Origin of the sequence: Staphylococcus sp. acrmy, assembly GCF_022690565.1 — a bacterium.
Classification (GTDB): domain Bacteria; phylum Bacillota; class Bacilli; order Staphylococcales; family Staphylococcaceae; genus Staphylococcus; species Staphylococcus caledonicus.
This window is the reverse complement of sequence record NZ_JALCVE010000004.1, coordinates 57,672-115,342: the sequence shown is the minus strand read 5'-3', so window position 1 is coordinate 115,342 and position 57,671 is coordinate 57,672. Positions and strand designations below refer to the sequence as shown.

At 33.0% G+C, this 57,671-nt stretch carries 54 protein-coding genes and 3 pseudogenes (2 of these 57 cut by a window edge); 22 read left to right on the top strand and 35 right to left on the bottom strand.

What is annotated here, in order from left to right:
• The 5 genes from FH144_RS05535 to hutG form a co-directional block, all read right to left on the bottom strand.
• A protein-coding gene (locus tag FH144_RS05535) for a Na+/H+ antiporter NhaC family protein (protein WP_242314282.1) crosses the window boundary here: on the bottom strand, positions 1-40 show its 5' end (the start). It extends 1,280 nt beyond the left edge of the window; the window shows 40 of its 1,320 coding nt (coding positions 1-40); it begins with the start codon at positions 38-40; its stop codon lies beyond the left edge, outside the window.
• Between the two features lie 114 nt (positions 41-154).
• The gene (locus tag FH144_RS05530; protein WP_242314280.1) at positions 155-766 is read right to left on the bottom strand and encodes a flavin reductase family protein; all 612 of its coding nucleotides are present in this window, start codon (positions 764-766) and stop codon (positions 155-157) included.
• 75 nt (positions 767-841) lie between these two features.
• Positions 842-1,723 (bottom strand): SDR family oxidoreductase, encoded by an 882-nt coding sequence (locus FH144_RS05525; protein ID WP_242314279.1) that lies wholly within the window; start codon positions 1,721-1,723, stop codon positions 842-844.
• Between the two features lie 128 nt (positions 1,724-1,851).
• Positions 1,852-2,979: an amidohydrolase gene (locus tag FH144_RS05520; protein ID WP_242314277.1), complete on the bottom strand. Its 1,128-nt coding sequence runs from the start codon at positions 2,977-2,979 to the stop codon at positions 1,852-1,854.
• Positions 2,980-3,017: 38 nt separating this feature from the next.
• A complete protein-coding gene (gene hutG, locus FH144_RS05515; protein WP_242314275.1) occupies positions 3,018-3,953 on the bottom strand; it encodes a formimidoylglutamase in 936 nt (311 codons plus the stop codon).
• A 291-nt stretch (positions 3,954-4,244) separates the two neighbouring features.
• Here hutG and sdpC point away from each other — a divergent pair, with 291 nt between their 5' ends.
• Positions 4,245-5,309 carry a peptidoglycan release complex CPBP-like subunit SdpC gene (gene sdpC, locus FH144_RS05510; protein ID WP_242314273.1) on the top strand — a complete coding sequence of 355 codons (1,065 nt, stop codon included), beginning with the start codon at positions 4,245-4,247 and terminating at the stop codon, positions 5,307-5,309.
• 116 nt (positions 5,310-5,425) lie between these two features.
• On the opposite strand, the gene FH144_RS05505 is transcribed toward sdpC, so the two are convergent.
• Positions 5,426-6,112 carry a ribose 5-phosphate isomerase A gene (locus tag FH144_RS05505; RefSeq protein ID WP_242314272.1) on the bottom strand — a complete coding sequence of 229 codons (687 nt, stop codon included), beginning with the start codon at positions 6,110-6,112 and terminating at the stop codon, positions 5,426-5,428.
• Positions 6,113-6,245: 133 nt separating this feature from the next.
• On the opposite strand from FH144_RS05505, the gene FH144_RS05500 reads away from it, so the two are divergent.
• Positions 6,246-6,911 carry an MOSC domain-containing protein gene (locus FH144_RS05500; RefSeq protein WP_242314271.1) on the top strand — a complete coding sequence of 222 codons (666 nt, stop codon included), beginning with the start codon at positions 6,246-6,248 and terminating at the stop codon, positions 6,909-6,911.
• Positions 6,912-7,085: 174 nt separating this feature from the next.
• Here the strand turns inward: FH144_RS05500 and FH144_RS05495 are convergent, their stop codons facing one another.
• The 4 genes from FH144_RS05495 to FH144_RS05480 all read right to left on the bottom strand — a co-directional run bounded on the left by FH144_RS05495 (position 7,086) and on the right by FH144_RS05480 (position 9,712).
• Positions 7,086-8,114: an aldose epimerase family protein gene (locus FH144_RS05495; RefSeq protein ID WP_242314269.1), complete on the bottom strand. Its 1,029-nt coding sequence runs from the start codon at positions 8,112-8,114 to the stop codon at positions 7,086-7,088.
• A 29-nt stretch (positions 8,115-8,143) separates the two neighbouring features.
• On the bottom strand, positions 8,144-8,470 hold the full coding sequence (locus tag FH144_RS05490) for a YnfA family protein (protein WP_103165750.1): 327 nt from the start codon (positions 8,468-8,470) through the stop codon (positions 8,144-8,146).
• A gap of 200 nt (positions 8,471-8,670) precedes the next feature.
• On the bottom strand, positions 8,671-9,417 hold the full coding sequence (locus tag FH144_RS05485) for a hypothetical protein (RefSeq protein ID WP_242314267.1): 747 nt from the start codon (positions 9,415-9,417) through the stop codon (positions 8,671-8,673).
• A 106-nt stretch (positions 9,418-9,523) separates the two neighbouring features.
• Positions 9,524-9,712: a helix-turn-helix transcriptional regulator gene (locus tag FH144_RS05480; RefSeq protein ID WP_107506694.1), complete on the bottom strand. Its 189-nt coding sequence runs from the start codon at positions 9,710-9,712 to the stop codon at positions 9,524-9,526.
• A 210-nt stretch (positions 9,713-9,922) separates the two neighbouring features.
• Here FH144_RS05480 and FH144_RS05475 point away from each other — a divergent pair, with 210 nt between their 5' ends.
• Positions 9,923-10,531, top strand: a complete 609-nt coding sequence (locus FH144_RS05475) for a DNA-3-methyladenine glycosylase (protein ID WP_242314265.1) — start codon at positions 9,923-9,925, stop codon at positions 10,529-10,531.
• 277 nt (positions 10,532-10,808) lie between these two features.
• On the top strand, positions 10,809-12,020 hold the full coding sequence (gene gltS / locus FH144_RS05470; protein WP_107506696.1) for a sodium/glutamate symporter: 1,212 nt from the start codon (positions 10,809-10,811) through the stop codon (positions 12,018-12,020).
• Positions 12,021-12,171: 151 nt separating this feature from the next.
• On the opposite strand, the gene fni is transcribed toward gltS, so the two are convergent.
• Together fni and corA are read right to left on the bottom strand one after the other, a co-directional pair.
• Entirely contained in the window at positions 12,172-13,221 is a 1,050-nt protein-coding gene (gene fni / locus FH144_RS05465) for a type 2 isopentenyl-diphosphate Delta-isomerase (RefSeq protein WP_242314263.1), read from the bottom strand.
• Positions 13,222-13,265: 44 nt separating this feature from the next.
• Positions 13,266-14,203: pseudogene (gene corA / locus FH144_RS05460) on the bottom strand (magnesium/cobalt transporter CorA).
• Positions 14,204-14,324: 121 nt separating this feature from the next.
• Here corA and FH144_RS05455 point away from each other — a divergent pair.
• Entirely contained in the window at positions 14,325-14,804 is a 480-nt protein-coding gene (locus FH144_RS05455) for a thioesterase family protein (protein WP_242314261.1), read from the top strand.
• A gap of 2 nt (positions 14,805-14,806) precedes the next feature.
• Entirely contained in the window at positions 14,807-15,217 is a 411-nt protein-coding gene (locus tag FH144_RS05450) for a hypothetical protein (RefSeq protein WP_242314259.1), read from the top strand.
• Between the two features lie 70 nt (positions 15,218-15,287).
• Here FH144_RS05450 and FH144_RS05445 read toward each other — a convergent pair whose 3' ends face one another.
• On the bottom strand, positions 15,288-16,190 hold the full coding sequence (locus FH144_RS05445; RefSeq protein WP_242314257.1) for an alpha/beta hydrolase fold domain-containing protein: 903 nt from the start codon (positions 16,188-16,190) through the stop codon (positions 15,288-15,290).
• Positions 16,191-16,418: 228 nt separating this feature from the next.
• On the opposite strand from FH144_RS05445, the gene FH144_RS05440 reads away from it, so the two are divergent.
• On the top strand, positions 16,419-17,057 hold the full coding sequence (locus tag FH144_RS05440; RefSeq protein ID WP_242314254.1) for a hypothetical protein: 639 nt from the start codon (positions 16,419-16,421) through the stop codon (positions 17,055-17,057).
• A 143-nt stretch (positions 17,058-17,200) separates the two neighbouring features.
• Here FH144_RS05440 and FH144_RS05435 read toward each other — a convergent pair whose 3' ends face one another.
• Together FH144_RS05435 and FH144_RS05430 are read right to left on the bottom strand one after the other, a co-directional pair.
• Positions 17,201-19,264 (bottom strand): DHA2 family efflux MFS transporter permease subunit, encoded by a 2,064-nt coding sequence (locus FH144_RS05435; protein ID WP_242314252.1) that lies wholly within the window; start codon positions 19,262-19,264, stop codon positions 17,201-17,203.
• A gap of 12 nt (positions 19,265-19,276) precedes the next feature.
• Entirely contained in the window at positions 19,277-19,924 is a 648-nt protein-coding gene (locus tag FH144_RS05430) for an HlyD family secretion protein (RefSeq protein WP_107506703.1), read from the bottom strand.
• A 128-nt stretch (positions 19,925-20,052) separates the two neighbouring features.
• Between FH144_RS05430 and FH144_RS05425 the strand changes: the two genes are divergently transcribed.
• Positions 20,053-20,604, top strand: coding sequence for a TetR/AcrR family transcriptional regulator (locus FH144_RS05425; RefSeq protein ID WP_242314250.1), 552 nt, complete (start codon positions 20,053-20,055; stop codon positions 20,602-20,604).
• A gap of 158 nt (positions 20,605-20,762) precedes the next feature.
• Here the strand turns inward: FH144_RS05425 and FH144_RS05420 are convergent, their stop codons facing one another.
• The 3 genes and pseudogenes from FH144_RS05420 to FH144_RS05410 form a co-directional block, all read right to left on the bottom strand.
• A complete protein-coding gene (locus FH144_RS05420) occupies positions 20,763-22,007 on the bottom strand; it encodes a putative multidrug effflux MFS transporter TcaB (RefSeq protein WP_242314248.1) in 1,245 nt (414 codons plus the stop codon).
• A gap of 69 nt (positions 22,008-22,076) precedes the next feature.
• Positions 22,077-23,453 carry a membrane-associated protein TcaA gene (locus FH144_RS05415; protein ID WP_242314246.1) on the bottom strand — a complete coding sequence of 459 codons (1,377 nt, stop codon included), beginning with the start codon at positions 23,451-23,453 and terminating at the stop codon, positions 22,077-22,079.
• Positions 23,454-23,657: 204 nt separating this feature from the next.
• Positions 23,658-24,116, bottom strand: a pseudogene (locus FH144_RS05410) (MarR family winged helix-turn-helix transcriptional regulator).
• Between the two features lie 163 nt (positions 24,117-24,279).
• Between FH144_RS05410 and FH144_RS05405 the strand changes: the two are divergent.
• Positions 24,280-25,236 carry a YdcF family protein gene (locus tag FH144_RS05405; RefSeq protein WP_242314244.1) on the top strand — a complete coding sequence of 319 codons (957 nt, stop codon included), beginning with the start codon at positions 24,280-24,282 and terminating at the stop codon, positions 25,234-25,236.
• Between the two features lie 83 nt (positions 25,237-25,319).
• Here FH144_RS05405 and FH144_RS05400 read toward each other — a convergent pair whose 3' ends face one another.
• Positions 25,320-25,985 carry an ABC transporter ATP-binding protein gene (locus tag FH144_RS05400; RefSeq protein ID WP_242314242.1) on the bottom strand — a complete coding sequence of 222 codons (666 nt, stop codon included), beginning with the start codon at positions 25,983-25,985 and terminating at the stop codon, positions 25,320-25,322.
• A complete protein-coding gene (locus FH144_RS05395) occupies positions 25,985-27,040 on the bottom strand; it encodes an ABC transporter permease (RefSeq protein ID WP_242314241.1) in 1,056 nt (351 codons plus the stop codon). Before FH144_RS05395 ends, FH144_RS05400 begins: the two co-directional genes overlap by 1 nt.
• A 133-nt stretch (positions 27,041-27,173) precedes the next feature.
• On the opposite strand from FH144_RS05395, the gene FH144_RS05390 reads away from it, so the two are divergent.
• The 4 genes from FH144_RS05390 (at position 27,174) to FH144_RS05375 (ending at position 30,293) form a co-directional block, all read left to right on the top strand.
• Positions 27,174-27,848 (top strand): response regulator transcription factor, encoded by a 675-nt coding sequence (locus FH144_RS05390; RefSeq protein ID WP_242314239.1) that lies wholly within the window; start codon positions 27,174-27,176, stop codon positions 27,846-27,848.
• Positions 27,841-29,220 (top strand): sensor histidine kinase, encoded by a 1,380-nt coding sequence (locus FH144_RS05385; protein ID WP_242314237.1) that lies wholly within the window; start codon positions 27,841-27,843, stop codon positions 29,218-29,220. The genes FH144_RS05390 and FH144_RS05385 overlap by 8 nt, the downstream gene beginning before the upstream one ends.
• Positions 29,221-29,397: 177 nt before the next feature.
• Complete coding sequence (locus FH144_RS05380) at positions 29,398-29,838, top strand: LytTR family DNA-binding domain-containing protein (RefSeq protein ID WP_242314235.1); 441 nt, start codon at positions 29,398-29,400, stop codon at positions 29,836-29,838.
• Complete coding sequence (locus tag FH144_RS05375) at positions 29,835-30,293, top strand: DUF3021 domain-containing protein (RefSeq protein WP_242314233.1); 459 nt, start codon at positions 29,835-29,837, stop codon at positions 30,291-30,293. Before FH144_RS05380 ends, FH144_RS05375 begins: the two co-directional genes overlap by 4 nt.
• 58 nt (positions 30,294-30,351) lie before the next feature.
• Here FH144_RS05375 and mqo read toward each other — a convergent pair whose 3' ends face one another.
• Entirely contained in the window at positions 30,352-31,830 is a 1,479-nt protein-coding gene (gene mqo / locus FH144_RS05370) for a malate dehydrogenase (quinone) (RefSeq protein ID WP_242314231.1), read from the bottom strand.
• Positions 31,831-32,155: 325 nt separating this feature from the next.
• Between mqo and FH144_RS05365 the strand changes: the two genes are divergently transcribed.
• The gene (locus tag FH144_RS05365; protein ID WP_242314228.1) at positions 32,156-33,307 is read left to right on the top strand and encodes a glycosyltransferase family 4 protein; all 1,152 of its coding nucleotides are present in this window, start codon (positions 32,156-32,158) and stop codon (positions 33,305-33,307) included.
• 94 nt (positions 33,308-33,401) lie between these two features.
• On the opposite strand, the gene FH144_RS05360 is transcribed toward FH144_RS05365, so the two are convergent.
• Complete coding sequence (locus tag FH144_RS05360; RefSeq protein WP_107506717.1) at positions 33,402-35,003, bottom strand: L-lactate permease; 1,602 nt, start codon at positions 35,001-35,003, stop codon at positions 33,402-33,404.
• 377 nt (positions 35,004-35,380) lie between these two features.
• On the opposite strand from FH144_RS05360, the gene FH144_RS05355 reads away from it, so the two are divergent.
• A complete protein-coding gene (locus FH144_RS05355) occupies positions 35,381-37,072 on the top strand; it encodes a CDP-glycerol glycerophosphotransferase family protein (protein ID WP_242314226.1) in 1,692 nt (563 codons plus the stop codon).
• A 92-nt stretch (positions 37,073-37,164) separates the two neighbouring features.
• On the opposite strand, the gene FH144_RS05350 is transcribed toward FH144_RS05355, so the two are convergent.
• Complete coding sequence (locus FH144_RS05350) at positions 37,165-37,680, bottom strand: GNAT family N-acetyltransferase (RefSeq protein ID WP_242314224.1); 516 nt, start codon at positions 37,678-37,680, stop codon at positions 37,165-37,167.
• A gap of 171 nt (positions 37,681-37,851) precedes the next feature.
• Between FH144_RS05350 and FH144_RS05345 the strand changes: the two genes are divergently transcribed.
• Both FH144_RS05345 and tatC read left to right on the top strand, forming a co-directional pair.
• Positions 37,852-38,076 carry a twin-arginine translocase TatA/TatE family subunit gene (locus tag FH144_RS05345; RefSeq protein ID WP_242314221.1) on the top strand — a complete coding sequence of 75 codons (225 nt, stop codon included), beginning with the start codon at positions 37,852-37,854 and terminating at the stop codon, positions 38,074-38,076.
• On the top strand, positions 38,027-38,773 hold the full coding sequence (gene tatC / locus FH144_RS05340) for a twin-arginine translocase subunit TatC (protein ID WP_242314219.1): 747 nt from the start codon (positions 38,027-38,029) through the stop codon (positions 38,771-38,773). Before FH144_RS05345 ends, tatC begins: the two co-directional genes overlap by 50 nt.
• Before the next feature lie 87 nt (positions 38,774-38,860).
• Here the strand turns inward: tatC and FH144_RS05335 are convergent, their stop codons facing one another.
• The 3 genes and pseudogenes from FH144_RS05335 to efeO form a co-directional block, all read right to left on the bottom strand.
• Positions 38,861-40,606 carry an FTR1 family iron permease gene (locus FH144_RS05335; protein ID WP_242314217.1) on the bottom strand — a complete coding sequence of 582 codons (1,746 nt, stop codon included), beginning with the start codon at positions 40,604-40,606 and terminating at the stop codon, positions 38,861-38,863.
• Positions 40,587-41,813, bottom strand: a complete 1,227-nt coding sequence (efeB, locus tag FH144_RS05330) for an iron uptake transporter deferrochelatase/peroxidase subunit (RefSeq protein ID WP_242314216.1) — start codon at positions 41,811-41,813, stop codon at positions 40,587-40,589. The genes FH144_RS05335 and efeB overlap by 20 nt, the downstream gene beginning before the upstream one ends.
• Positions 41,810-42,679 (bottom strand): annotated as a pseudogene (efeO, locus tag FH144_RS05325) (iron uptake system protein EfeO). Before efeO ends, efeB begins: the two are co-directional and overlap by 4 nt.
• A 381-nt stretch (positions 42,680-43,060) precedes the next feature.
• Between efeO and FH144_RS05320 the strand changes: the two are divergent.
• Positions 43,061-44,056, top strand: coding sequence for an acrylyl-CoA reductase family protein (locus FH144_RS05320; protein WP_107506725.1), 996 nt, complete (start codon positions 43,061-43,063; stop codon positions 44,054-44,056).
• Positions 44,057-44,203: 147 nt separating this feature from the next.
• On the opposite strand, the gene FH144_RS05315 is transcribed toward FH144_RS05320, so the two are convergent.
• The 8 genes from FH144_RS05315 to FH144_RS05280 all read right to left on the bottom strand — a co-directional run bounded on the left by FH144_RS05315 (position 44,204) and on the right by FH144_RS05280 (position 52,389).
• The gene (locus FH144_RS05315) at positions 44,204-44,605 is read right to left on the bottom strand and encodes a GNAT family N-acetyltransferase (protein WP_242314214.1); all 402 of its coding nucleotides are present in this window, start codon (positions 44,603-44,605) and stop codon (positions 44,204-44,206) included.
• A gap of 28 nt (positions 44,606-44,633) precedes the next feature.
• Positions 44,634-45,665: an NAD(P)/FAD-dependent oxidoreductase gene (locus FH144_RS05310; protein ID WP_242314213.1), complete on the bottom strand. Its 1,032-nt coding sequence runs from the start codon at positions 45,663-45,665 to the stop codon at positions 44,634-44,636.
• 362 nt (positions 45,666-46,027) lie between these two features.
• The gene (locus tag FH144_RS05305) at positions 46,028-46,444 is read right to left on the bottom strand and encodes a DUF2871 domain-containing protein (protein ID WP_107506728.1); all 417 of its coding nucleotides are present in this window, start codon (positions 46,442-46,444) and stop codon (positions 46,028-46,030) included.
• A 153-nt stretch (positions 46,445-46,597) separates the two neighbouring features.
• Positions 46,598-47,209 carry a YcnI family protein gene (locus FH144_RS05300; protein ID WP_107506729.1) on the bottom strand — a complete coding sequence of 204 codons (612 nt, stop codon included), beginning with the start codon at positions 47,207-47,209 and terminating at the stop codon, positions 46,598-46,600.
• Between the two features lie 14 nt (positions 47,210-47,223).
• On the bottom strand, positions 47,224-48,471 hold the full coding sequence (locus tag FH144_RS05295) for a copper resistance CopC/CopD family protein (RefSeq protein ID WP_242314211.1): 1,248 nt from the start codon (positions 48,469-48,471) through the stop codon (positions 47,224-47,226).
• A 476-nt stretch (positions 48,472-48,947) separates the two neighbouring features.
• Positions 48,948-50,303 carry an MATE family efflux transporter gene (locus FH144_RS05290; protein ID WP_242314209.1) on the bottom strand — a complete coding sequence of 452 codons (1,356 nt, stop codon included), beginning with the start codon at positions 50,301-50,303 and terminating at the stop codon, positions 48,948-48,950.
• 219 nt (positions 50,304-50,522) lie between these two features.
• Complete coding sequence (locus tag FH144_RS05285; RefSeq protein WP_107506732.1) at positions 50,523-50,951, bottom strand: MarR family winged helix-turn-helix transcriptional regulator; 429 nt, start codon at positions 50,949-50,951, stop codon at positions 50,523-50,525.
• Positions 50,952-51,111: 160 nt separating this feature from the next.
• Positions 51,112-52,389, bottom strand: coding sequence for an ABC transporter permease (locus tag FH144_RS05280; RefSeq protein WP_242314207.1), 1,278 nt, complete (start codon positions 52,387-52,389; stop codon positions 51,112-51,114).
• 164 nt (positions 52,390-52,553) lie between these two features.
• On the opposite strand from FH144_RS05280, the gene FH144_RS05275 reads away from it, so the two are divergent.
• Positions 52,554-53,168: a TetR/AcrR family transcriptional regulator gene (locus FH144_RS05275; protein ID WP_107506733.1), complete on the top strand. Its 615-nt coding sequence runs from the start codon at positions 52,554-52,556 to the stop codon at positions 53,166-53,168.
• Positions 53,169-53,199: 31 nt separating this feature from the next.
• Entirely contained in the window at positions 53,200-54,141 is a 942-nt protein-coding gene (locus tag FH144_RS05270; protein WP_242314205.1) for a magnesium transporter CorA family protein, read from the top strand.
• 108 nt (positions 54,142-54,249) lie between these two features.
• Here the strand turns inward: FH144_RS05270 and FH144_RS05265 are convergent, their stop codons facing one another.
• Positions 54,250-55,692, bottom strand: a complete 1,443-nt coding sequence (locus FH144_RS05265) for a sucrose-specific PTS transporter subunit IIBC (RefSeq protein ID WP_242314203.1) — start codon at positions 55,690-55,692, stop codon at positions 54,250-54,252.
• A gap of 208 nt (positions 55,693-55,900) precedes the next feature.
• On the opposite strand from FH144_RS05265, the gene FH144_RS05260 reads away from it, so the two are divergent.
• Both FH144_RS05260 and rsp read left to right on the top strand, forming a co-directional pair.
• Positions 55,901-56,281, top strand: coding sequence for a YbgA family protein (locus FH144_RS05260; protein WP_242314201.1), 381 nt, complete (start codon positions 55,901-55,903; stop codon positions 56,279-56,281).
• A gap of 964 nt (positions 56,282-57,245) precedes the next feature.
• A protein-coding gene (gene rsp / locus FH144_RS05255) for an AraC family transcriptional regulator Rsp (RefSeq protein WP_242314199.1) crosses the window boundary here: on the top strand, positions 57,246-57,671 show its start. It continues 1,680 nt past the right edge of the window; the window shows 426 of its 2,106 coding nt (coding positions 1-426); the start codon lies at positions 57,246-57,248; its stop codon lies beyond the right edge, outside the window.

Sequence of the window (57,671 nt, the reverse complement as noted above, 5' to 3'; positions counted from 1 at the left end):
GAAGTAACGCCCAAGCATTGCCTTTCCTCTTTTCTTCCATACTTTACCTACTTTCCTAAAAGCGAATTTATAATTAAAGTTACAAGATTCTTATATTGACGTCAACTAAGTTATATGGAATTTACATTTATCTATGTTGAGCCATCTTTATATTTTACGATTCAGGACGTTGGATTGTAAATGTTTCTCCTAACTTAGCATAGTCATTTCCCGCCAAACGCGCGACAGGTTTTAGTTCATCAGGGTTAATTTTACTATCTTCAAAGTAAGTTTCATCATCAATATGATACATTACCACTTCACCTATTATTAAATCAGCACCGTCTTCTTCAGAATCAAGTACGACAATTTGATCTAATTTGCATTCAAAGCGAACTTTTGCTTCTTTTATAGCCGGAACACTAACAATTTCAGAATCAATAAGAGTTAAAGCTGTGTGGTTTAATTCATTATCTCCCGCTTCAAGTGGGGCTGCTGTCTTATTAATCTCCTCCACATTCATTTCATCTGTGATATGTACTACAAATTCTTTCGTTTGTTCAATATTGACCGCTGTATCTTTTCGTTGTCCACCAGCACGTTGCGCAGCAATAGCAATCATCGGTGGCGCATTATTGACGACATTAAAGAAGCTAAATGGTGCAGCATTTAATGTGCCTTCCTGATCTTTAGACGTAACAAAGGCAATAGGTCTTGGAATGACCGAACCACTTAATAATTTATAATTTTGAATATCTGATAAATGTTTTGGATTGAATTGTTTCATTTCACACATCCTCCTAAATTAATATAAAAACGCGAGAGCTTTTATCTTACCCTCGCGTTGGTTTAAATTATTCAATTAATCGATTTGCGTACCACCAGTGATACCGTAAACTTGACCAGTGGTATAACTAGCATCCTCTGACGCTAATAAGACATACGTGCCTGCTAATTCAACAGGTTGACCTGCTCTACCTAATGGCGTATTTTGACCAAATTTTGGAAGCGCAGACTGTGGTTGGCCTCCAACGATTTGTAATGGTGACCAGAATGGACCTGGCGCTACACAATTCACTCGAATACCTTTTTCTCCTAATTGTTCAGAGAAACTTTTCGTTAGTGAAATAATCGCTGCTTTTGAGGCTGCATAATCGTGTAATAAGGCATTAGGGTTATAACCTTGCACAGATGACGTCGTTGTAATAGACGATCCTGGTTGTAAGTACTCTAATGCTTTTTGGACAGTCCAGAATACTGGATATACGTTCGTTTCAAACGTCGTTTTAAAGGATTCAGTATCAAATTCTTCTAATTCCTCATGATATTGTTGATGACCTGCGACTAAAGTCACATTATCCAAGCCACCTAAATCACGATAGGCTTGTTCAACTAAATCATAGTTAAATTGTTCATCTTTTACATCACCAGGAATTAATACAGCTTTACGTCCAGCTTTTTCAATTACCGCTTTTACTTCCTGCGCATCTTGTTCTTCGCTAGGAAGATAATTAAGTGCGACGTCCGCGCCTTCTTTAGCGTAAGCAATCGCAGCTGCACGTCCAATCGCTGAATCGCCACCAGTCACTAACATTTTATAGTCCTGTAAGCGATTGTGGCCTACATATGATTCCTCACCGCAATCAGGTGCCGGAGTCATTTCTGATTGTAAACCAGGTAGTTCTTGTTCTTGTTTTTCAAAATCTGAAGTTTTAAATTTTGTTCTTGGATCTTGTGCACCCATGTTCACTCATCTCCTAAAAAATAATCTCTTCTAATTTACCCAACTCGTAAAGTAGTTTAATCATTTTTTTGAAAATGCAGACCCATATTGCCTACAATTAAGTAGGATAAAGCGTCTAAAGACACGCATTATGAATACTCAGCAAGTAATTGATGAATTAACGTAATAAAGTACTCTGGAACCTTTTCCAAAATACGCTCATCAGGGTCATATTTAGGATGGTGTAAATCATAAGCACTATTAGAACCTATAAACGTAAAGACGCCAGGATGTTCTTTTAATAGCCCAGAGAAATCTTCACCAATTGTCAATGGATTGTCTAGCTCTATAACATTGTAGCCTACTGCATCGGCTGCTTGTTTCGCTTGTTGCGTTAAATAGTCGTCATTAAAGACAGCACCTGGAAGATGTGTATAAATCACTTCAATTTTTACATTGAATAATTGTTCAAGACCTTTCGCAATATCTCGTAAACGTTGTTCAATATAGGCTTGAACTTCTGGCTTAAATGAACGGACTGTGCCTTGAACATAGGCGTTATCTGCAATTACATTCCACGTGTTGCCAGAAGACACTTCTCCAATTGTCACTACTGCGCTATCAAAAGCTGAAATATTGCGACTCACAATCGTTTGTAAACTAGTAATCAGTTGTCCTAAAACCATTACCGGGTCATTGCCCTGTTCTGGTTTAGCTGCGTGCGCCCCTTTACCGTGAATTTTAAATTCAAAACGGTCCACGGCCGATGTAATAGCCCCTGATTTAATCGCAAAATCTCCTATATTTAATGTTGGATAATTATGAAATCCTAAGATTGCTTTCACATCATCTAGCACATCAGTATCAGCCATTGCTTTAGCACCATAACCTATTTCTTCAGCAGGTTGAAATAAAAACTTCACACGACCATTTAATTTATCTTCTTGTGCTTTTAATGTTGTTGCGACTGCTAAGATACTAGCCATATGAATGTCATGGCCACATGCATGCATCACGCCGGTATTCGTAGATGTAAATTCATGTTCTACCTGTTCATGAATAGGCAAAGCGTCGATATCTGTACGTACTGCGATGCATGGTTCTCCCTGACCAATTTCAGCTACAAAGCCAGTTTCTAAAGGTATATCAATGATTTTAATTTGATATGCTTCTAATATGCGTTTTAAACGTTTGGTTGTTTCGAATTCGTTATTTGATACTTCAGGATATTGATGGAAAGTACGTCTCCAGTTGACGTAATCGGTATAATTTGTCATACATTCTCATCCCCTTTTTCAATAAACAAAATACATTTTTAAACTAAGAAATGATGGATTAAATTAGCAGCTAACTTAGATGTGCGGTTATCAATGTCGTAATCAGGATTGGTTTCTGCAATACTGATTGACGACACTTTTTCACTTAAAATGACGCGTTTACTAATATCAAACACATCGTGTGGATATAAACCTAACACGCTTGGCGCACTAACGCCTGGCGCGAAGGCACTATCGATAACGTCCATACATATCGTGAACATAATTGTGTCATGATCATGGATAAAACGTTCTACTTTATCTTTAATCGTAGGAGAAACTTGTTGTAATAACTCATCTGCATACACATAGATGATGCCCTTTTCGTTCGCATAGTCATATAGTGAACGTGTATTTCCACCTTGCGCCAAACCTAATACTAAATAATTGGCATTGTCATCATGGTCTAGAATTTGTCTAAACATTGTACCCGAAGTTGGTTCTGAATCTAGGCGGGTATCGAAATGTGCATCAATATTGATAATGCCAATCGAAGCATCTGGATAAACGTTTCTTGTAGCTAAATATTGAGCGTAAGCAACGTCATGCCCACCGCCGATTAGAAATGTTTGATTATGTTGTTTAATCACTTGAGCAGACAGTCTAGCCATTTCTTCTTGCGTACTACTCAGCTCGCCCTCAGTATGTTCAACATTACCGTAATCAATTAACGATTCACATTCACTTAAATCAGGAAGTTTAGCAAATTCTTGCTTAATAGCATCTGGCCCTTTTTTAGCACCTATTCTGCCTTTATTTAATTCAATTCCTTTATCTACCGCGTAACCCAACATCCCCACGCCTGTTTTATCACCGCTAACTTTCATTTTTTCTAAATTAGCAAACTCTACAGTTTGAAAATGTCTAAATTGTTTTGGATCTGTTTCACTATCTATTCTGCCAATCCATAGTTTTGGATTACCTTGTGTATACATGTCGCTGCCCCCTACATCATATTAGTTGCAAACAGTCTCTTTATTATTTACGTTTACATCTATACTTTAATCATACTACACATCAAAACCTATTTTCGAAATATTCTTGTTATTCTTTTGATACCCTTTACAAATTAATTAAGACATTAAAAATTGTTTTCAATTACATGAAAATAATTCAAGACTATTACATTTTAATGATATTTAAAATGGACAATTTATTTATCCCCTTGTAATATGTATAATATTAAAGAAAGAGTTTTTACGGTCACCCTAATGGAGGTTACATAAATGAAGACTAATCGTATTTCAGGATTCCAATGGGCGCTAACAATATTTGTATTCTTTGTTGTTACAATGGCGTTATCATTAATCTTACGAGATTTTCAAGCTTCAGTCGGTATTAAAAGATTTGTATTTAATCTTACTAATTTAGCACCATTTATTGCTGCAATCATTTGTATTGTTGCTTTTAAAGATAAACGTGCACAACTTGCTGGTTTAAAATTTTCAATCTCTATAAGAGTTATTGAACGTATGCTACTTGCATTAATTTTACCTTTAATTATTTTTATTGTAGGTATGTTTAGTTTTAATGCATTTGCCGATAGTTTTATTTTATTACAAGCTACTGATTTATCTGTATCAGTGCCACCAATTATTCTTGGTCATATCTTAATGGCATTCTTTGCGGAATTCGGTTTCCGTTCATATCTACAAAATATTGTTGAAAATAAAGTAAATGTATTCTTTGCTTCTATTATCGTTGGTTTAATCTATTCAATTTGGACGATTAATACAACGTATGGCATGGAATATGCCGGATATCATTTCCTTTATACATTCATGTTCTCAATCATTGTTGGTGAATTAATTCGCGCTACAAATGGTCGTACTATTTATATTGCAGTTATCTTCCATGCAGCTATGACATTCGCTCAAATCTTCTTATTTAGTGAAGAAGTTGGCGATGTGTTCTCTATGAAAGTGATTGCCTTAAGTACAACAATTATTGGTATTATCTACATCATTCTAAGTTTAATTATTCGCTTTATCATTTACAAAACAACTAATCGTTCATTAGATGAAGTTGAACCTAATAATTACTTAGATCACGTTAATGATGATGAAGATGAAAGTAGCGTTAATTCTAACGATAAAACGTTAAATACTCGCGATAAAATTACTGAAAATACTAATCAACATCATGCAAACAATGATAAGAAGGCTCCTTCAACCGAAGACCTTAAGGAAAATACTTCATATGAGAATGATAGACATTCTTCAGTCGTAGATAACGTTAAAGATGAAATTAACGATGTTAGCAAAACATCTCATACTAAAAACGACAAATAGTTTAAATTAGGAAACAAGGTATAAAGATTATCATGTTAAGATTTATACTCTGTACTTTAAAAAATATCCCAAAATGACGTGTTAGTATCTCGTCATTTTGGGATATTTTTTTAACTTTATTTATTGATTGTTCTAACGCCTTGTTGTGTTCCAATAATAGCTTGTTCAGTAATGTCTAAGAAATAGCCTGTTTCTAAGACGCCAGTAAGATGTATTAGAAATTCATGAAGAGCATAAGGGTCTAGTTGTTCATGTAATTTACAATCTAAAATATAATTTCCATTATCTGTAATAAATGGTACATCGTCATTCATTCTACGTTCTGTTGAAATATTGAAGTTTGATTCAATGTTTTTAGCGATATGCAACCAATTAAATTTATCTACTTCCACTGGTAATTTAAAACTTTGCCCTAAATAGTCGACAAGTTTACTTTCATCAGCTAAAACAACAAATCGTTTAGCCATTTCATCGATGACTTTTTCTCTAAATAGAGCGCCACCGCCACCTTTTATAAGATTTAGGTTAGGATCTACTTCATCCGCCCCGTCTATTGCTAAATCTACATGGTCGACATCATTGATATCTACAATATGTATCTTTAATTGTTTAGCGATATATGCACTTTTATTAGACGTACATACACCTGTAATATTTAGACCTTCACGTTGAATACGTTCAGCAATTTTCGGAATAAGTAGCTCAATTGTACTTCCTGTGCCAATACCTATCACCATATTGTTGTCTATTTGAGCATCAGCATCATCTACTGTCATAAGTTTAAGTTCTTTCGAATCTTTCATGTTTACTGCGACCCCTTTTTATTTATACTTATTTCTTATTTTACATGACGACAGTTAAAATACCTAGTTTCTATATGAATTTTATTTAATTATGTAGTAAACTTTTAATACTATAATATTGGGAGGTTAAACGATGATACCTGTATATGCTATTTCAACGGGAAAGATTGAAGAATTAGACTATGGACAAAAGCGCGAGATGCTTTCTGCTTTAAATAAAGTTCCTTTTTCAGGAAAAATGTGGTTATCAAACACGGGCTTTGTAGAAGATGAACAAGCATATAAAGATCATGGTGGCCCTCATAAAGCGGTGTGTAGTTTTAGCAAAGCGAACTATACTATGTATCAAGAAGATTTGGCTCATTTACCAGAGTATGCGATGTTTGGAGAAAATTTAACATTAGAAGATTTAGATGAATCTGAAGTTTATTATGGTAACCAGTATCAATTAGGTGAGGCAATAATTGAGGTTTCAGAAATGCGTGAACCGTGTTGGAAGATACAAACAAAATATGGCATTCCTGACTTAGTTAAGCGTATGAGTCGTTCAGGCAAGACAGGATTTTATTTTAGAGTGTTAAAAGAAGGTTACGTCAGTGCTAACGATAACCTTGAATTAATCAAAGAAGCCGAAACTTCTACACGTCTGTCTGTTCAAGAATTAAATGATATTTACTATAATGACCGTAAAAATATCGAACGTTTAGATTATGCACTCCAAAACCCTTACTTATCTGAAAAACGTCTCGACAAACTCCAAAAACTTAAAGCCAATGCATTAAAGAATAATGTGACGTAAAACCTAAAATAGAGGCATAGAGGTGAAGAAAGTGATGCTCAAGAGGATCTTCATGTCAGTCAACTACTGCAAAAAATAACGAGGCTAAGCCATTTTAATATTAATGGCTTAGCCTCGTTAGTATATAAGTCGTTTAACTTTTGAAGTGCGATAATGATATCTTTAAAAATTACATTAGATATCAGTCTCACTTTCTTTTTCAGATATTTGATAGATTGTTTTTGAATAAAACTCTTCATCTGCTTTTAAGATAGATTGCGCTTCATTATTATAAATATTAATATCATTCGGTAAACATTGCGTTTCCAACGTTACACCTGAATGTGCTTTATAAATATTAAAATCACTTTGCCACTCTGTCGTATCGTTAAAAGTGAATATAACGACGTTAGGCATTGTTGTTTCTAAATGTAAGGCAAATTCATTATTCTCCATCGTTAGTTCTTGATTCCCTATGTCAAATGGGTGATCTAAACCATTGAACGGTTCAATTTGTTGTTTGAGTTGTTCATTTTCAGAATTAAAAATATCTTTAAAACATACGCTATCGCTATTCAATATTGCTAATAAATCAATTGGTTGAGTGTTAGCCACAAGATGTGTTTCATCTATTGGATACATATTGAGCTTAGTACTCGTAATCTTATGGTTATCAATGACATTATTATCGCGATTTAAATTAAAGTACACATGATTCGTTGGATTAAATACTGTGTCTGCAGTTGATTGTGCTTTATATTCAACTGTCCAACGATGTTCTACATCATATGTATGGATAACTTTTATCGTCATATCTCCAGGATAGCCATCCTCTTCAGACTTTAATTGAATGGTAAATGTAAGTTTGATGTTTGTGATATTATCTTGGATGTCATAATCAAACAATCTATTATCCAAACCATGACTGCCCCTATGAAGTTGATGAGGGGTATCATTCGCTTCTAGTTTATAATCATGTCCATTTAATTTAAATGTAGCATTCCCAATTCTTCCTGCGTAGCGACCGATTGTTGCACCAAAATGATAAGGATTAGAAGGATAAAACTCATCCGCTTCTACTTTGTTCCCCAATATGATGTTATTATCATGATATTTCCATGATACAATTCGAGCGCCATAATTCGTAAATACAATATTTGTGTCGTTGTTGTCAATTTTAATTAAGTCAATACCATGTCTTTGCTTTTCTACTTCAACTATCATTACTTACGTCTCCCTCTTAACACGCTTAATCAGGTTCTGTTCGGTAAGATCATGACTAATACACCAATAATACAGATAAGTGCACCTAAGAGATCATACTTATCAGGTGCTTGTTTATCGACGACGTACGCCCATAATATACTCATGACTATAAAGACTCCGCCATATGCTGCGTAGACTCGACCGAATGTCGGAAATGACTGAAATGTTGCGATGATGCCATACATAATTAATACCGCCCCACCGATAAATCCTAACCAACTTGATTGCCCTTCCCTTAACCACAACCAAATTAGATAGCCACCGCCAATCTCACAGAGACCTGCTAATAAAAAGATAAAGATTGAATAAAGCATTAAGATATCCTCCAACTTTTAATTAAGTTAGCATTATTGTAACAACTCATAACTACCTTTATCTAATTAAATTTTTAAGCACTGACTTTTTCACATACATATTGTTACACTTTTTTTATTAATATTCCATAGATTTTATATAAATTAAAAAATGAAAACGCTATCTCTTAAAATTTTTAAAAGATAGCGTTTAATAATGCTCAATATTCTTTTAGTGAGGACTTTAACTTCTTCTTTTTGATTACATATATAACTAAAATAATAATTATAAAAGCCAATGTAATCATACTACCAATTGGTAATTGCTGCATGATTAATTCAACAACTAAATCTACGATAGTAATTATGCTTAACCCAATCGTTATCCATTTAAAAACTGACGCATAAGTCTTAGTAATCACCATCTTTTGTTGTTCACCGGCATATCTATAATTAGGAATTAGATTGACTATTCCTTTCGGATTGGCATCTCGATCTTCAATACTTGGAAGGGGTGCATCACTATATTTAATACGTTTATCTTTGAAAAAGATTAATATAATGGCAAAGGCTGGAATAAAAATCATCGAACCAGGAGTAACCACCCACTCAAATTGTCCATGTTGATAGATCATAGGGGTAATAATATTTGTAATTACAATAATATAAACCATCCATATAATGAAAAATATTAATCGTTTGGTGATTGAATGCCGATTAAGCGTTCTTTTATCTTTCTCATTGTCAACGTAAATAAATATGTTGTCTGCTGTCTCAGCGCGAAGTGTCAATTTACAACCAATTACTATAATTAATATGACACTCCCAATAAATAGTGGAGATAAAAATTCATTTTGTATGTCACTAAACATGGCAAAAAAAGTCATTGCACATAAAAAATTCAAACTTATAATTCCTAGTTTTGCTTTTAAAGTTTGAAACTGTTTGTACAATAGCTCATCAGTCATCTAGCCCATTCCTCCCTGTTTTACTCTTACAATTCGAAGTTGTGTATATGAAACTCAATTGATTAAACAAATTTCTTAGGCCACTATATTTAATAGTCGTTGTCTATCATCGCTCCCAAAATAAATCATCTAGTGTTACACCTAATGTTTTAGCAATGTTAATGCATAATTTTAACGAAGGATTATACTTGTCATTTTCAATCATATTAATCGTCTGACGTGATACGCCAATTGCTCGTGCAAGTTCTAGTTGCGAAATTTTTTTGACGCCACGGTAAAATTTAACTCTATTCACTTTCCCTCACTTCTCCCATTGATTTAATCTTACTGTTAATTTATAAGTTTTGTCAAATATATATGACACACTCTCAACTTAAGTTCCTTATTTTATTTCTTCTTTAAATTCAACTATAATTGTTATAATAATATATTTTAATCATCACGCTCTAGTCATAACTACTTGATTCAGAGCGCTTTTTTAATTTCCAAGAAAGAAGGCTTAAGAATGAATTTCATTTCACAACCAACTATTGAAACTGCTAAAGCATTACTCGGCGTGAAAGTTATCTATAAAGATGAATTTGAAACCTATACTGGTTACATCGTTGAAACAGAGGCGTATTTAGGCTTTAATGATCAAGCGGCGCATGGTTTCGGTGGTAAGCAAACGCCTAAAGTGACATCGTTATATAAAAATGGTGGAACTATCTATGGCCACGTCATGCATACGCACTTGTTAATCAATTTCGTTACACGTAGTGAAGGTGTGCCTGAAGGCGTACTGATACGCGCAATAGAACCTGAAGATGGTATTGACGCAATGCAACGTAATCGTAATAAGACAGGTTTTGAGATAACCAATGGGCCTGGTAAATGGACGAAAGCATTTAATATTCCTAGAGCAATTGATGGCTCGACACTTAATGACTGTCGCCTTTCTATTGATGAAAAAAACAGAAAATATCCTATCGAGATAGTTGAAAGTGCACGAATTGGTATTCCAAATAAAGGTGAATGGACAGCTAAACCACTTCGCTATACTGTTAAAGGCAATCCTTATGTATCTCGCATGCGAAAATCCGATTGTGTCCCAGCCAATACGACTTGGAAGTAACATCTCACCTCATAGTTTAATCTCTAAGTACAATTGTGAATCTTTGCCCTATTATATTTAATCAATTTAAAATTTAAGTTTTAATAAATTAATGATTTTTTCGAATTAATAGTAAGTGTAAAACTATCTAACTTCTTCTTTAGATTTCAAAAATATAATTGACATAATAGAAATATATATTTTTTGTATGTATAATGTTAGTTATGGGATTTTATAGCGCTTTCAAAAAGCAATATAAAATCTAGGAAAGCACGCGTAAATAAAGGGGGATTTAAAATTGGAATTGGATGCAGTGACCACGCTATGTCTCGCCTGTCTTTTATTTCTATTAGGTGAATTCATAGTCAATCATGTTTCTTTCTTACAAAAAATTTGTATTCCACCTCCAGTTATCGGTGGTTTACTATTTGCTATATTAGTCGCGGTGTTAGATACATTTAATATTATTCAAATCAAACTAGATGCAAGCTTCATACAAGATTTCTTCATGATGGTCTTCTTTACAACAATTGGCTTAGGTGCTTCATTTAAATTATTCAAAATTGGCGGTAAAGTCTTAATGATATATTTTATATGTTGTGCTGTTTTAGCCATTTGCCAAAATTTAATCGGGGTTTCATTAGCTAAACTATTACATATCAAACCATTATTAGGTTTAACAGCAGGTTCAATGTCAATGGAGGGTGGCCACGGTAATGCCGCTGCTTATGGTAAGACACTTGAACAGAGTTTCAATATTGATTCAGCCATTACAGCTGCTCTAGCTGCAGCAACTTTAGGTCTAGTCTTTGGTGGATTAATTGGTGGACCATTAGTCAAAGCATTAATTAAACGCTATAATCTCAAACCAGAAAATAGCGATGATTCATTTAAAGACTATAGTAAAGTAGAAGAAAATAAAGCTTTATATCAAAAATATAAACCAACTAAAGTTTTCTTTATCCAATTAACAATTATAGCTTTCTGTATGGCTGTGGGAACCTTTATAGGTGATCAGTTCTCAAATTTAACAGGACAAAGTTTACCGATGTATGTCGGTTCAATGTTTGTAGCCGTAGCAATACGTAATATCTCAGAGTATTCAAATTGGCAAATTATCGATTTGAAACTTAACGATCAAATTGGCGATGTGTCTTTAGGCCTCTTCTTATCCTTAGCCCTAATGAGTATTCAACTTACACAAGTCTATTCTCTTGCCTTACCATTAGTTGCCATCGTCTTAGTACAAGTTGTCTTTATTTCACTATTTGCATTCTTTATTTTATTTAGAGTGCTAGGTAAAGACTACGATGCTGCTGTAATGGCAGGTGGTTTTATCGGTCACGGACTAGGTGCTACACCAAACGCTATGGCTAATTTAGATGTTATTACAAGCAAATATGGTAGTTCACCTAAAGCATATTTAGTTGTCCCTATCGTTGGCGCTTTCTTAATCGACTTAGCAGGCGTACCAATTGTTATGGGCTTCATGAATATCTTTGGTATGTAACGCCATACTCGCTAATACAAATGTAAATGTAAATGTGAAAAAGACTGGGAGCAGTCCAAACTGCTCTCAGTCTTTAATTTGTTGTTAGTCTATCTTGGCAAGATAAAACAATGAAATCTTTCAACCTACTTAGACGTCGTCTCGCTTTCTATTAACCTCTATGAATATCTAATCCTCGTTGTTCAATCCATGATAATAATTTATGGTCAAACACAAGTTTGCTTTGTTTTAATTCGCTAATATCTTTCGCATCTACCATAGTCATAATAGCTTTCATATGTTCAATAAAGTCTTCTACATATTCAATCGTTTTAGTGATGCCGCCATTTTCAACTTGATTTAAAAATGGACGTGACATACCTACTGCTTTTGCACCTAATGCTAAACTTTTCACTACATCTAACGGCGTACGGACGCCACCACTTGCTAATACATTCAATGAGTCTTGATAAGCTGTGCTTTCGAGTAATGATTCTACAGTAGATTGACCCCAATTCGCTAAGTAATCCATATCTTTATTAGAGCGACGTTCATTTTCAATCGTAACGAAATTCGTACCGCCTCTTCCGCTAACGTCTACGTATGTAACACCTACATCAATTAAATCTTTATAAAGCTCTTTACTCATTCCAAAGCCAACTTCTTTAATAATCACAGGAACATCCATACGTTGAACAATCGCTGCAACATTATCTAACCATGTAGAGAACTCACGGTTACCTTCAGGCATAACGAGTTCTTGTGGCGCATTAACATGAATTTGTAACGCTTGAGCATCTAATAAACTCACCGCTTCAATTGCTTTATCTACTGGAACGTCTGCCCCTACGTTACTAAAGATAATACCTTCTGGATTCGTTTCACGAGCAATGCTAAATGATTCAGCCATTTTAGGGTTTCTAAGCGCAGCATGTGTTGAGCCTACTGCCATCGCTAAACCTGTTTCGCGAGCAACTACCGCAAGCTTCTCATTAATTTGCTTCGTCCACTCGCTTCCACCCGTCATGGCATTAATATATAACGGGTACTTCATGTCGAAATTTGTAGTGTTACTTGTTAAGTCAACTTGATCTACATTTATATTAGGAATAGAATGATGCACAAACCTCACACGGTCAAAATCAGATTGAGGAGCATCATGTTGAGCCATTGCTATTTCTACATGTTCATTTTTCCTCTGTTCTCTTTGAAAATCACTCATACGCGTACCTACCTTTGCTTAATTTAAATTTATAGCTATTTATATTAAAACCATTTTTTTCGTTTGAAAAAGATAATCAAAGCAATCGCAATCACAGCATACATATTGGATAACTATATTGCCACTTTAACTCTGGCATATATTCAAAGTTCATACCATATACTCCGGCAATAAATGTTAAAGGTGAGAAAATAACGGATACAAGTGTAAGCACTTGCATAATGCTATTCATTCTAAATGAAGAATAAGATTCGAAATTCTCCCTAATCTCATTAGCCATTTCTTGAGATGTACGAATAATATTTTTTTGTTTAATCAAATGGTCATCGATATGTTGAATATACATGGAATGTTTACTATCGACAATTAAATTACCTTCAGTTTTAATAATATTGACTAATTCTTGCATAGGGAATAATACCCTTTTAATTTTAATTAAATCTGAACGTATCTGGAAGACATTGTCCATCACTTTTTTACTCTGTGTATCATCGACATGAGCTGCCTCAAAATTATACGTCTTTTCTTCAATGGTATAGACAAAATCGAAGTACTTATCTACCATCATATCTAAAATATGAATCACAATATCAGCACAATCTAAATCTGGATCATGATTATTTGAATTCATCTTCGCCACTTCATTTAAAGATTCAAAATGGTTTTGATGATATGTAACAAGGACTTTCTCGTTCACAAAGACGTTTAACGCGATAGGCGAAAAATCATCTTTATACATACTGTGAAAGACAAGATATTGATAGGTATTATAAGCTTTATATTTAACTCGAGGAACGCCAGTAGTGGCATCTTCTAACTCTAGGTAATTGAAATTAAAATTATTAGTTAAATAGTTATTTTCTTCTTCAGACGCATCTTCAAAATCAAACCATACGATAGTGGCATCGTCAGGTATGTTTTTTACTGTATCAACTTGAGTTAGTGATTGACTAGTAGTTTGATATCGAATTGTCATTGTCATTTCTAAGGTTACCTCCTGCATCACTATACGTCTTACATTCTACCATGAATTAAATATTGTGTAAGCGATATTTTTATTTAGTAAAATAAACATATAACTATTATTAAGTGAGGTAATTATTATGAGCCATTTATTTACTATTAATAAAAAGGTTGAAGTTTCTCAGATTGATCATAATCAACATATGCATGATGCTAAATACAATGATGTGTTTAGCGAAGTGATTAGTGATTTCAACTACAACCATGGTCTATCACAAGAAGAAAGAGAGCGCTATAATTATACAACCTTTTCATTAGAAGAACATACCACTTACTTATCCGAACTATCTTTAAATACGCCCTATCGCATTGAAGTTAGAATTTACGATTATGATGAGAAACGCGTCCATTTCTTTTTAATGCTTTATAAAGAGGAGAATGTACTAGCAGCCACAAATGAAGTGATGATGATGGGAATAGATAAAGGTAGTCGTCGCGCAGCCCCTTTTCCTAAAAAGTATAAAGAACAAATAGAAAGTTATTATAAAGCACAAGGCGATGTAGAGTGGCCTAAACAATTAGGTCATCAAATAGGTATTCCGAAAAAGGAGAATAAATAGCTATGTCATATACATTAAAAGACGAGATATTGAACAAGATATATGATTTAAATGATGAATTAAAAGTAAATTTAATTGAAATAAATTCTACGAAGCAGTTATATATGAATGGTCCGAGTCAGGAATTATTAAAAAGAGCATTTAATATAAGTTATTATCAAGGCCAAAAACAGGCTATTGAAGCGGTACAAAAGATGGCGGAAGATGCAGACAAAGAATCCTCCCTTATAAATGAACTAGAAGAGTATCATACTTATTTAAATGATAACCATTCAAATTTAGCTGATGTGCTAAAACATCTAGATGACGCTCAATACAATGTAGAGCAATCTTTAGATGAGTATTATCATTATTTAGGACAAGAAAATATTATTACTCAAATTAATCATATAGCCACAGATTTTAAAAGCTAAATATACATAAAGATCCAATTGAAGCGTTTAATCTTCAATTGGATCTTTATTATTAAAAACTCACGCACTTTTATTCATTATCAATCGTCTTTGTAATTTGTTTAATTACTTTATGAGACTCATGTATTGGGAACAACGCGAAGTCATGGAACATTTTAGGGTATTCGAAAAATTGAACTGGTTGATTTACTTCTTCAAGTAAATATGCTAAACGTTGCATATCAGGATAGTAAATTTCTCTTCCAGCACCAAACATGACAATCGGTGGTAACCCTTGTAACGAACCATAAATTGGAGAGATAAGTGGATTTGCTAACGCATCCCCCGCACTCCATTGATTCAAAATACGTTGTAGGCCTTCAATATTTACGAAACGATCTTTATTAACCAAGTCTTCAGTAATTTGATGATTCGTCATCGTCGCATCTAACATGGGAGAAATGAGATATAATTTATTCGGAAGTGCTCGCTCTTGTTCTAAAAGACGTTGTACATAACTAAGTGCTAACGCTCCTCCAGTACCATCACCCATAATGACAATGTGTTTGGGATCGACCTCTTCTAAAAGTGATTCATACACCTCATCGATAGCTTTAAATGTATCATTTACATGATATTCTGGCGTTTTAGGATAAATGGGTAAGACCACTTCATATAGTGTATTAAGCGCAAGTTTATCCATAAATCTCCAGTGAAATGGAGAAGGTTGTAACGTATTATAACCACCATGAATATATAATATTTTCTTTTTCGTTTCATGACGGAAATTAAATCGAAATACTTGCATGTCCCCTAACGATAACTTGTCTAAGTTTGCTTTCACATTTAAAGTTGAAGGTTGTTTATGTTTCGCTCTATTAACATCTTTACGTTTACTCATAAATGCATCAAAATCATCTTGATTCTTAAACAATATGGAGCGATTATGCAGTAAATATTTATTTATGATTCTATTTACCATACGTGATCTCATATACAATTCTAACCTACCTTATATTTATTATTGATAAATGTTTAAAACGTCATTACATGGTGTTTAAAAAGCGATATAATAAAGAAGATGTTCTTTAAGTTAGGGATTGAGACATTCACGGTCTATGTGACGTGAAACCAGTTGAAACGTCCCAACCTCGACATATTAAATCTAGTATAAATTAGTCAATCTTAGAAAACAAATGAATGACGGCAAAGGAGTTACAAAATGTCAGATATTAGAAAAAATCATTACGACGAGGATAATGATATTAATAACGATTACTTTATTCGTTCACAACGTAGAGTGAAGAAAAAAAGATCTTGGATTAGCCTGATTATCCAATTTATTGTGTTAATACTCGTGGGTATTACAGGCTATAGTATGTATAAACAACCTATATTCAATCTTGTATTTGCCGACCAACCGGTTAACTATGAACAAATAAAAACCCTTCAAGATACAGTGACGCAAATTGGTGCGTTAAATATTAATTTAAACCAATTAGCTAATTTTGAAGATATTACTAACCGTCTTGTTCTAATATTTAATATCTACTTTATACTTATCATCATTAGTATGGTTATTGCAGTTATCACGATTATTTTTAATCGTACATTACTAAAGATACTTAACTTTATTGTGATTGCTATACTACTTGTAATGTCACTTTACTTTAGCTATGCTATTCAGATGATTGGGCAACGAATCGCCGAGAAATTACAAAGTTATGCTTTAAATATTAATGCTAATCAAATTATTGTGGAAGCGGATGCCATTCATAATGCTTTAATTTTATTAGTGAGTAGCCTTGCTTTATTAATTATTAGTCTTTTCTTTAGAAACCGATATCCACGTTTACGTTAAATATATTGAAATGGGAACTTGTCCACGAAATCTATGGTAATTCTAAGATTTCGTTGATAAGTTCCTTTTTTAATAAAAAAAGTATCGATAACCCTCCAACAGGTGTACCGATACTTTAAAAATCATGTCCCCACAACACAATTTTATTTAAATTTACTTCCTTCTGCATGCATCATTTTATCATGCTCAGCATCAGCGCCTTTTTTACCTTTTAAGAATAAACTTAAAATTAACGCTAATACTGCTAAGCCAGTTGCGATCCAGAATGCATCATTGATACCTTGAATAGTTGCTAATTGATTAACATATTTCATGATAACTTGTAATGCTCCAGATTGACTGCCATATTCTGCTGCCATTTGACGTACACTATCTTGAATAACAGGATTTGTTTTATCTAAGTCATTTGCAAATGCTGCAACATGATTAGTAGTTTGTGTAGTCATAACAGTAACAAGGATTGCTGTACCAATTGATCCAGCTAATTGTCTCATAGTATTTAAGAATGCATTACCATGAGAAATTAAACGTGGTGGTAAAGCGTTGATTGCTGCTGTCATTAAAGGCATCATTACGAAGGCCATACCGAATGAACGAACTACGTAAATAGCCATAATATGGAAATAAGGTGTATCCATATTTAATTTCGTAAGTTCCCAAGTTCCGTATGCCATTACCGCAATACCAAATAAAGCTAATGGCTTCAAACCAATTGTGTCTAGTAATTTACCAGTAATTGGGCCTAGAACACCCATAATTAATGAACCAGGTAGTAATAGTAAACCTGAATCAAGAGCAGAGAAACCTCGTAGGTTTTGTAAGTAGATTGGTAGTAAAATCATACCACCAAATAAACTCATCATTACAACCATGTTAATAATTGTTGTAAGTGTAAATGTTGAAGATTTTAATACTTCAAGATTTAACATTGGCGCTCTCATCGTCAATTCACGAATAACGAATGCTGCAATGAATACTACCCCAATAATAAACATTGTAACGATTTCAACTGAGCCCCAACCTTTATTACCAGCTTCACTGAAGCCGTATAATAAAGCACCGAAACCGATTGTACTGTAAACAATACCTTGATAATCGGCTTTAGGATTTGTAGTTTTTTGGTAAAGTCTGAACCAGAAATTACCAAAGATAATTGCTGCTACACCTAATACAAACATACCGTAGAACATTACGTTCCAATGGTAGTTTTGAACAATGTAACCTGAAAGTGTAGGGCCAATCGCTGGTGCTAGGATCATGGCAATACCCATTGTACCCATAGCTACCCCACGTTTTTCAGGTGGGAAAATAGTAACGATTACATTAGAACCTAATGGCATTAACACACCGGCACCAATGGCTTGTAGTACACGTCCACCCATCATCATAGGGAAGTTAGTTGAAAGCGCACATACAAGTGAACCGATTGTGAATAATACCAACGCTATAATAAATAATCTACGATAAGAATATTTATTGAATAAGAAGGCACTAATTGGAATCAAGATACCATTTACTAACATGAAGCCTGTCATCAACCATTGTCCAGTTGATGCAGAAATATTAAACTCGGTATTAATTTTTGGTAATGCTACGTTAAGTAATGTTTGGTTTAAGATGGCAATAAACATACCAAACAACATTGCCGTTAAAATTTTACCTCTTGTAATATTTTTACCGAACACGAAATCTGATTCTTGTTTTTTGATGCGTTCATTTACGCGTCCTTCTTGAGAATCAGGATTAATCGGTTCATAAATTGAATCTTTAGGAAGATGTTGGTTATTAACATCTCTGTCATCCTTATTTTCTTCACTCGCATCATCAGTATGGTATAAAGGTTGTGATGCTTGTTTTTGTTCAGGATGCATATTTTCTATTGAACTGTCTTGTTGATCTTGTTCACTTTCAAAACGATCTTTTCTTTTATCATTATCAAAGCGATGTGCATTATCTTCATCATCTAAGTGACGAGATGCTTCTTCGTCACGATGAGAAGAAGTTCTTTCATTCGAGGCATTGTCTCGTTCTAAGTCACTTATTTTAAATTTAGATGGATTACTTTGACTTTTAGATTCTTCATTTACATGTTGTCCCTTAGTTTGGTTCTTAGACGACTTCTTGCGAGATTTCAATACAAGAAGGTTAATTAAACCAACTAAAATGACCGCTACAACTATATATCCAATAATGAAGGTCGTTGTCATACTATGACCTCCTTAATCTTTATGAATTTTAACTTCAGCGTTCATTCCAGGAACAACGTTTTTAGATGGTGTAGAATCTAAAGAAATTTTAACAGGTACTACTTGAGATACTTTTGTATAGTTACCGTCAGTGTTTGATGAAGGCATTAATGAGAAGCTTGCTGCAGTAGCTTGGCCTACTTCTTCAACTTTACCGTCAACATCAGAATCTTGACCGTCGATTGATACATCAACTTTGTCGCCTTTTTCTACACTGCTAACATCTTTTTCGTCAATATTTGCTGTAATATATAAATCATCTAAATTGTAAGCATAAGCAATTGGTGAGCCAGCTTGAGCAACTGAACCTTCCATGCCGTCAGTTTTTACGATTGTACCGTTTTGAGGCATTTTGATTTCCATATCTTGTGATTCACCGCTTTGGCTTTGACCACTTACCTCAGCAACTTTATCGCCTTTTTTCATTTTGTCGCCTTGTTTAGCGTCAAAAGATTTAATTTGACCAGATGCAGGACTTGAAATTTTAATTTGATTACCATCAACTTTTGCGTTATCAGTTGTTATATAGCTTGTCGCATTATGATATAACATAAAGCCTACAATACCAACAACAAGTAAAACGATAATTGTGATGATATTAATTAACACCATTTTCTTCATTGAACATTTCCTCCTATTTGCTTTTCAAAATCACTTTTAATATTATAGACGTATGCGATTAAAAAAAATACCAACAATTATTATAAAATTGTTGGCTAATTGAAGATACGAATAAAATAGGTGACGTTATGAAACAAAAAGCAAAATACAGAATCATTAAAAGCTTAATTGATTTATTAGAAGAATATCCATTTGAAAGTATTTCTATCAAAATGATTTGTGCAAATAGTAATGTAAATCGCTCAACCTTTTATGACAACTACCAAGATAAATATGATTTATTAGCTAAACTACAAAATTATCATTTAACGAAATATGAGAACTTACTTAACACTTTTTCAATGAATTTTGAAAGTATTAAGAAAGATCCAGACAAAGTTTATCAATTCTTTAGAATTATATTAAAATATATTTATCGAAAACAAGCCTTTTATCACGCTATCTTTATCACTCACCCTAATAAAGACCTTGTACATGAATATTTAAATATCACTAAAAATTATTATGTTAAGGTTTTAGGTGAGAATAAAACTACAATTAAAAACAAATCTTTTTTCATCACCTATACAATGAGCGGCCAAGTCGGCGTTATTTTAACTTGGTTAAGAGACGGTTGTAAAGAAAGTCCTGAAGAAGTGGCAAATATATTATTAGCGAACACTATCAAAGTACAAAGATAATAGAAGAGATTAGAGTAAAGAGCGAGGCTGGGCCATTAATATAACAATGGCCCAGCCTCTTGTTTTGGCAGTAGTTGTCTGAAATGAAGATGCGTTCGAGCCTCACTTTCTTCATTTCTAGCCAACCTTGCCGGGGCGGGACTACGAAATCTTAGAAATTACATTAGATTTCTGTCATACTCCCTAGATTTCTGTCCCGCTCCCTTTGTTTTAAATACTCTAATATTTAAAATTTGTAAGATGATTAATAAGATAGCCGTGATACTAATAATAATGATATAAGGCGAACTATCATACTCCCCTTTTAAATTAACGAGAGGAGTCACCACACCTCCGAGAAGAGATTGTAATAATCCTAATAAACTTGAAGCACTACCACTTCCAGTCGTACGTTCCTCCATAGCAATCGAAAATCCCAATGTAGCTACGCCCGTCACTGGAGCCACTAAAATAATAAAACCAATGACTAGGAAGGCAAAATGCCAGTGATTTAGTAGAGTTAACGCAACTACAATCACACCTACGACTTGTATTATTGTTAAAGCACGTAGTAATAATTGTGGATGAAAATAATCTACTAGTTTTCCAGTCAGTTGACTTGAAATAATGAGCGTAATGCCAATTCCAGCAAACATCCAACTAAAGTGGAGTGGAGATACGCCGTAAATTTTCTGAACTAAGAATGGCGAAGCAGAAATATAACTAAATAGCATTATAAAAGTGACGCCTTGAATTAACATTGGTAAGACAAAGCGTGGTGTCGTTAATAAACTTTTAAAGTTTTTGAAAATGACTCCTATACCACTAGTGTCACGCTGTTCGACTGCAAGTGATTCAGGTACTTTAAATAATGAACCAACTACCATTAATACACCAAAAATAGTCAAGATGATAAAGACCATTCGCCATACGCTGACACTCAATATGAGACCACCTAATGCAGGAGCGATAACAGGAGCCACCCCATTGACGAGCATGAGTAATGCTAAAAACTTAGTTAATTCATTCCCGCGATACATGTCACTAGCAACCGCTCTTGAAATAACAGCTGCCGCGCCACCCGTAAATCCTTGCACAAATCTTAAAAAGACCATCAACCAAATATTATGTACGAAAACAATGCCTAAACTGGCTAATGTAAAAATAACTAACGCAATAATCAGTGGTTTCTTACGCCCTACACTATCTGAAATAGGACCTACAAATAAATTTCCTAAACCAAGACCAATCATAAATAGTGATAAAGTTAATTGTGCATTTGCCGTCGTTGTGCTGAAATCATTTTTAATTTCAGGTAGACCTGGTAAAAACATATCTATAGACAACGCGCCGATTGCGGTTAATGCACCTAAGATAACAACAAATAGTAACGAGTTTTTATTATTTTTCTGCTCAGTATTCATTTAAATTTCACCCTTTTATCTATATAAAAGAGTGGGAGATGACTCATATTAGAGTCATTTCTCCCACTCCTAATTTGAATTAACTAATTGGAGTTCGCCGCTATCGCTATCTTCCGTCAATTCATAGTTAGTGTTTTCTAGTTGACCATATTCATTCGTTTCTTGTACTTCAGCTTTAATTTTATCTCCTTTTTGAGAAGCATTTAAGATTTGAGGATTAGATAAACCCTTAGAATCATTCAATTCATTTTTGAGTCCTTTATAAATCTTTGAATCTTCTTTTAAGAATGTATTTACTAAACTGAAGTTGCCTTGAGTAATAGCAGAATTTAATGATAACGCATAGTTGCTAAAAAAGTTGCTCAACTTAGTTTTTAAACTATTCTCTTCTTTTTCTTTCTCAATAATATAATCACTAATTGCTTCGTCATCAAATTCTAAAGTAGCACTATTAATATTACCCAAGTCTCTTGCTTTCATAGTTTTACTTTCAGACTTAAATGTTTTTCCTTTTACTTTTCCAGTAGCAGAAACCGTAATATCTTTATTTTGAGGATATGGACCATACTCTCTTGAAGTTGAATAATCCATTTCTTTATCATTTATTTTAACTTTGAGTGAGTCTTCATCTAAATCACTCTTACCTTTTAACTTCACTGTCAACAATGCTTCATTGAAGTTCTCATTGACTTCTACTGTATCACTTTTACCATATCTAAAATCAAATTTCAATTGGCCGGTAAACTGACCATATTCTGTTTCCTTTTTAGCATCAATAGAATAAATACCCGGGATGAATTTACCAAGAGACGTTGTTTTATTTCCTTCTGCAACAACGGTTTTATCTTTACCGCCATCTCTAAATTCATATTTAGTATCTAATTTAGGTTTTACAATCGCTTCTTTAGTCGGCGCCGTATAACTCATATTATCGAAAATGAATAATCGAGTACCATTCTTACTTACTATTAAGTAATTGTTACCTGCCCGCGTTTTTAAATATGAAGCTTCTTTAGCTTCGCTTTTATTAAGCTTTCCAACCGTTTGTCGAATGTCACGAACAAACTTCTTCATTCCCACTTCACTCTTAATATAATTTATGTACACACTTGCCTCTTCCGAATCAATATGTGTCGCTTTAGTACTCATGAGTGTCGCTACTTTTTGTGAATCATTATTATCTATCGCATTGACGAGAATCTTTGTTTGCGCTTCTGGAGAATTGTAATTTCTAACTAAAATAAAGACTATAATCAATAAAATAATGATAAAACCAACAATAGCCCAAGGAATAAACTTTCTGATTTTTATATTAGATTGATCTGATTGAGGGGGAGTATGTTGTTTCGTTTGAACATTTTTAGCTTTAAAGCTTTTCCCGCAACTTGGACATTTACTTGCCTTATCGTCGTCAGTTTTTTCTCCGCAATTTGGACATATCTTCATTGAGTCACCAACTTCCCCTGCCTGATGTTTAAATTATCTATTCTCGAACTAATAGATTCCAATTTTTAATATGTATTCTATTATATAATATTCATTCCTTATAGTTCTATTAATTTAATTTATTTTATGTTCAGTTCTGATTTTAATTATACTCTATTTTTGGAAAATGGTTTTATATATCTCAATGGTCTTATATATTAGTTTTTAAATATTCGCATTAAATTTCTTCACTCTCTCATCAATGATGTAAAGAATACTTAAAGCTTGCTCAATATCTTTAGTCGATAAATCCCCGACTATATCACTTACAATGGAACTAACTATTTCTTTATTTTCTTCTGTATACTTGCGTCATTTAGCTGTTAAGGTCACATATTTCAAACGTTGATCGATGTCATTACCAGACTTGTATAATTCGACAAAACCTCCGTCAATCAACTTTTTAATTCGACGGCTCACTGCAGCTTTATTCACACCTTGCTTCTCGGTAATTTCAGTTATCGATAGCGTATGATGATTACTTAACAGACGCAAGACATTCGACTGTTCCATCGAGATACCATATTTACTCTGTTGATCTTTAAGTAATTTGGCAGTTAAAGTATTTGTATCATCGATAAAACGTTTCATAAATTCAATGTGATTTTTTGAAATTCTACTCATTACGCAACTCCTTGGCTCTTTTCACTATAAATATCTTTCTTATATTCTGTTAAATAATAACAATAAACCTTCCTATTGAAAACCATTATATAGAGTTAATAGTTGCTAAAATGTGACGCTTTCCATTACATTTAAAGATATCAATAAACAAGAGGTTTTGACTATGCTCATAACGACACTATCCATAATTGTAATACTCACCTTAGTTGCCGTTTTATTTAACATATCTTGGTTACTCTCACTGCCACCATTTATTATTACGATTATACTGTGTTTTATCATTACTGTTTCCGATTTATTAACAAGAACCTTACCCATCAATTTAATTATTATTACTACCGTGTCATTTATTGGTTTGATAGTTAAACATTATCATCTCTTTACCTTTGAAAAGGGGCTTCACTTCCTAAGAAACATAATTAAACATATACTGCGTGTCATTTTATTTCTTATCATTTGTCTCTATATTAGTACCGCCCCGCTTCCAATTGTGAATGGTATTTTTTTATGGTTAGCTTTAATCGCATTTAGTGCTTGTTATAGTTTTCTCATTTATATAGTTTGGTCATCTGCATTCGGACGTACTACTAGTAAAAGAAAATACGATCTACTCATGGTATTAGGCGCTGGCATTTTTACTGAGCAAGTAACCCCTATGTTAGCCGATAGACTTAATCAAGCACTTGCCGTTTTTAACAAGCAAGATTCAACATGCAAGATTTTGGTAAGTGGAGGTCAAGGACTTGATGAACCTATCTCTGAAGCTTTAGCGATGCAGCGCTATCTCATTGCTCATGGTGTTCCTGAATCTTCAATTATTATGGAATCACAATCGACAAGCACCTATGAAAATTTCTCATTTTCAAAAAAAGTCATAACATCTCAGTTTGATAAATCTACCAAGATGTTATGCATTACGAGTCAATTTCATATTTTAAGAGCCTTGCGATTTGCACAACAAGTTAAATTGAGAACTGATGGAATAGGAAGCCATACGCCCTATCATTTCTTTGATATCGCATTAATTCGTGATTTCTTAGCGCTAATGTATCAATATAAACTATTACTCACCATTTATTTTGCAGTTCTATTCTTTTCTGCAATTTATATATTATTCTAATTAACTTATAAAGCGGTTAACTCAACAATAAAAAATAACGACGAGGTCTACTTACATCGATAGACCCCGCCGTTATTTTTTATTTAATTGGTTATTATGCCGTCTTCCAGTTTAATAATACGGTCTGCATATTCAAATAACCGTTTATCATGCGTTATCATTATGCCTACCATATTGTTATCTTTAATACGTTGTTTAATCATTTCTACTACACTTGCAGCACGTTCTGTATCTAAACTTGCAGTCGGTTCATCTGCTAAGATAATTTTAGGATTATTCATAAATGCACGCATAATTGCGACACGTTGCTTTTCCCCGCCAGATAACATATGCGGATATGCATCAAAGCGATGTTGTAAACCTATATCTGTAAGTAACTCCTCTGCGTGTTTAAGTGCTACTTTAGACTTTTGTCCCGCTTCTTTCGCTACACTACTAAGTTGTTCTTTTACCGGTAAATATGGCACTAGATGAGAAGATTGGAAGATAAAACCAATGTCATTTAATCGAAGTAGTGTATTATTTTTTTCTTTTGAAAATAAAGGCTGTTGATCATATAAAACATCACCTTCTGTAGGGGTTAACAAGCCACCTAAGATATTTAATAGCGTAGATTTACCCGAACCAGAAGCACCATTTAAAATAACAAACTCTCCACGTTCAACTTCTAAATTAACGTCTTTCAATACTGAAGTCTTAGCTTCACCTTTACCAAAACTTTTCGTAATATGTTTAAGTTGTAATGTCATTATTCTCCTCCTCCAATAGCTTCAATTGGATCAACTTTTACCACTTTAATGAATGATAATAATACGCCAATAAAGCCTACGATTAGGAACATCACTACCATTAACATGACATTGCTATTACTTAAATAGAATGGCATTGATACTGGCATTACTAAATCTAAGAGTAAAATGATAGCGAGTGCGATAATCACGCCAATCATAGTAGTAAAAATAATTTGAAGTATAAGTGATAGTAACAAGTGTTTTGTTTTAATTCCAATTGCTTTTAATATGCCGATTTGTGGTATTTTTTGAATAGTCATAACGTAGAAGAAAGCACTAAGGACAATCGCTGTTATAACGAATAAACTAATAATCATTAGATTAAGTGGCATTTGTTCAGCTTGGTAACTTGGGATATTACTCGTTAGTGTCTCTTCATTAACTACTTTCACACCATCTATTGAATTTAAATGTTGTTCATCTTTATCGCTAAGTTGATTTACAGGATAAAATGTTGAAGCTTGCTTATTCATGTTGTCAAAGCCTTTAGGTGACATTAAGACCATTGAACTATGCGAATACATTGTATCTTCAATAATGCCACTTACTTGATAACGTTCATTATGCTCTTTGAACGATACATAATCTCCCTCTTTAACACCTTCACTTGTCAATTTATCATTAATTGCAATTTGGTTATCTTTAGTTGGATATGAACCACTTTTCAATGAAGGGTATAATTTTTTTGGTGTACTTAACGTTGTAATATCTTCCTCTTGATTTTTAATCTTTAAAGTTTGTGCACCAATTTTAGTCGGTTGTTGTTTAACATCATCTTCAATTTGAGATTGTTGTTTATCGCTAAGTTGTGAACTTTCCAACTTAGGCTCTTTTATATCTTGCATAACATATTTTTGTGCAGGCATGTTATTCAAGAAAGATACATTTTCTCTAGCTAATCCTTGTGCTAAACCACTAATAAATAGCACCATGATACCTAGTAAAAAGATAATTAACATGATTAAAATATAGCGGAATTTGTAGAATTTCATTTCCTTCCATGCTAAGTTCATTTTTTAATTCCTCCCCATTACTATTTCAATTTGTAGTTTAGTAGTAGAATATGAACTGAATATGAACTTTAGAAATATTTGTGTTTTTAAATAGGTTACGTATAATAATTTTAAAAAAAGGAGTAAGCGCAGCATGGTAAAGTGTTTAATTGTAGATGATGACCCTAAACTATTACATTACGTTTCACATCATCTCGAAGCTGATCGTATTCGTACTATTACACAGTCCAGTGGGGAAGCTGCCCTTGACTATTTAAGTCATAATCAAGTTGATATAGCTGTCGTAGATATCATGATGGGTGGTATGGATGGCTTTGCTTTATGCCAAGTATTAAAAGAAAGTTATGAATTACCAGTGATTATGTTAACTGCTAGAGATGCTTTAACAGATAAAGAACGGGCGTTTATAAGTGGTACGGACGATTATGTAACCAAACCATTTGAAGTGAAAGAATTGCTCTTCCGTATTCGTGCCGTACTTCGTCGCTATAAAATTAATGCCCAAAGTGAAATTAATATAGGAAATATCACACTCAATGAAGAATTTATGGAAGTCAGTGTCGCATCAAAAAAGATGAATTTACCTACTAAAGAATTTCAATTGCTCTATTTATTAAGCAGTAATCCAAAACAAATTTTCACGAGAAATACGTTGATTGAAAAGATTTGGGGATTTGATTATGAAGGAGATGAGCGGACTGTTGATGTACATATTAAACGATTACGTCAAAGATTGTCTAAACTACAAGCTAATATTGAAATACAAACCGTACGTGGCCAAGGATATAAGGTAGATCATCATGTTTAAATCATTATATACACGTATCGCAATTTATACGATTACTATTATTTTATTTAGCGCATTGATCAGTTTCTTATTTGCAAACGTTTATTATCACTTTAATTTAAAAGAACAAAATGATGCTAAAATCATGCGTACACTTAAAGATGCGCGTGCTTATAACGACTCACTAACTTCAAATGACTTTCATGCATATTTCAATCATTTAGGCCATATGAATTATCAAATCATGATAGTTGATGAGCATCACGATACGATGTTTTACGGTGAACCTTTTCGAAAAAATAATATTTCAAAATCAGCTATTAACCAAGTATTGAAAGGTAAAGAATACCACGGAATAAAAGACAAACCTTTCGAATTATTCGTAACAGGCTTTTTCGATAATGAAACCGACAATACCGTTGGCTTAAAATTTGAACATAACAACAAGCCTATTGCCGTCTTTATGCGTCCGGATATTGGTGAGACATTTAGCGAGTTCCGTACCTTTTTAGTTGTTATATTAGTTTGCTTACTCATTATTTCAATTTCTTTAGTTATTGCTTCAACCTATTCAATTATTAAACCAGTCAAAATACTGAAAAATGCTACTGAACGCTTAATGCACGGAAACTTTGACACGCCAATTAAGCAAACATGCCAAGACGAAATTGGCACGCTACAATTTCGTTTTGATACGATGCGGCAATCACTAAAACAGTTGGATGATATGCGACAACACTTCGTTCAAAATGTTTCACATGAAATTAAAACACCTTTAACTCATATTCAAAGGTTACTAACTGACTTACAACAAACATCATCTTATGACAAGCGTGAAAATTATATCAATGAAATTCACGACGAAGTTACACGTCTTAGTAATTTGACGAAAGAATTATTACTTTTATCAGAACTTGATAACGCTAACCATATTCAATTTAACGACTCTATTCATTTAACTTCAATGATTACAGATATCATTCGACATGAACAATTTGCGATTGATGATAAAGATTTAATGCTATTGTCTAATTTAGAAGAAGTTTATTTCCGAGGAAATACGCGTTTATTACATCAAGCATTTTCAAATTTAATTCAGAATGCAATTAAATATTCTACAGTAGGAAGTGCAATCGAAGTCACACTTTCAGTTGCAAAGGATACCATTCAATTTACTGTAAACAATGAAGGTCATATGATTCCAAGTGAAGCACAAGCACACCTATTCGAACGATTTTATAAGCTAAACGCACAAGATAATAGTAATGGTTTAGGATTAGCTATTACCCAATCAATTATTTCATTACATGACGGTACCATTTCGGTAACAAGTACAGAGGAAGATGGTACAACATTTGTGATTGAATTAAATGACGAACAATCATTTGATTAAACTATTTTAATATTAAAAGTGGAACAGAAAGCTTGTTGTATTAAAATGATTTCACTGTTCCACTTTTATTTTATCTTCTTTATTCCCCCGCTTACTTCAAAATTACTACCGGTTACTCATTTTCACGAAAAAACAATGATATTAATGGTTTAATAGTATTGAGGAGGAGGTAACCCAATGAAACTTAGATTGTTTATAGCTCCAGAGGAAAAAGAACAATACTTAGCAATTCATGCACCTAAATTTGATGAGGAAATTCAACAGATTATTTCACATATTGAAAACTTAGATAAACTCACGCAGATTTACGGTAAATTAGATAATGAAATCTATGTATTAGAGGTTAAAACAATAACCAGCTTTCGCACCCATAAAAATCAGGTCATTGCACTTAAAGATGGCCAACAGTTTAAACTAAAAGATCGTTTATATGAATTAGAGATGAAATTACCTACATCATTTATTAGAATTTCAAAATCTGAAATCGTTAATATTGAGATGATTGAGAAATTACTTCTTGAACCTAATGGACTTATTAGAATGTATTTGAAGAATGAAGATTATACCTACTCCTCTAGACGATACTTAAAATCTATAAAGGAGAGATTATCATTATGATGAAATTTTATAAGTTTACAAGTATTCCTTTATTAATAGGATTAGCCTTATCTATCCTATTTAGTTATTTATTCGCAAGTAATCAATATTATCCACTGTCCCCTAATTCAGCAATGGGCCAATTTTATTATCATCATTTAAGCGAACCCACAGTTATGATTGTCGCCATACTTTTATGGATATCAATTGGTATATTATTTTATTTTACTAATTTAATTTTCACCCAAACTGATTGGAGTATTACCCGTGCAACCCTACTACATTTTTTATGTAGCTATATAGGCCTATTAACTATAGGAATTTTAGCTGGCTGGTTTTCACCGAATTTAGCTAATATATTATCTTTCACTGTGGAATTTATTATTATTTATTTGTTTATTTGGCTCTTTAACTATTACAGAAATAAGAAATATGTAGCAGAAATTAATCAACAACTTGCGAATAAAAGACATTAAAAAGCGGATAAAGATAGGACATGAGTCATCCAAATGTCCTATCTTCATCCGCTTCATTTTATTTTACATTTAAATATTTTTGAATTTCTTTATTAACTGCACGGTACACGTCTTCATGTTCTGTTAATTTCAGACCAAATGATGGTACCATTTCTTTAATTTTTGGAATCCAATTTTTAAACTCAGAGTCATAACAACGTTGTAGTAAGTCTAACATAATATCTACCGCTGTTGATGCTCCTGGTGATGCACCTAATAACGCAGCAAGAGAACCGTCATCTGATGTGATAACTTCTGTACCAAATTGTAAGTTACCTTTAGAATCTTCAGTGTCTTTAATGACTTGTACACGTTGGCCGGCAACCACTACTTCCCATTCATCGTCTTTCGCATTAGGGACAAAGACGCGCAAGTCATTCATACGATCTTCATGAGATAACATTAATTGTGATACTAAATATTTAGTTAATTTCATTTCTTTCGCGCCTGCTGATAACATTGTTAATAAATTATTAGGTTTAACAGAACGAATTAAATCTAAATTTGAACCTGTTTTTAAGAATTTAGGTGAAAATCCAGCGAACGGTCCAAATAATAATGAACGCTCTCCATTCACAAAACGTGTATCAAGATGTGGCACTGACATAGGTGGTGCACCTACGTTGGCTTTACCATATACTTTGGCATGGTGTTTTTCTATGACTTCTGGATTTGTACAACGCAAGAATAAACCGCTAACCGGGAATCCACCTACATGTTTAGATTGCTTAATGCCTGTTTTTTGGAGAAGTGGTAAGCTTGCGCCCCCTGCGCCAATGAAGACAAATTCTGAATCATATACGTGTTTGTCACCAGTTTTTAAATCTTTCACAGTAACACGCCAATTACCATTATCTAATCTTTTAATATCTTCGACTTCGTGTTTATAAGATACTTCTACATTACGTTCTTTTAAGTTAGAGATTAATTTTTTTGTAAGTGCGCCAAAGTTGACGTCTGTTCCTGTTTCGTCACGAGATAAGGCTATAGGCACATTGGATGTTCTACCTTCCACCATTAATGGCACCCACTCGGCGATTTTATCTCGATCTTCAGTAATATCCATATGTTCGAATAGAACATTTTCTTTTAATGCTTGTACGCGGTTTTTAAGGAATTTAACATTAAAAATACCTTTAACAAAACTCATGTGTGGAACAGATTGAATAAAATTACCTGGATTTTCTAATTGACCAGTTCGTACTAAATGCGCCCAAAATTGTTTTGATACTTGGAATTGTTCATTAATTTTGATTGCTTTTTCAATATCAACGCTGCCATCTTTACCTTCTTTAGTGTAGTTCAATTCACATAATGCAGAGTGTCCTGTTCCCGCATTATTCCATACATTTGAACTTTCTTCCCCAGATTGTTCTAATTTTTCAAAAATTTTAATTTCTTTGTCTGGAGATAATTCTTTAAGTAGTGTGCCTAATGTTGCGCTCATAATTCCGCCACCAATTAAGATGACATCTGTTTTGCTATGTTGTGTAGTCATAACAATACAGTCCCCCTTTTTTATAATCACATCTTTAGTCAATCAATATAAACTTTTGGCATAGTAAAATAAAACGCTTTCTTTAACTAGTAAAAATTTTTAATATGGCTTTTATAGGACGTAACCGATTTTTTATAACTAACTTAATTATATACATAATTTCTTTACGAAAAAAGTGTTTATACGAATTCTTGCATAATTTAAAGACGTAGTACATTTTAATGTCACAATATCTGTTCATTACTTATAGATACTCGCTCATTTCTATTAGTCACGGTGGGTTACATGCTATAATTTTATATTATGACGAATTTGGAGTGTAACTATGAAATCATTTACTTTTTTAATGCATAATATCTATGCAATGGGCGGTACCGTTAAGGCAGTAACAGAACTTGCTAATACCCTTTCCAATAAAGGACATACAGTGAACATTATCTCAGTTTTTCAAGCGCAAGATAAACCCTATTTCGAGGTTAATGATGCCATTCACATTAAAAGTTTGATTGACTATCGTGTGAAACCTCAAAATATAATCTCTATTATGATGAACCGTTTGAACACGTACACACCATTCTTAAAACCTAAACAATTGTCGCAATATGAACCAGGGTTGAATCAATTTTCAAAATATGTAGAGCGTAAAATGATAAAAGCGATTCAACACGTTGATACAGATGTGTTAGTTGGAACAAGAGCCAGTTTTAACATTTTAATCTCAAAATATCGTCCTGCGCATGTGCTCACTATAGGCATGGAACATATGAATTTAGACGCACATCCTAAAGCTTATCAAGAAGAAATCTTAAAAGCATATAACGATTTAGATGTCGTAACGACTTTGACCTCAGCTGATCAACAACACTATGAACAATTCATTCATACATCAGTCTATACTGTGCCTAATGTAATTAATGTTGAAAAGCTTGATTTAGCTAAAGAGAATACCATTATTAGTGCTGGTAGACTTGAACATGAAAAGGGATTTGATATTTTAATCGAGGCTGTTCGACGTATTCAGGATAATTTACGTCAATCTCATTTTAAAGTACATATCTATGGTGATGGCCAGGAACGTCAGAATCTTGAACAATTAATTAAACGTAGTGACGTTAATGACTTAGTTACCATTCATCCTGCAACGCCTCAATTGAATGAGAAATTAGCTCGAAGTAAAGTGACTGTAGTACCTTCGAGAAATGAGGGTTTCGGCATGGTAGTTTTAGAAGCATTAGCTCAGGATAATGTAGTGATTAGTTTTAAAGATACCCTTGGTCCAGCCAGTATCTTATCGCATGGTGAAAATGGCTACTTAGCTAACTATGGCGATTCGGGCTCTCTTGCCAAATATATTGATATTGCTATTAATCATATTGATGATATGCAAGAGATGATTCAACAAGGCTATGAGACTGTGGGCCACTATTCTTCAGACGCTATTTATACTAAATTCATTAAGGCAGTTAATAGAAATTAAATAGATATCTCAAAATAAAAACGTAGAGGTGATTCAATGATGAATCACCTCTACACTTTTTATATAGCCTCCATATTGATTGACGGAGCTTTTCTTATAATATTAGTGAAAGGATAAATGTCCAGATACAAATGAAGACTAATAATCCAATACTATAACGTAATGTCATTTTAAGTAATTCTGATTCTTTACCTACTTCTTTAACTGCTGCAGTAGCGATTGCGATTGATTGTGGTGAAATCAATTTCGCTGCTACCCCACCAACTGTGTTAGAAGCTACAAGTAATGAACCGCTTGTACCAATTTGTTGAGCAACTGATGCTTGAATTGGTGCGAATAGTGAGTTGTTGTTAACAACTGATCCTGTCATAAATACGCCAATCCAACCTAAAATTGGTGATAAGATTGGGAAGACATTACCAGCTTTTGCAATACCTTGTCCCATAGCAGCACTTAAGCCACCGTATGTTGTTACTTTTGAAATAGCAAGGATGAAGCAAATTGTTAAGACTGGTAACCATAATTCTTTAAAAGTAACTCCGAATAAACGACCAGCATCTCCAAAGCTAACTTTTTTAGCCATTAATACTGTAATGATAATAGTTAATAGAATTGCTGTACCTGTTTGTCCAATAAAGTTAAGACTTAAAGTAATTGGTTTATGTGCTACTTCACTGAATGTACCTGGCAAGTTAAAGCTAAATACTAATGAAGCAAGTTTGCCATTTGGTAAGAATAAGTTTTTAAAGAATGTAGCACTCCAAATCATAACGATAACAGTTAAGATAACGAATGGGCTCCATGCATAAATAATTTCTTTAGCACTATGATGTTTGACCGGTTCAGGTTTGACATCTTTTTGGACCCTGAAAATATTTTTCGGTTGGAATTTTCTTGAGAATAAAGCTAATGCACCCATTGTAGCTAAAGGTGGGATAATGTCAGCTAATTCTGGACCGCTAAATACTGTAAGTAAACCTTGTAATACTGTATATGTCACTGATACAACTAAAATAGCAGGTAATGTTTCTTTAATACCTTTAAATCCATCAATAATAAAGATTAATAAGAATGGAATTAAGAAGTTAATGATTGCTAAAGTTAATGTAGAAGTTTGTGATACTCCCATAGCATGAACATCGCCTGGTAAGTGAAGTGTATCTACTACTCCTACTGGAATACCGATAGCACCAAATGCACCAGAAGCTGCGTTAGCTACTAAACATAACATTGCGGCTTGTAAAGGTCTAAAGCCTAATTGAGCTAATAATAATGCACAAATAGCGATTGGTACACCAAAGCCGGCTGCACCTTCTAAGAACGCATTGAACGCGAACCCAATTAATAATAATTGAATACGTTGGTCTTGAGAAATACTAGTAATACTGTCTTGAATAGTACTGAATTGACCAGATTCTTGAGTGATTTTATAAAGTAATACAGCCATCATTACGATATAACCAATTGGAATAATACCTTGATAGAATCCTTCAACAACTGCACCAGAAGCTATACCAACTGGTAATTTAAAGAATGGAACTGCAATAATTAGTGTAACAACTAATGTTGTGATGGCAGCATAAATACCTTTCATTTTAAAAACGGTTAAACATAGTAAAAACAAGATAATTGGTACTGCTGCTATCAAACTGGATAACACTAAATTATCAAAAGGGTTAAATGTTTGAACTAACATAATTTTGACTCTTCTTTCTTTAGTTTTTATTAATAAATATTCTAGCTAGTTTAGTTATCCCTTTGTAGTTTTAGATAACTGGCAAAAAAATTAACAATTGTCGACAAGTTAATCATGCTAGATTTCACAATTTCTCTTCTTGTGAACATTTTCACAAGAAAAATATAACACCTTTTCACTTAAATGACAACAGTATATAGTACTTTTAGTTAAAAATTTGTGATTTTTTTAACAAAATTATTTTTTCATAAATAATCATATACTTTTATCATATATTTTAAAACCAAATTTAGAGTCAAAACTTCGTTATTGTGATTTTTTTAAATGCGCGTGGTAAAATGTACATAAGAAATTTACGAGCAAAAGGATAATGTATGATGATTAAACAAATAAATATTTCTAATATGTCACATCTCGAATTACAACTTAATAAGGCCAAATCAGCTGGATTCTCACATTTCATTCCATATTCTAATGAGATTAAAATTAATCAAGACATGCTTGAGGCAATTGAATTAACAAGTCATTCTATCGCCGTAGACTATACTATTAATGCAACATATCTAAATGATTGTCGCTATTTCGGCGATGACAAATTAACTTTCTTATCTTGGATGAAAAATATTAATCATTATCCAAACTTAATTTACAATATTGACAAGGCACTCTTACATTTATCAAAATACGATATCCACTCTATTATGGATTTAGCAGTCATAACAGTGCTAAAAGACGAAATCGATATTGATAACCATGTATTATTTGATTTCGTAAGTGAGTTGCCAACGAGTAAAGCATTTTGGAAATCGCTCGATATTCACGATATTAAAAAAGTAAATCATTTCGATTTAAATAAACTAGCATACATACACGGCCATGCTGTTCCATATTCAAAATTCAAATATCCTCACAAAGAAGAGGAAATGCGATTCGCAGAAAGTTGGTTAGTAACAACTAAATTTAAATTGCCTAAATGGATTTATAACAAAATGAATAATCATGCTTTAAAGAAACATCGTAATTTAAGTTATGTTTATGAAAAAGACCCGTCACAACTCAAAAATCATGTTGTATTCCTAGGGTTCGATTATGGTTACAGAGGAAATTCAAAATATTTATTTAATTATTTTGTGAAAAGAAATCCTACTACTGAAGCGTATTTTATTACTAATGATCGACGCGGCCCATATTTCTTACCTACCGATGCAGAAGGTAATAAGGAATTAATTGAAACAGCTAAGATTGTTGTGGTAGAAAGTTATATTCCAGACGAATTTAAACCTAATGGCACTGTCATTCAATTATGGCACGGCACACCGATTAAAAAATTATTCTTAGACAGCAAAGAACCGTATCAAAATAAAAATATTTATAATTATAGAGCCCGTAAATATAATAAATGGTTACAACAAGATTATTTCTTAACTGATTCACCTGCTGCTGAAGGCTTGTTTGAAACAGCTTTTCCAAATCATAATACACAATTTGTACCGTACGGCTATCCAAGAGTAAATTACTTATTGCATTATCAACACGACAAAAATCATCATAAAAAAGTAAAAGACTCGTTAAATGTTGATCGTACGAAACCAATCTTGTTATATGCACCAACATGGCACACATCAAATGAAAGTGCGGAAAGTTTAATTATCACACCTGAATTATTAGAAGAATATCACGTTATTTATAAAGGACACGTTGAAGGTAAAGATACTATTCCTGAAAATGTAATCGAAGCACCAAAAAATATCGAAACACAAGATTTATTAATGGTAGCTGATGTAGTAGTCACAGACTATTCTTCAATCATTTTCGACGCATTAACAATTGGGAAAAAAGTTTGTTTATTTACACCAAATCATGAGGCTTATAAAGACGAACGTGGCGTTTATGAAGACGTAATGCAAAGTTTATCTAAAGTTTGGTATACTGACGCTGCTCTATTAACGGACAATTTGGTCAACCACACGTTATTAGATATTAATCAACATCCGCTAATTAATGAGAAAAATAATTCACTAAAAAGATTAACACAATTAATGCGCGATATTTTAAACGAAGAACAATAAGATATATTCAAAAATAATAGGCATGAAGACGGTTGTTAAGTGTTACGAATCGTCCTCATGCCTATTTTACATCGTTTTTATTATTCATTCTGCTATACGTTTCTTTCCATAATAAGATCGGTGTCAACTACTTCGCCAGTGATAAATTCATGGTGACCAGTCACTTTAAATCCTTTATTCTTGTAAAATCTTAGTGCTTGTTCATTATGTTCCCATACGCCTAACCATATTTTAGGCCTATTAAATTCACGTGCTTTGTCTAAAGCCAATTCAATAAATTTGTTTCCTCTGCCTTTGCCTTGAAATTGTTTATAAAAATAGATACGTTGAATTTCTAAATAGTCTTCCCCTTTGTCTTCTGTTTGCGCTTCTCCTATATTAAGTTTCAAATATCCAGCAATTTCATTATCAATTTTATAGAAATAATGGAAAGATTGTGGGTTATCTAACTCTTCTAATAGTATCGTTTCATTGTAACTTTTGGAAAAAAACGTTTGAAAATCTTCTGCACTATATTCACCTTCAAAGGTATCATGAAATGTAGTTTCTGAAATTTTTCTAAGCGCTTCTACTTCTTCTTTTTGAATTTTTTCAATATGTTCAGTCATAGCTAGCTCCCCCTTAATAAAATATAAAAATTAATAATTTATTCCTTATTATATTACTTTCAAACATTTAAATATATTTAATTTGTGAATAAGCAATTTTCTATTGATAATATTTATCAATGAGTATAAAGTAAAGATGATATTAGTATAAAACAGAGTGAGGTTTTTTCCATGTTCCAAGATGTGTTTGTATTAGGCATTACAGGGCCTACAAGTTTAGTCGTTATTAGTATAATTGCGTTGATTATTTTCGGACCTAAAAAATTACCGCAATTCGGCAAAGCAATTGGAAGTACACTAAAAGAGTTTAAGTCTGCTGCTGAGGATTTAGATTCAGATGATGTGCATGAGACTCCCAGTAAAGAATCTAAGCAACAACGAGATCAATCAAAATAGTTCGACTTTATTAGAGCACTTTGATGAATTACGTTCAAGAATTGTCAAAGTGTTCATTGCTTTTATTATTTCTGTCGTTATTGTATATATTTCGTCTCATTGGTGGATGAAGCCTTTTATCCACTATATAAAACGTGCTCATGTGACCTTACATGCTTTTTCGTTTACAGAAATGATACAGATTTACGTAATGATTATATTCTTTGTAGCTTTATGTTTAATTATTCCGATTATTTTTTATCAATTATGGGCTTTTATTGCGCCAGGACTCCATCCTCATGAACGAGTATTTATTTATAAATATAGTATCTGGTGTGCCTTATTATTTATTATTGGTGTCGTTTTCGCATTTTTCATAGGTTTTCCATTAATTATTAATTTTTCAATAAATCTATCAGTTATTTTAAGTATTCAACCTGTCATTGGTTTTAAAGCTTATTTACATGAACTGATACGGTGGTTGCTCGTTTTTGGCTTGTTGTTCCAGCTACCGACCTTATTTATGGGCTTAGCTAAATTTGATTTAATAGATATTAAAGAACTCAAAAAGTATCGTAAGTATATTTATTTTGGATGTTTTGTAGTTGCCAGCATTATAGCACCACCCGATTTAATGTTAAATTTATTACTTACATTACCTTTAATCATACTGTTTGAATTCAGTATGTTAATCGCTAAAATTACACATCGTACATAGCTTTTAAGGTTAAATTACTCATATTAAATAGCCTCGAGTGAGTTTCAATCTAAACTCATTCGAGGCTTTTGTTATTCATCTTTTATTTTATTTAACGCGCGTTTCTTTTTTATCTTTACGATTTTTCAAAACAAAGAAAACGATTAATATAATATAAATCAATTGTGCGACAATCGTTTCAACGCTTGGGTAGAAACCAATAATACTTATAGTAGGTAAGCCCTCAATACTATGTTGTGGAACAGTACCTAATAATTGTAATTTTTGAATACTTACGCCAAGCATCTTGAATGCCATTACAAAGATTAATATCGATAGTACTCTAAAGATGTAATAAATAGGAATTAGCTTCACAATAAATCTGAATAGGAACGCAAAGATAATTAAGATGACTATGGCTAAAGCAATACCAAGTACGAAATCCCAAGTCGTAATGCTACCAATCATACCCATATAGAAAATAATTACCCCTACACCTTCACGTAAGACTGAAATTAATCCAATTGTACCTAAAAGCAATAGATTTCCATTACTAATCGCATTTTGATACATATTCTGAATCATTTCATTCCATCGTTGTGCACTAGAACGACGATGCATCCAAATACCAACGACATACATTAATACTACTGCTACGATGCCAAGTACCGCTTCCATACCTTCACGTAATAAACCATTATTACCTAGCGTTTGAATGAAGACGACGGCTAGCGTAATACTTAGAATTAATCCTAGAACACCACCGCCAATAACACTGGCAGTACCTTTAGTATCTTTGACGTTACGTGTCATAGTTGTTAATGTCATGATAATTAATAATACTTCTAAACCTTCACGTAGGAAGATAATCATAACATCTACAAATGAGTAACTATCTTGGCCTACTGTATCTTTAATGTCTGAATTAATTTCTTGTAATCCTTTTTTAACTCTATCTTTATTACTATTATCTAAGATACTTTGATAATAAGGTATTTTATCCTCAATCGTTGTATACAATGAACCATTCTTAGTTTGAATTTTACCTTCAACGTACGGCCATACTTGTACAAATTTAGACAGAGCATCATCTGTTTGAGTTAAGTTATTATCTTCAATACTTTTAATCGCTTTATCTAATTCATCATTTAATTGGGTAACTTTGTATTTACCAGATTCTTCACTTGATTGCTTTTGATCAACAGTATCAATACTTGATTTGAATGTTGTCCATGCGTTATCTGCCTTTTTAGCATTAAAAGGTTCTTTTTGAACTGCTACACGGAATTGCATTAAGTTGACTTCGATTTGATCATATTTACCTTCATCATAGTTACGAATAGAAGTTTCATGGCTTGTCCAAATCTGGTTTAAACTGTTGTTGATAGATTGTAATTCAGCGGTATTTTTACTTTTAATGGCATCTTTTACTTTACTATCTTTCGAATCAACTTGTTGTTTTAAAGTTTTTATTTCACCAGATACGTCTTTAGTCGACACAGCATCTTCATAGGCAATAAGTGATTTCGTTAGTTCTGATAAATTATTATCTTGTTTATTTAGCGAAGATGTTTGATCAAGATCTTTTAATTTTGATTTAACATCTTTACCTTCTTTATTATCTTTAATATCTAAAGCATTTACTTTTGCTTTAATATCTTCAACGGCTTTTTTCTTCTCTTTATCGCTTTTATCTTTATCTTCAATTGTAGATTTAGCATCAGTAATCGCGACATACACATCGCTTATGTTGCTATCTTCAGCTGCATGAACCTGTGTAAGTGAAGGTGTAATTCTCAATACTGTAAAGATAAGCGCTATAGCAATCAAAAGTTTAACTAAATAATGTTTCACCGAGATAGCCCCCTTTTTTTACACCTGGCAAGACAATGAAGGATGCAGAACCTCGATGTGTGATATATTCATTTAATTTATCTTTATGGCCTAAATTATTTTGAATATCAATAAATTGTTGGGTAGACTTTTGGAAACAAATAAACATTAATCCTGTTTCCAAGGCCCCAGTTTTAGCGTTTGTACCATCAGTATAATTATATGCACGACGTTTAATTGATGTCTTAACTTCACGTGCTAATCGCGCATGTGCATTAGGATCAATAACATAATTACCACTGCTATCTTTGGCATCTAAATCTAGATTTTCAAATTCTTTTTTACCAGTTAAAGGGGCACCAGAAGCACGTTTACGTCCAAAAGTCGCCTCTTGCTCATCTAGAGAGGTACGGTCCCATGTTTCGATATGAATTTGGATACGTCTAATAATGCAATAGGTACCATTTTTAGCCCAACCATCATTAATAAAGACATAATCTTTTAATTCATCATTCTTCCGTGGATTGACCGTGCCATCTTTAAAGGCCATGAGGTTTCTCGGCGTTTCTTCTAACTTTCCTGATACAAATCCATTTTGAGACCATTTCATTTTAACAATATCTCTAAATGGACGAATTAAATTATGAATCGCATGAAACGAGACTTGTGGGTCGTTAGAACAAGCTTGAATCATTATATCTCCATCACTATATTCATCATCTAATTGATCATTTGGAAAATGTGGTAAGTCTTTGAAGCCTGATGGAATTTTAGACGACAAGCCTACTTTTTTCAAAAAAGATTTACTAACTCCGTACGTTAACGTTAACTTGCTAGCCCCTAGTCCGATTGATTCGCCTGTATCTACTGGCGGTAATAATTCATTCTGACTATCTTTTTCAGCAGCTTCACCATCTGTCATATTGACTGACATTTGCGTCCATTTTTTAAACATATCTTTAATTGCACTTTTGTCTTTAGTCTTTAAGTCTAAAGCGACGAAATTACAGTTTTTTTGTGTAGGCGTTGTTATACCTGCTTGTACACGTCCATAAAACTCAAAGGCATCTTTGTCTTCGTTCTCAGGTGTATCAAACATTGATTTAAACGAGAAAATACTACCTGCACCACTAGCGCCGATGACTACACCGGCGCCGCCTATACCTAGCATTTTTAAAAAGAAACAACGTGAAACATTTGAATCTTGTTGATCGTCTAGCTTACTCATTCTGTAACCACAGCCATTTTACTTAACGGTTCATCAAGAGAGTTTACAGCGTCAGATAATGCTTTTTTATCTTCTTTTGTTACTGCGCTATAATCTTTATAACCGTCACCATCTTTATATTTATTTAATAAGCTATTAACTTTATCAAAGTTCTTTTGAATATCTTTACTTAAGTTTTTATCTTTTTTCTCTAATTCAGGTTTAAATAATTCTTAAATTTTTTGCGCCCCTTCAATGTTGGCTTTGAAGTCATACAAGTCAGTGTGAGAATAGATTTCTTCCTCACCTGTAATTTTAGATGTTGATACTTCGTTTAATAAGTCAACTGATCCTTGTAACATTAATTTTGGCGTGATATCTAACGTGTCTACTTTAGCATCTAGTTCTTTGGCATCTTTCAATAATTGATCAGCATCTTTTTTAGTCGTTTCATCTATTTTGTTATCTTGATAAAGTGACTTTTCAATTTTATGGTAGCCAGTCCATTCATCTGCTTTATTTTCTTCTTTCATATCTGCTAAACGCGCATCGATTTTAGGATCTAAATCACCGAATGCTTCCGCAACTGGTTCAGAACGTTCATAATACATACGCACTTTAGGATATAATTCTTTAGCTTTCTCCATATCATCATTTTTAACTGCTGATACAAACTCTTCTGTACCATCTAAGAATTTATCAAGTTGATTATCTGTATATTTTTTATACTCTTTTGTGGCTTTATCTAACGCTTTGTTATTTTCACTCTTGCTACTTGAGTTTTGTGATGAGCTATCTTTGCTACTACTATCATCACTTTGGTCGTTTGTGCCACATGCTGCTAAAAGTAACGATGACGCTAATAAAATAGTTGGTAATTTTTTCATAATTTTTTCCACCTCAGTTAAGTTTCAGTGATTATCTATCGACGCTGAATCTTTTTAATTGAGAACACTATAGTCACCCTGAAAATTTTAAAAACCTATTCTATGCTAGCCCATTCAGATTGTCAGCCTACTCCCAATTTTGCACTTAGAAAGCCCTACAATTTCAATTGATAATCATTATCAAATTAATTATAAGTTTGTCTTTATTTTATGTCAATAACAATTCTATCTTAATTTTAATCGACAAAATTTTTATATTTTGCTGATACTTTAGTTTTTATATTTTTAGTCAACCTAATAACCCTCGAGCATGCATAAAATGCAATAAGGGTATATAATTTACATCTGAAATTTTATTTCTTTAAAAAGGAGTCATAACATATGAGTACACAATTCAAAGCATTTTTAGTGGATCAAAATAAAGAAGGTCAAATTAATAGTGATTATAAACAACTGACTACTGATGATTTATCTGAAGGCAATGTTCTAATTAAAGTGCACTATTCAGGTATTAACTATAAAGACGCTTTAGCAACAACTGACAATAATAATATCGTCAAATCATATCCTATGGTTCCTGGTATCGATTTAGCAGGCGTCGTAGTAGAATCTGATGACCCTACTATTGAAAAGGGTGAAGAAGTAATTGCAACAAGTTATGACTTAGGTGTTAGTCATTATGGTGGGTTCAGTGAGTATGCTAGAGTAAAATCAGATTGGATTGTTAAACTTCCAGATAATCTCACTTTAGAAGAAGCAATGATTTATGGTACTGCTGGCTATACCGCAGGCTTAGCAATTGAAAAATTAGAAAAAGCAGGTTTTATGACGCTTGAAGGCGGAGAAGTTCTAGTACGTGGTGCTTCAGGTGGCGTAGGATCATTAGCAGTAATGATGCTTTCAAATTTAGGTTATAAAGTTATAGCAAGTACAGGTAATAAAGAAGCTACTGAAAAATTAGAACAATTAGGCGCTAAAGATATTATCGACCGCATTACTGACAACGATGATAAGCCACTCGGTTCACGTACATGGCAAGCTGCGATTGATCCAATTGGAGGCGAAGGCACACCGTATGTCGCTAAACACATTGATAATAATGGTGGTGTCGCACTTATCGGTTTAACTGGTGGTGTGAAATTTAGCACAACAGTGCATCCATTTATTTTAAGAGGTGTTAGTCTTGTAGGAATCGACTCAGTATTCACACCTATGAAATTACGTGAACGCGTTTGGAGACGTTTAGCTACAGATTTAAAATCAGACCAACTACATGATATTAAACGTGTCGTATCATTCTCTGACTTACCAGACGCAATTGAAACAGTTTTAAACCATGAAAACACAGGACGCATCGTTATCGACTTTAATAAATAAAAGTATATAATATCTTAAGAGAAAAAATACAATCCTAATTTAAAGTTGAATTGAAATATAAAATTATATGCAATTAACGCAGTATTATTATATAAAAATGGCTTGAAAGGAATTCATTTGGAACTCCTTTCAAGCCATTTTAATGCTTTAATAAACGATATACATGCCACCTGATTTAGGTTCTGTCGATTTAAAACCAAATTTTTCATACAACTTATCTGCAGGATAATCAGCAATTAAACTTACATAAGATCCTTTCATAGCAATCGATTCAATATAAGCCATTACTTTTTCAAGAATCATTCTACCGTAACCTTGACCTTGGTACGCTGGGTCTACGGCTACATCAACAATTTGAAAGGCAGTGCTTCCATCACCAATCACCCTGCCCATACCAATGAGTACATCATCATCATAAATCGTTATAGTAAAACAGGCATTAGGCAACCCTTTACGTGCCGCTTCTTCCGATTTCGGACTCATACCTGCTTTCACTCTTAAATCACAATATGCTTTAGGTTCAGGTGGCTCATTCGAATATCGAATCATCTTTTTTCGTCCCCTCTTATCTCATAAGCTATAAATATTGATTAATAACCGCTTTATTAGATTCTTTGAAAATGTCGTTATGACTTGAAACGTAGCCTTCTTTGTAGGCATCAGGTTCAATATACGTTTTAGCTAAGTTAGCGGCGTTTCCTGCATCACTAAAGGCACTCGCAATCAAATGAACTTTCGCATCATGATGAACGACATCGCCACAAGCAAAGATACCTGGAATGCTTGTAGTTGTATTCCCAAAGCCTTTGACACGATATTCATCATGTAAATCAAACTTAGAAGTACACTCTTTTAGTAGTGGATTTTCATGATCGAAACCATGACTAATTATTACATCATCGAATGATTGCGTAATGACATCACCCGTTTCAATATTTTCTAATTGTACTTCTCGAATTCGCTCGCAATCTGTGTCACCAATTAATTTATTAATTTGTGTTTTAGGTAGTAGTTTAACATTTAAATCTTCTAAAACATTAATCATCGCTTCATAACCACGGATTTCTGGTTTTCTATAAATTAAAGTAACAGATTGTGCTATTTCAGCTAAATCTCTTGCCCAATCAAGCGCAGTGTTTCCTCCACCTGAGATGAGAATATTTTTATCTTTAAATTTAGAGAACGATTGTACTACATAATGTAGATTAGTGAGTTGGTAACGTTCAGCATCTTCAATATCAAGTGGTTTAGGATTAATAATACCGCCACCTACCGCAAAAATAACTGCCTTAGACTCGTAGATATTACCTTGGTCAGTTTCAACTTCAAAGTGACGTTCCTCTAATTTACGAATGTCTATCACACGTTCATTTAAATTCACTTCCGGTTGAAAATGTAACCCCTGTTTAATTGTATCTTTAATAATTTCATAACATGGCTTAGGTGCTACACCGCCAATATCCCAAATAATCTTTTCAGGATAAATTTGCATCTTGCCGCCTAATTTATCTTGCACATCGATAATTCTGACTGACATCCCACGTAGTCCAGAGTAAAAACTGGCAAAAAGACCTGCGGGGCCTCCCCCAATAATTGTTACATCTTGCATATGATTTCCTCCCAAGTCTCTCTCTATTATAAATGATAATAATTATCATTGACTTTCACTCATTATACTATATGTTGATATAATGTTGAAGAAATCCCTTTCGTCTAAAATAAAACTTTGTATTAAAAAAGCTAGAAGAAAACAAAATTGCTCTTCAAATTTTGTCGAATCACGATGATATCTGCCCAAAACCCTTCTTTTGCGACACCAAAATCACAAATTATTAATGGCTTACTCTCATCTCAGTCAACTACTGCCAAAACTAAAGGCTGAACCATATTATATTAATGGTTCAGCCTCATCAAGCTTAGTATTTGTGGAGTTCTCTCCCATTCTATTTTATAAAACGGTCATATTAAATATTACTCTTTTGGTTCTTTTAATATAGCTTGACGCAATAAGAAGAAGAGTAATAATAATCCAGCTAGCATTCCTGTATGACCAATACCCGCAAATCCTGCAAATGCTTCGGGTTGGAAACTTTTACCGATAACTTGGAATGTACCTTTAGTTACCATCATCCCTATTGTGACAATTACGCCTAAATTATAAACAATAAAGAACCAATTGAATAAATAATAACTACTTAATTTAAATGACTTTTCAAGTGAAAGTAATATTAAAAACATAAACATACCTAAAATAAGGGTATGTGTGTGTACTACTGATAATTGTGTGTCGCCCGTAAAATGGTGTGCTTTAGTTAATTCTCTATAGTAAAAACCACTAAATAATCCAATTATCATATAGACTAAAAAAGCATATAATAATCTGCGCATATGAAAATCCTCCCTCACGTTACTATTATAATTGAAAATAGACATCTTTAAAGTGACAAAATATGTAAGAATATTCCTATATGAAAAAGGAACGAAACTAAAATCAAATTGAATTTCGAAGATTTATAGTTTCGCTCCGGCTAGGTTAAATGTTTATTTATTTCTTGAATGTTTGAATAAAGCTACTAATGATAAAATAATTGCTATAATTGATACAATCCATAATGCGATTGAACCACCTGAACTTTGTTGTTCACTAGCCGTATCATTAGATTTTTCCTCTTTAACTGTTGTTGCGTTAGCATCTTTTTTAACTTCAAGTGTTGGTGCTGGGTGTTCACTGTCTTCTTTACCAGTCCATTTAACTTTATCACCATTATCGTATGATTGAATTGCTTTAAAAGCATATTTACCTTCTTCTTTAGGACTAGCTACTACAAGTGGAAAGTCCATAAATTCATCTGGGCCAATACCTTTGTCTTTAGCTTTCCATGTAATTTTAGTGATATTCCCTTTTTTATCTTTGTCTAATTTATATTTGTAACCTTCCACAGGTTGAATATTGACTACTTGAGCTTCTTTAGGAACTTCTAATTCAATTTTCTCTGTATGATCTTTTTGCTCTACGGGAACACGTACATCAACGCGTTCGTAAGATTCCGGCTCAACTGCTTTAGGATTTAACGTAACATGGGCATCCGCGATTTTAAAGAAACCCATTGTAAAGAAGAGTACTAAACTCGTTGCTAATAATTTTTTAATCATCTTTTTTCTCCTTCTTATGGAATAATAATTTGACTCATAATTACTCCGACAAGTATCAGAATCACACCTATTGTGACTTCAACAATTAATGAAGCTTTGTTAACTCTATTTCGACGGTTTAATGCGCGAGTCGTCTGCATGAAACCTAATCCCATCATGATTAATGTACCTACAACTTTAACAATTAAGAAGATTGTCCACGTTTGCATATTTGACCAAATTGAAAGAATTTTAGTTTGGTCTATAGACATTAATACACCAGAAATAATAATAATCGCTACTGCACTTGCGTTAACTTTGAATAAGATTTCGCGTAATAAATCTACAGCATCTCTCTTTCTAGTGAACACTGAAACTAAGAGATAGACGAGTGCGCCTAACCATAAACTAATGCCAGTTAAATGTAATGTTCTAAGTAAAAGTGACCAAAGTGGCACACTTTGTGACCAAGCGTGTCCAGACATACTTAAAGCTAAAATCATAGCAATCGATATCATCCAATACCATGATTTTTCCATATTACGTAATACAAATAAACCGCTTAAGATAATTAATGCAATTGAACTTAAAATATAAGGAAATTGTATTAATGTATTAGGATTAAGTGTGAGTATTGCATCTAACACATCTGACGATAAGGTCATTAAATATAAGACGAGAGACATTAAATATCCCATCATCATAATTAATGATACTGCTAAATGTCTTGGAAAAATATCAAATGTAGATAAATTATTACGACGTGCAATACCATTTAACCAATAAAGTCCAACTAATAAAATTGTAGCGCCTTCCGCTATGTATCGTAACAATCCAAACCAAAAGTCTGGCGTTTCATAAAAAGCAGGCGAAGTATCTACGCCATTAGCTGTTTTTTCTCCTACAGAAAATTCAAATCGATCACCAATTTCATGGCCATCTGCTGAAACGGTATGCCATTCAATTTGATGTGTACCCTCTCCTACTTTGTCAGCAGGAAACGTTAATGTTTTAGAATGGCCTTTTGTCGACGGGTCAATGTCGGCAATCTTATTACCCTTATCATTATATATAGTAAGGCCTGAATAATCGGCATTAACAGGTTCATTAAATGTTAATTCAATAGTATCAGGTTTCTTAGATACTACTCCATTTTGTGAAGGTGTTGTTTTTTCTAAAGTAGCATGTGCGAATGCGATGTTTTGAACGTTTGGAACTAAAACAAATAAAAGCATCATCATGATTGCTAAAGCTACTTTGGAACTTTGCTTAATTCTCACCATTGACGTCCCCCCAAAAAAATTTACTCATTTATTAATAATAAGATAATGTATGCTATTTAACAATAATAATTCTAATTTGTCACTTTTTAGCCAAAAAAGGGAGCGGGAGAGAAATCTAGGGAGTAGGACAAAAAAAGGGAGTAGGACAGAAATCTAATGTAATTTCAAAGATTTCGTCGTCCCACTCCGGCAAGGTTGACTAGAGATGAAGAAAGTACGGTTTTATCGCATCTTCATCTCAGTCAGCTACTGCCTAATCAATAGATTAGGAGATAATATTTTTTGTTCATCGTTTGGTTCTGCTCAAATCCTAAACACTTTCGTCCCAACCTCTCTAACATTAATGAAACAATAGCTTAAGTTTTAAATTTGATAGTTGTTGAGACTAAGACATTAATCATTTGTGCTTTAGGAACTGATAAACGGTGTCCCGTCCTCGCTCTTCCTATTAAATGCTTTTCAAAAATAATTAATTTCTATTCTTCAACTAAAGCTTGTGTATCAACAGTAAGGCGATTTCTTAATAAGTAAACAATAAGCATAGCTAATAAAGCACAAATTGTTTCGGCAATAAGTAATGACCAAATTACGCCAGCTAAGCCAAACAAAGCATTCATTACAAATAATACTGGAATAATAATTGTACCTTGTGCAATAGCCATAATAGTTGCTCCACGGCCTTGACCAGTTGCTTGTAACATACCAGTAAACAAGAAGCCAATACCATTTAATAATAATGATGTCATTGTCACTTTAAGAATAAATGTAGCTAATGTAACAATTTGTGGGTCAGTACTAAATAATTGAACGATTGAATGACCAAATAATAAAACTACTGTCATACATACTGCGAAAATTACGGCGATAGACATAATAACGACTTTGATTGTATCTTTCATGCGTGTTTTATTAGAAACAAAGTTATAAGCAATCAATGGTACTACACCTTCAGAAAGCCCCATAATAATCAATTCAGGAAATTGTACAAGTCTAAATGAAATACCATAACTTGCGATGGCATAGTTACCATAGTGTGCTAAGAATAAGTTTACTACTAAACCAGTTACACCCATTAGTACTACCATCAAGAATGCTGGGATACCAATTTTAAACACTTCTTGCATAAGTGCTTTTGTTGGTTTCGCAAATTTAATATTTAATGATAGTGAATCGCTTTTTCTAGCAAAATAAATCACAAAGAATAATGCAGCGACTACGTTTGAAATTGCAGTACCTAATGCTGCACCTACAACATCTAAATGGAAACCAAAAATTAAAATTGGATCTAAAATCATATTTAAAACGACACTTGAAAGCATACCAACCATTGAAACTATTGGTTTACCAACCGCACGTGCAAATTGTTCAAGTACGAAGAATAAAATAACGAATGGTGTGCTTAGAAATTCTATTTTTAAATAGTCACTTGTATAGCGTAATGTTTCTCCGCTTGCACCTAAAACACTCGCGATTTGATCAGTAAAAGGTAATGTGATGATTGCGATAATAATCCCTAATGCAATACTGCTATAAATTGAAAAGCTACTTACGTAATTCGTTTTAGTATAATCTTTAGCGCCAAGTAAACGAGAAATGTATGTTCCGCCACCTACACCAAATAAGTTACCAAATGCCATTAACACTGCAAAAATCGGTAATGTTAAAGAAATAGCTGAAATCATATGGCTATTGTCTAAAAACCCGATAAAATAAACATTTAAAATACCATATATCACACTTAATAATGAACCTATCATCATAGGTAAAGAAAAATGCATCATTACTTTAAAAATTGGTGATTTCTCAAAATAATATAATTGTTCGTCTTTCATTTCCATAATCTCCTTTAATATTAGACGCCTAATAATTAGGTACCTAACTATGTGTTGAAAAAGATAGCAGGAGCGAAACCTATTGAATGAAGAAGATTTCGTCATCCTACTCTAGCAATAATCATTATTGCCTAACTTACTAAAATACAAATTTATTTAATTTAATCCTAAATTTCTATATTAAATTAAGACTATTGAGCTTACATTTTTAGTCTTAGATTAATTAGCTTTTTTAATATTGTCTAACATACGCTCAAATAAATTACTTAACTGTGCTTTTTCTTCTTCTTTCAAATCTTTAACTAGAATTTCTTCTATTTCATCAAAAATACTAACAAATGATTCTACCAGTTCATTCCCTGCATCTGTAAGTTTTAGATTTTTACGTCTTGAGTCCTCAGGGTCAACCATACGGTAAATAAGTCCCTTACTCTCTAAACTCTTCAAAGTTGAGCTTACTGTAGACCCTTTACGTTGAAATGTCTTAAGCAGTTCATTTTGCGTTATACTTCGTTCTTTATGACGATACATATAACCGAGCGTGTGACTTTGTTCTTGGGTAACATTATATTCATCTAGCCTACGATCGGCATAATTTTTCATTTCATGTGCCAACGTTCTTAATAAATACTGATATGTTACTTCCATACTTTCACCTCATTTAGTTAGATGCCTAACTAATATAATACTCCGTTTTTCGATATAGTCAACCGATATATTAAAGTTTAAATTTTCAGTTTATTTACCCCCGAAAATTAACCCCCAACACAGTATGTAACCATACTATATTGAGGGCAGAGAAAAACTATTATGCTGGGATTTCAGTACGTTTAGTACTATGTTTTCTAACGATAGCGGCTACTAAACTAGATACTGCACCAAAGATAATAAATCCAATCATCATCCAGATTGTTGAATTCATTTCGATAGGATGTCCCATATAAATGATTTGTCTTAATGTTGTTGTGTAGTGAGTGAATGGATCAATATCATACACCCATGTTTGATAGCCTTTAGGAAGCATTTGTTTTGGTAATGTAATCAATTGCATACTAAAGAACATTAATAATACAAAGATTGGAATAGATTTCATTCCAAGCCATACCATGATACCTAAGATTAAACCAATAAATCCTAAGATTGAAATAGCTAAGAAGATTGCTACACGATTAGTATGACCAAATTCAAATCCTAATACACCATGCATGAAGTAAACATATGCGAAACTTGCTACAAACGCAGTAATAACTGCTAATAACATTTGTCCTAGTGATGCAATAATTCTGTGTTGAATTTTAAAGTTGTTACTAGTTCTGAATGCAAAGAACAATAGTACTGATGTTACTAATGAACTCATCCATACTGGCATAAACATTAAGAATGGAGCGTTACCGCCACCTTGATGGTCTTTAACTTTGTTAATTGTTTTGTCGTCCACTTTAACTGGATTAGTTATCCCTTTAATATCTGATGCATTAACTTTCACATCTTGTTTTTCTAATGTTTTTAAGCTTTGAGATGTAATTTGTTTATTTAAATTATTACCCATACCATCTAAAACATTGCCTGTAATTTGAGATGCTTGCATACTCGCACCTTTGTTCACGATTGTTTTAAATGTTGCTTTTTTAACATCAACTTTTTGGTTACCCATTTTTTCTTGCATTTGTTTGGCAGCCGCTGCTGGCACTTCACCAGATTCAACTTTCTCTTTCATTTCAGCTTTTTTGCTGTCCATAACTACTTTTTGCGTTTTACTCATCGCATCTTTAGAAAAGTCTTTATTGAAAATTGCTGCCCCATAATATTTTTCATCCTCAAGGCCTTTTTTAATATCTGATTCTTTGTCCACTTTAACCCATTTAACAGTGTCTGAATCACTATCCATTAATTTATCTTCAATTTTTTCCCCGATATTTACTTTATTCCCCTGAATGTCTACACCTTTATCATTATTAACAATTGCAATTGGCATTTCTTTAGGTTTAGGATTAAACGCAGGATAGAATGCCAAAGCAAATATTGCTAGTAGTAAAATTGCTGCAACAGGTGCAAGCCATAATAATTTGCTTTTAAAAATATTCATGAATCATTACCTCCTTATATTTATTGAACAATGTGTTGAATATTTAGTACGTTGTAAATTATAATAAGGTAGTCAAAAATTAACAATAGTCAATTATTTAAATACAGTATGTTTTTGAACATATTGTTCAATATTGTCTATTAACTATTAGGAGATCGTTACACATGAAAGAAGATAGGCGGGTTCGCAAGACTAAAACGGCCATTAAACGAGCTTTTACCAATTTGCTCAAACAAAAGGACCTCGATAAAATCACCGTTCAAGATATTTCAGATTTAGCTGATATTAATCGTGGTACCTTTTATTTACATTATGAAGATAAATATTCCCTTTTATCAGATATGGAAGATGAATGTATAGTTGAAATTGAATCGTTATCACAATTTAATCAACTTGGGGGCGATAACCCTGAAGCTATTGCAACTACATTTATTAATGATGTTTTGACTAAAATTTTACAACATATCGCTGATAACATGGAATTTTATCACACTATCTTGCAATTAGAACGTAAAAGTAAATTGGAAGACAAAATTCATTCCCTAATCAAGGAAAATATGCAAAACTTTATAAGTATTAATCATGAAATTGATGGTATACCCGAAATGTACTTCCATAGTTATGTGGCAGGTGCTACAATTTCAGTTATTAAGTATTGGGTACATGATGACAATCGAATTCCAGTCGATGAATTAACGCAACACATTTTCAAAATTATTTATAATGGACCACTCAGAATTATGGTTAAAAATCATTATAAACGTATCCAATCCAACTAACACCAAATGAATATGAAAGGAATCATTAACCATGCTAACTGCATATAAATATTCAGCAACAAATGAAATTGTTGAAACTACGTTAGATCATTCTGCATCATGGATTAATGTTGTAGAACCTGAAAGAGAAGAAGTTGAAGAGTTAATTGAAAAATTCAATCTCCCTGAAGACTTTATTCGAGATCCATTGGATGCCGATGAAAGTGCGCGTATAGAATATGATGAAGATACAGGTTATTCCCTTATCATCATCGACTTACCTATCGTGAGTTCATCTAGCCGTCGCGTACTGTCTTTCGTTACCATTCCTTTAGGTATCGTAATTGGTAAAGGTCTGGTTCTAACGATTTGTGACGCTGAAAATGAATTCTTAGAAAATTATGCGCGTCAAGATGACATTAATTTAAAATATCACAGTCGTTTTGCGCTAGATATTTTATTAACTATTTCAAATCACTACAACAGAAATTTAAGACTTTTAAATAAATCACGAATTCGCATTGAACGTGAACTAAAAAATAATATTACGAATAAACAACTTTATAAACTCATGGAAGTTGAAAAAAGTTTAGTCTACTTCTTAGCTGCTTTAAAAGGTAACGACACGGTAATTAAAAAATTATTCCGCTTACCTGCGATTAAACGTTTTGAAGATGATGAGGATTTATTAGAAGACTTGGTAATTGAAAACAACCAAGCGATTGAAACTACAGAATTGTATACAGGCATCTTAGAGAGTGTCACTACTTCATATTCTTCTCTATTATCTAATGAGATGAATACGATTATGAAAACTTTAACACTATTTACAGTCTTGCTTACGTTACCTACCTTAGTGTTTAGTTTCTTTGGTATGAACGTGCCACTTCCGATTGATGATAAAAGTTATGCCTCTTGGATTATTATCCTTGGTATATCCTTAGTACTGGTTACTATTGTTGGTATTTTCTTATGGCGTAAACAGAAACTTTAACTATTTTACTAAGACAAATTGAAATGCATTTGCATTTCTAAAATATAAGAAAGGCAATTTCTATTTATTTCATTAGAAATTGCCTTTCTTATATTTATTTACCGCTTCTTATTCAGCGGCAGCTTTATATGCTTTTCTATGAGAGAGTATTAACGTAATCGTTACTGAAACAATAAATGCAATAAGCATACCTATAAAGTAATGCAACCAACCTGAATGTGCAGGGTTAATTGAAATGAAACCTGGAAGCCCAGCAGTACCTAAGGCGATCGCTTTAACTTTAAAGAATGATATATATGCTGCGCCGACAGCTGAACCTACAATGGCACCAATAAATGGATATCTTAATTTTAAATTAACACCGAACATAGCTGGTTCAGTGATACCTAACAACGCTGAAATACCTGCTGCAGAAGCAACACCTTTAAGTTTTTTATTATTTTTTATAATTAAGAATGCTGCTAAAGCCGCGCCACCTTGGGCAACATTAGACATAGTAGCTATTGGGAAGATAAATGAACCTCCCGTTTTAGCTTGGTCTGCAATAAGCGTAGTTTCTACTGCTATAAAGCTATGATGCATACCAGTTATAACAATTGGTGCGTAGAATAATCCGAAGATAAATCCACCAATCGCTCCACCGAATTCGTATAACCAAGTTAAGCCATCTGATAACCAGTAGCCGAGTTGACGCGTAATAGGTCCTACAAATAGGAATGTGAGAAATGCTGTGACTAAGATAGATAATAATGGTGTTAATAAATTATCTAACACTGTCGGAATGACTTTACGTAACCACTTTTCAATAGTAGCCAAAATATAAGCTGCAACTAACATCGGTAGTACTTGACCTTGGTAACCTACCTGATTAATATGTAAGCCAAATAAATCCCAATGTGGAATAGCTTTGCCCGCTTCTACTGCTTTTGGAAAATCATACGCACTCATCAATGATGGGTGAACTAAAATCATACCTAATGCCGCACCTAAGAATGGATTACCTCCAAAGCGTTTGGCAGCACTAAAGCCTATGAGTATCGGTAACAATGTAAATGGCGCATTCGCGAAGATATTAATCATCTCTGCTAACCCAGCAAATTGGCTATGCACCTCTATGAATGATTGCTTATCGTAAAATAAGTCTGGGGCAGTTAGAAGGTTATTAATCCCCATTAATAAACCACCCGCAACGATAGCAGGAATGATAGGTACAAAGATATCAGATAACATCTTCACAAAACGTTGTAATGGGTTCATATTTTTCGAGGATTTATCTTTAACATTAGCAGTGGTTGATGCCTCTTTACCAGTTATTTTTTCTAATTCATTAAACACTTTATTGACCGTTCCAGAGCCAATAATAATTTGATATTGTCCCCCAGTTGAAAATGTTCCCTTAACTACATTCATGTTAGCTAATCGTTCTTCATCTACTTTACTCTCGTCATTTAGCACAAGTCTGAGTCTTGTAGCACAATGAGCCATGGCATCTAAGTTTTCTTCTCCGCCAATAGCATGTAATATATCTTCAGCTGATTGCTTATAATTCATTCAATTGCCCTCCTCTTCGATGGAACCGGTTCTATTACTTACTGATATTGTAACCGGTTCCAAAATAGAAAGCAATATACTTTTTAAATTTTCCAAAATTAGACAAATTTAGTTATGTAGACATGTATGCCACTCTTTTAGGGAAAATAAATAATAGAACTTACGAATGTGAAATTAATATAGCGAGCAATCTCAAAGGAGATGACCTATGAAAGAACGTGGATATATTGAAAAGCTATGGAGAGAAGAAAAATACCATATTTTATTTCATAGCCAATATTATTACGAGGAGATTCGACAATTATTAAAAGGGTCCCCTAGTTTAGAAGAAGTACAACAAATGATTGATATAGGACTTCGTGAAGAACCTACTCAAGGTTCAATTATTAATGCTTACGATCATATGTGGGGCTATTTTAAAAAGAAAGCGACTAGTTCTGAAAAAGCGCAATCCCTATCGTTGAAACAACAATTTATGAACGATAATGTCTATAGTTCTGAATTACTTAAGTTCTTAAAGACACTTGCCGATAAATACGAAGTGACCTATTTACAACAAAGTACAATCTTAAGAAATAACAAAAAATAAAAGGCCGAGAGCGGGTTCGCGAAATCTTGTATAACATAAGATTTCTGCCCCGCTCCGAGCCTCTTTTCATGTATTAATTCTATTCTTTCTATTAAATGAATATACGTTCATGATGTCGAATGAATAAATTAATGTATATATTTAGAGTGATTAGATGTAAAGACTATTATACGTTGCAATTATAATTATATACTTTGGGGAGTTATAGTTAATTCTAAATATACACTGCTTTGCTACTGATAACGCCTATTGTTCATGATGCAGATGCTTAGTCTGATTCTGTGATGTATGGTAGATAGTTGTGTTGTCTGACTTAATCTCATTATTAAATGAATACTATTAATCGTGTTGTTGAGTCATCATGAGGTAGTTTAAATAGTATTCCTTAATTATCAATGTGGCTTAAGTTGTTAAACCCGATAAGATGTTTTGATTTGAGGTGGCAAGAGCGGAATTAACTATTTAAATTAATAACCAATTACTAGACTGCTCTATACACACATTGATTTGAGAAGTGGAGTTCACATCTACATATGACAATTTTAAAAAATACTGTTCTTATTCATTATATTCTAGGTGCTCATATTCTTTAAGTTGTTGTTCGTTGATGTTTTATAGAATTAATACGTTCTAATTTCGAGATGTACTAAGATTCTTGATTAGCTATATATTGTCTATCATTTTATCTTAGACAATTTGTCTCGAAATCTATTTATATTATGCAACGAATTAAATTTGTTTACGCTATTAAATGTATTCAAAACTATAACGCTATATTCCTAAATTTTTATTTATATTGTGTATCAAAGAAAATTTTTAACGCTTTCATAAAGATATTGACAAAATATTTTTATTTTTGACTATTAATATTTCTCTATTTTTAATTTATAATAGCTCTTATTATTCACAATTCAATTAAATACTACTATTTTGAGAAAATTAAATACTTAGGAGAAATTCAAATATGAATAGCACACTTTTTTTGCATAAACATATTACCACTATTCCAACACGTAATATTACCGATGTCATTTTATTCTTTTCATTAACGAATGAACTAACAATTTCAATAAATGGTGAAACTAAAGATGTGCATAATCACATTGCGATTATAAATCAAGGCGACTTCTATCATATTAAGTCCGCAAAAAATTTAGTTGAATTGAAAATCCCTGTTATCTATTTTTATCTAGAGGATAGTGATTTCTTTAATTGTTTCTTTGATCGCCATCTTTTACAGTCAAATCGTTTTATAAAATCCATTATCTTACAAAGCATGACCAACTTTTCAAATAATGAAGCTCAAGATGAGGAAACCGTTTCAAAGATTATTCAAACATTATATAAGGAAGCCGTAGTTAGAAATCTTGCTCCTTATATTCCAAACATC

What these genes read in the sequence shown, in the direction of transcription:
- FH144_RS05530 (WP_242314280.1), bottom strand. Translation starts at nt 766, where the DNA reads ATGAAACAATTCAATCCAAAACATTTATCAGATATTCAAAATTATAAA.
- FH144_RS05525 (WP_242314279.1), bottom strand. Translation starts at nt 1,723, where the DNA reads ATGGGTGCACAAGATCCAAGAACAAAATTTAAAACTTCAGATTTTGAA.
- FH144_RS05520 (WP_242314277.1), bottom strand. Translation starts at nt 2,979, where the DNA reads ATGACAAATTATACCGATTACGTCAACTGGAGACGTACTTTCCATCAA.
- hutG (WP_242314275.1), bottom strand. Translation starts at nt 3,953, where the DNA reads ATGTATACACAAGGTAATCCAAAACTATGGATTGGCAGAATAGATAGT.
- sdpC (WP_242314273.1), top strand. Translation starts at nt 4,245, where the DNA reads ATGAAGACTAATCGTATTTCAGGATTCCAATGGGCGCTAACAATATTT.
- FH144_RS05505 (WP_242314272.1), bottom strand. Translation starts at nt 6,112, where the DNA reads ATGAAAGATTCGAAAGAACTTAAACTTATGACAGTAGATGATGCTGAT.
- FH144_RS05500 (WP_242314271.1), top strand. Translation starts at nt 6,246, where the DNA reads ATGATACCTGTATATGCTATTTCAACGGGAAAGATTGAAGAATTAGAC.
- FH144_RS05495 (WP_242314269.1), bottom strand. Translation starts at nt 8,114, where the DNA reads ATGATAGTTGAAGTAGAAAAGCAAAGACATGGTATTGACTTAATTAAA.
- FH144_RS05490 (WP_103165750.1), bottom strand. Translation starts at nt 8,470, where the DNA reads ATGCTTTATTCAATCTTTATCTTTTTATTAGCAGGTCTCTGTGAGATT.
- FH144_RS05485 (WP_242314267.1), bottom strand. Translation starts at nt 9,417, where the DNA reads ATGACTGATGAGCTATTGTACAAACAGTTTCAAACTTTAAAAGCAAAA.
- FH144_RS05475 (WP_242314265.1), top strand. Translation starts at nt 9,923, where the DNA reads ATGAATTTCATTTCACAACCAACTATTGAAACTGCTAAAGCATTACTC.
- fni (WP_242314263.1), bottom strand. Translation starts at nt 13,221, where the DNA reads ATGAGTGATTTTCAAAGAGAACAGAGGAAAAATGAACATGTAGAAATA.
- FH144_RS05455 (WP_242314261.1), top strand. Translation starts at nt 14,325, where the DNA reads ATGAGCCATTTATTTACTATTAATAAAAAGGTTGAAGTTTCTCAGATT.
- FH144_RS05450 (WP_242314259.1), top strand. Translation starts at nt 14,807, where the DNA reads ATGTCATATACATTAAAAGACGAGATATTGAACAAGATATATGATTTA.
- FH144_RS05445 (WP_242314257.1), bottom strand. Translation starts at nt 16,190, where the DNA reads ATGAGATCACGTATGGTAAATAGAATCATAAATAAATATTTACTGCAT.
- FH144_RS05440 (WP_242314254.1), top strand. Translation starts at nt 16,419, where the DNA reads ATGTCAGATATTAGAAAAAATCATTACGACGAGGATAATGATATTAAT.
- FH144_RS05435 (WP_242314252.1), bottom strand. Translation starts at nt 19,264, where the DNA reads ATGACAACGACCTTCATTATTGGATATATAGTTGTAGCGGTCATTTTA.
- FH144_RS05430 (WP_107506703.1), bottom strand. Translation starts at nt 19,924, where the DNA reads ATGAAGAAAATGGTGTTAATTAATATCATCACAATTATCGTTTTACTT.
- FH144_RS05425 (WP_242314250.1), top strand. Translation starts at nt 20,053, where the DNA reads ATGAAACAAAAAGCAAAATACAGAATCATTAAAAGCTTAATTGATTTA.
- FH144_RS05420 (WP_242314248.1), bottom strand. Translation starts at nt 22,007, where the DNA reads ATGAATACTGAGCAGAAAAATAATAAAAACTCGTTACTATTTGTTGTT.
- FH144_RS05415 (WP_242314246.1), bottom strand. Translation starts at nt 23,453, where the DNA reads ATGAAGATATGTCCAAATTGCGGAGAAAAAACTGACGACGATAAGGCA.
- FH144_RS05405 (WP_242314244.1), top strand. Translation starts at nt 24,280, where the DNA reads ATGCTCATAACGACACTATCCATAATTGTAATACTCACCTTAGTTGCC.
- FH144_RS05400 (WP_242314242.1), bottom strand. Translation starts at nt 25,985, where the DNA reads ATGACATTACAACTTAAACATATTACGAAAAGTTTTGGTAAAGGTGAA.
- FH144_RS05395 (WP_242314241.1), bottom strand. Translation starts at nt 27,040, where the DNA reads ATGAACTTAGCATGGAAGGAAATGAAATTCTACAAATTCCGCTATATT.
- FH144_RS05390 (WP_242314239.1), top strand. Translation starts at nt 27,174, where the DNA reads ATGGTAAAGTGTTTAATTGTAGATGATGACCCTAAACTATTACATTAC.
- FH144_RS05385 (WP_242314237.1), top strand. Translation starts at nt 27,841, where the DNA reads ATGTTTAAATCATTATATACACGTATCGCAATTTATACGATTACTATT.
- FH144_RS05380 (WP_242314235.1), top strand. Translation starts at nt 29,398, where the DNA reads ATGAAACTTAGATTGTTTATAGCTCCAGAGGAAAAAGAACAATACTTA.
- FH144_RS05375 (WP_242314233.1), top strand. Translation starts at nt 29,835, where the DNA reads ATGATGAAATTTTATAAGTTTACAAGTATTCCTTTATTAATAGGATTA.
- mqo (WP_242314231.1), bottom strand. Translation starts at nt 31,830, where the DNA reads ATGACTACACAACATAGCAAAACAGATGTCATCTTAATTGGTGGCGGA.
- FH144_RS05365 (WP_242314228.1), top strand. Translation starts at nt 32,156, where the DNA reads ATGAAATCATTTACTTTTTTAATGCATAATATCTATGCAATGGGCGGT.
- FH144_RS05360 (WP_107506717.1), bottom strand. Translation starts at nt 35,003, where the DNA reads ATGTTAGTTCAAACATTTAACCCTTTTGATAATTTAGTGTTATCCAGT.
- FH144_RS05355 (WP_242314226.1), top strand. Translation starts at nt 35,381, where the DNA reads ATGATTAAACAAATAAATATTTCTAATATGTCACATCTCGAATTACAA.
- FH144_RS05350 (WP_242314224.1), bottom strand. Translation starts at nt 37,680, where the DNA reads ATGACTGAACATATTGAAAAAATTCAAAAAGAAGAAGTAGAAGCGCTT.
- FH144_RS05345 (WP_242314221.1), top strand. Translation starts at nt 37,852, where the DNA reads ATGTTCCAAGATGTGTTTGTATTAGGCATTACAGGGCCTACAAGTTTA.
- tatC (WP_242314219.1), top strand. Translation starts at nt 38,027, where the DNA reads ATGAGACTCCCAGTAAAGAATCTAAGCAACAACGAGATCAATCAAAAT.
- efeB (WP_242314216.1), bottom strand. Translation starts at nt 41,813, where the DNA reads ATGAGTAAGCTAGACGATCAACAAGATTCAAATGTTTCACGTTGTTTC.
- FH144_RS05320 (WP_107506725.1), top strand. Translation starts at nt 43,061, where the DNA reads ATGAGTACACAATTCAAAGCATTTTTAGTGGATCAAAATAAAGAAGGT.
- FH144_RS05315 (WP_242314214.1), bottom strand. Translation starts at nt 44,605, where the DNA reads ATGATTCGATATTCGAATGAGCCACCTGAACCTAAAGCATATTGTGAT.
- FH144_RS05310 (WP_242314213.1), bottom strand. Translation starts at nt 45,665, where the DNA reads ATGCAAGATGTAACAATTATTGGGGGAGGCCCCGCAGGTCTTTTTGCC.
- FH144_RS05305 (WP_107506728.1), bottom strand. Translation starts at nt 46,444, where the DNA reads ATGCGCAGATTATTATATGCTTTTTTAGTCTATATGATAATTGGATTA.
- FH144_RS05300 (WP_107506729.1), bottom strand. Translation starts at nt 47,209, where the DNA reads ATGATTAAAAAATTATTAGCAACGAGTTTAGTACTCTTCTTTACAATG.
- FH144_RS05295 (WP_242314211.1), bottom strand. Translation starts at nt 48,471, where the DNA reads ATGGTGAGAATTAAGCAAAGTTCCAAAGTAGCTTTAGCAATCATGATG.
- FH144_RS05290 (WP_242314209.1), bottom strand. Translation starts at nt 50,303, where the DNA reads ATGAAAGACGAACAATTATATTATTTTGAGAAATCACCAATTTTTAAA.
- FH144_RS05285 (WP_107506732.1), bottom strand. Translation starts at nt 50,951, where the DNA reads ATGGAAGTAACATATCAGTATTTATTAAGAACGTTGGCACATGAAATG.
- FH144_RS05280 (WP_242314207.1), bottom strand. Translation starts at nt 52,389, where the DNA reads ATGAATATTTTTAAAAGCAAATTATTATGGCTTGCACCTGTTGCAGCA.
- FH144_RS05275 (WP_107506733.1), top strand. Translation starts at nt 52,554, where the DNA reads ATGAAAGAAGATAGGCGGGTTCGCAAGACTAAAACGGCCATTAAACGA.
- FH144_RS05270 (WP_242314205.1), top strand. Translation starts at nt 53,200, where the DNA reads ATGCTAACTGCATATAAATATTCAGCAACAAATGAAATTGTTGAAACT.
- FH144_RS05265 (WP_242314203.1), bottom strand. Translation starts at nt 55,692, where the DNA reads ATGAATTATAAGCAATCAGCTGAAGATATATTACATGCTATTGGCGGA.
- FH144_RS05260 (WP_242314201.1), top strand. Translation starts at nt 55,901, where the DNA reads ATGAAAGAACGTGGATATATTGAAAAGCTATGGAGAGAAGAAAAATAC.